The organism is Streptomyces sp. NPDC058697, assembly GCF_042715345.1.
In the GTDB taxonomy this organism is placed as follows: Bacteria; Actinomycetota; Actinomycetes; order Streptomycetales; family Streptomycetaceae; genus Streptomyces; species Streptomyces liliifuscus.
In genome coordinates, this window is record NZ_JBHXSU010000008.1 from 227,461 (window position 1) to 284,995 (window position 57,535).

The 57,535-nt window shown below is 71.8% G+C and carries 47 protein-coding genes, 1 pseudogene and 1 riboswitch (2 of these 49 running past the window's edge); of the genes and pseudogenes, 17 read left to right on the forward strand and 31 right to left on the reverse strand.

Translation table 11 applies throughout. The annotated features are described in order from the left end of the window. The 3 genes from ACFWXQ_RS21485 to ACFWXQ_RS21495 all read left to right on the forward strand — a co-directional run. Positions 1-841, forward strand: partial view of an SWIM zinc finger family protein gene (locus ACFWXQ_RS21485; protein ID WP_383939013.1) — the 3' portion only. It extends 563 nt beyond the left edge of the window; the window shows 841 of its 1,404 coding nt (coding positions 564-1,404); its start codon lies beyond the left edge, outside the window; it ends in the stop codon at positions 839-841. Then, the gene (locus ACFWXQ_RS21490) at positions 838-3,498 is read left to right on the forward strand and encodes a DUF6493 family protein (protein ID WP_383939010.1); all 2,661 of its coding nucleotides are present in this window, start codon (positions 838-840) and stop codon (positions 3,496-3,498) included. Before ACFWXQ_RS21485 ends, ACFWXQ_RS21490 begins: the two co-directional genes overlap by 4 nt. A gap of 129 nt (positions 3,499-3,627) precedes the next feature. After that, positions 3,628-5,070, forward strand: a complete 1,443-nt coding sequence (locus ACFWXQ_RS21495) for a GNAT family N-acetyltransferase (RefSeq protein WP_383939007.1) — start codon at positions 3,628-3,630, stop codon at positions 5,068-5,070. A gap of 105 nt (positions 5,071-5,175) precedes the next feature. Here ACFWXQ_RS21495 and ACFWXQ_RS21500 read toward each other — a convergent pair whose 3' ends face one another. Continuing rightward, positions 5,176-6,501: a trans-sulfuration enzyme family protein gene (locus tag ACFWXQ_RS21500; RefSeq protein WP_383955348.1), complete on the reverse strand. Its 1,326-nt coding sequence runs from the start codon at positions 6,499-6,501 to the stop codon at positions 5,176-5,178. 60 nt (positions 6,502-6,561) lie between these two features. Between ACFWXQ_RS21500 and ACFWXQ_RS21505 the strand changes: the two genes are divergently transcribed. Together ACFWXQ_RS21505 and ACFWXQ_RS21510 are read left to right on the forward strand one after the other, a co-directional pair. Beyond that, the gene (locus ACFWXQ_RS21505; RefSeq protein ID WP_383955351.1) at positions 6,562-7,068 is read left to right on the forward strand and encodes an Lrp/AsnC family transcriptional regulator; all 507 of its coding nucleotides are present in this window, start codon (positions 6,562-6,564) and stop codon (positions 7,066-7,068) included. A 62-nt stretch (positions 7,069-7,130) separates the two neighbouring features. Beyond that, positions 7,131-8,822 (forward strand): DUF885 domain-containing protein, encoded by a 1,692-nt coding sequence (locus tag ACFWXQ_RS21510; protein WP_383955354.1) that lies wholly within the window; start codon positions 7,131-7,133, stop codon positions 8,820-8,822. Positions 8,823-8,970: 148 nt separating this feature from the next. On the opposite strand, the gene ACFWXQ_RS21515 is transcribed toward ACFWXQ_RS21510, so the two are convergent. The 3 genes from ACFWXQ_RS21515 to ACFWXQ_RS21525 form a co-directional block, all read right to left on the reverse strand. Continuing rightward, positions 8,971-9,819 carry an SDR family oxidoreductase gene (locus tag ACFWXQ_RS21515; protein WP_383955357.1) on the reverse strand — a complete coding sequence of 283 codons (849 nt, stop codon included), beginning with the start codon at positions 9,817-9,819 and terminating at the stop codon, positions 8,971-8,973. A 398-nt stretch (positions 9,820-10,217) separates the two neighbouring features. Further along, a complete protein-coding gene (locus tag ACFWXQ_RS21520; RefSeq protein ID WP_383955360.1) occupies positions 10,218-10,733 on the reverse strand; it encodes an immunity 21 family protein in 516 nt (171 codons plus the stop codon). A 110-nt stretch (positions 10,734-10,843) separates the two neighbouring features. After that, positions 10,844-11,374, reverse strand: a complete 531-nt coding sequence (locus tag ACFWXQ_RS21525; RefSeq protein WP_383955363.1) for a rhodanese-like domain-containing protein — start codon at positions 11,372-11,374, stop codon at positions 10,844-10,846. Positions 11,375-11,554: 180 nt separating this feature from the next. Between ACFWXQ_RS21525 and ACFWXQ_RS21530 the strand changes: the two genes are divergently transcribed. Next, complete coding sequence (locus tag ACFWXQ_RS21530; protein ID WP_361054702.1) at positions 11,555-12,001, forward strand: Lrp/AsnC family transcriptional regulator; 447 nt, start codon at positions 11,555-11,557, stop codon at positions 11,999-12,001. Positions 12,002-12,064: 63 nt separating this feature from the next. On the opposite strand, the gene ACFWXQ_RS21535 is transcribed toward ACFWXQ_RS21530, so the two are convergent. The 11 genes from ACFWXQ_RS21535 to ACFWXQ_RS21585 form a co-directional block, all read right to left on the reverse strand. After that, positions 12,065-15,058, reverse strand: coding sequence for an AAA family ATPase (locus tag ACFWXQ_RS21535; RefSeq protein ID WP_386268868.1), 2,994 nt, complete (start codon positions 15,056-15,058; stop codon positions 12,065-12,067). A 139-nt stretch (positions 15,059-15,197) separates the two neighbouring features. After that, positions 15,198-16,361, reverse strand: a complete 1,164-nt coding sequence (locus ACFWXQ_RS21540) for an exonuclease SbcCD subunit D (protein ID WP_383940313.1) — start codon at positions 16,359-16,361, stop codon at positions 15,198-15,200. A 139-nt stretch (positions 16,362-16,500) separates the two neighbouring features. Continuing rightward, positions 16,501-17,466: a GNAT family N-acetyltransferase gene (locus tag ACFWXQ_RS21545; protein WP_383940316.1), complete on the reverse strand. Its 966-nt coding sequence runs from the start codon at positions 17,464-17,466 to the stop codon at positions 16,501-16,503. A gap of 174 nt (positions 17,467-17,640) precedes the next feature. Further along, on the reverse strand, positions 17,641-19,578 hold the full coding sequence (locus ACFWXQ_RS21550; RefSeq protein ID WP_383940319.1) for an FHA domain-containing protein: 1,938 nt from the start codon (positions 19,576-19,578) through the stop codon (positions 17,641-17,643). A 248-nt stretch (positions 19,579-19,826) separates the two neighbouring features. Beyond that, on the reverse strand, positions 19,827-21,761 hold the full coding sequence (locus ACFWXQ_RS21555; protein ID WP_383940321.1) for a serine/threonine-protein kinase: 1,935 nt from the start codon (positions 21,759-21,761) through the stop codon (positions 19,827-19,829). 189 nt (positions 21,762-21,950) lie between these two features. After that, entirely contained in the window at positions 21,951-22,577 is a 627-nt protein-coding gene (locus tag ACFWXQ_RS21560; protein ID WP_383940324.1) for a YigZ family protein, read from the reverse strand. Between the two features lie 201 nt (positions 22,578-22,778). Further along, on the reverse strand, positions 22,779-23,330 hold the full coding sequence (locus ACFWXQ_RS21565) for a SixA phosphatase family protein (RefSeq protein WP_383940327.1): 552 nt from the start codon (positions 23,328-23,330) through the stop codon (positions 22,779-22,781). Further along, positions 23,327-24,088 carry a hypothetical protein gene (locus ACFWXQ_RS21570; RefSeq protein WP_383940329.1) on the reverse strand — a complete coding sequence of 254 codons (762 nt, stop codon included), beginning with the start codon at positions 24,086-24,088 and terminating at the stop codon, positions 23,327-23,329. The genes ACFWXQ_RS21565 and ACFWXQ_RS21570 overlap by 4 nt, the downstream gene beginning before the upstream one ends. Positions 24,089-24,196: 108 nt before the next feature. Beyond that, entirely contained in the window at positions 24,197-25,045 is an 849-nt protein-coding gene (locus ACFWXQ_RS21575) for an ABC transporter ATP-binding protein (RefSeq protein WP_383940332.1), read from the reverse strand. Then, positions 25,045-26,058, reverse strand: coding sequence for a FecCD family ABC transporter permease (locus ACFWXQ_RS21580; RefSeq protein ID WP_383391171.1), 1,014 nt, complete (start codon positions 26,056-26,058; stop codon positions 25,045-25,047). The genes ACFWXQ_RS21575 and ACFWXQ_RS21580 overlap by 1 nt, the downstream gene beginning before the upstream one ends. Next, positions 26,055-27,089 carry an ABC transporter substrate-binding protein gene (locus ACFWXQ_RS21585; protein ID WP_383940334.1) on the reverse strand — a complete coding sequence of 345 codons (1,035 nt, stop codon included), beginning with the start codon at positions 27,087-27,089 and terminating at the stop codon, positions 26,055-26,057. Before ACFWXQ_RS21585 ends, ACFWXQ_RS21580 begins: the two co-directional genes overlap by 4 nt. Positions 27,090-27,155: 66 nt before the next feature. Further along, positions 27,156-27,343: riboswitch (cobalamin riboswitch) on the reverse strand. A 171-nt stretch (positions 27,344-27,514) separates the two neighbouring features. Here ACFWXQ_RS21585 and ACFWXQ_RS21590 point away from each other — a divergent pair. From ACFWXQ_RS21590 to ACFWXQ_RS21600, 3 genes are all read left to right on the forward strand, one after another. Further along, positions 27,515-29,425, forward strand: coding sequence for a TIGR03767 family metallophosphoesterase (locus ACFWXQ_RS21590; RefSeq protein ID WP_383940336.1), 1,911 nt, complete (start codon positions 27,515-27,517; stop codon positions 29,423-29,425). Positions 29,426-29,529: 104 nt separating this feature from the next. Next, entirely contained in the window at positions 29,530-29,937 is a 408-nt protein-coding gene (locus ACFWXQ_RS21595; RefSeq protein WP_383940339.1) for a CoA-binding protein, read from the forward strand. Positions 29,938-30,179: 242 nt separating this feature from the next. Next, positions 30,180-31,316 carry a PQQ-dependent sugar dehydrogenase gene (locus ACFWXQ_RS21600; RefSeq protein ID WP_383940342.1) on the forward strand — a complete coding sequence of 379 codons (1,137 nt, stop codon included), beginning with the start codon at positions 30,180-30,182 and terminating at the stop codon, positions 31,314-31,316. Between the two features lie 98 nt (positions 31,317-31,414). Here ACFWXQ_RS21600 and ACFWXQ_RS21605 read toward each other — a convergent pair whose 3' ends face one another. From ACFWXQ_RS21605 to ACFWXQ_RS21615, 3 genes are all read right to left on the reverse strand, one after another. Continuing rightward, positions 31,415-32,323, reverse strand: coding sequence for an MHYT domain-containing protein (locus tag ACFWXQ_RS21605; RefSeq protein WP_383940345.1), 909 nt, complete (start codon positions 32,321-32,323; stop codon positions 31,415-31,417). Positions 32,324-32,539: 216 nt separating this feature from the next. After that, positions 32,540-33,337 carry a VOC family protein gene (locus ACFWXQ_RS21610; RefSeq protein WP_383940348.1) on the reverse strand — a complete coding sequence of 266 codons (798 nt, stop codon included), beginning with the start codon at positions 33,335-33,337 and terminating at the stop codon, positions 32,540-32,542. Positions 33,338-33,514: 177 nt separating this feature from the next. Further along, the gene (locus ACFWXQ_RS21615) at positions 33,515-33,874 is read right to left on the reverse strand and encodes a metalloregulator ArsR/SmtB family transcription factor (RefSeq protein ID WP_326731151.1); all 360 of its coding nucleotides are present in this window, start codon (positions 33,872-33,874) and stop codon (positions 33,515-33,517) included. Between the two features lie 79 nt (positions 33,875-33,953). Here ACFWXQ_RS21615 and ACFWXQ_RS21620 point away from each other — a divergent pair, with 79 nt between their 5' ends. Continuing rightward, on the forward strand, positions 33,954-35,021 hold the full coding sequence (locus tag ACFWXQ_RS21620) for a cation diffusion facilitator family transporter (RefSeq protein WP_383940351.1): 1,068 nt from the start codon (positions 33,954-33,956) through the stop codon (positions 35,019-35,021). Between the two features lie 8 nt (positions 35,022-35,029). On the opposite strand, the gene ACFWXQ_RS21625 is transcribed toward ACFWXQ_RS21620, so the two are convergent. Both ACFWXQ_RS21625 and ACFWXQ_RS21630 read right to left on the reverse strand, forming a co-directional pair. Further along, entirely contained in the window at positions 35,030-35,587 is a 558-nt protein-coding gene (locus ACFWXQ_RS21625) for a YbaK/EbsC family protein (RefSeq protein WP_306941112.1), read from the reverse strand. A 43-nt stretch (positions 35,588-35,630) separates the two neighbouring features. After that, positions 35,631-36,203, reverse strand: coding sequence for a helix-turn-helix domain-containing protein (locus ACFWXQ_RS21630; RefSeq protein ID WP_383940355.1), 573 nt, complete (start codon positions 36,201-36,203; stop codon positions 35,631-35,633). Between the two features lie 105 nt (positions 36,204-36,308). Here ACFWXQ_RS21630 and ACFWXQ_RS21635 point away from each other — a divergent pair, with 105 nt between their 5' ends. Next, positions 36,309-37,160, forward strand: a complete 852-nt coding sequence (locus tag ACFWXQ_RS21635; protein ID WP_383940358.1) for an EamA family transporter — start codon at positions 36,309-36,311, stop codon at positions 37,158-37,160. A 77-nt stretch (positions 37,161-37,237) separates the two neighbouring features. Here ACFWXQ_RS21635 and ACFWXQ_RS21640 read toward each other — a convergent pair whose 3' ends face one another. Then, entirely contained in the window at positions 37,238-38,023 is a 786-nt protein-coding gene (locus tag ACFWXQ_RS21640; RefSeq protein WP_383940361.1) for an acyltransferase, read from the reverse strand. A 119-nt stretch (positions 38,024-38,142) separates the two neighbouring features. Between ACFWXQ_RS21640 and ACFWXQ_RS21645 the strand changes: the two genes are divergently transcribed. Then, positions 38,143-38,673 (forward strand): gamma carbonic anhydrase family protein, encoded by a 531-nt coding sequence (locus ACFWXQ_RS21645; protein WP_383940364.1) that lies wholly within the window; start codon positions 38,143-38,145, stop codon positions 38,671-38,673. 100 nt (positions 38,674-38,773) lie between these two features. On the opposite strand, the gene ACFWXQ_RS21650 is transcribed toward ACFWXQ_RS21645, so the two are convergent. The 9 genes from ACFWXQ_RS21650 to iolC form a co-directional block, all read right to left on the reverse strand. Further along, the gene (locus ACFWXQ_RS21650) at positions 38,774-39,421 is read right to left on the reverse strand and encodes a DedA family protein (RefSeq protein ID WP_383940367.1); all 648 of its coding nucleotides are present in this window, start codon (positions 39,419-39,421) and stop codon (positions 38,774-38,776) included. A 113-nt stretch (positions 39,422-39,534) separates the two neighbouring features. Beyond that, positions 39,535-42,003, reverse strand: coding sequence for a beta-glucosidase (locus tag ACFWXQ_RS21655; protein ID WP_383940370.1), 2,469 nt, complete (start codon positions 42,001-42,003; stop codon positions 39,535-39,537). Positions 42,004-42,209: 206 nt separating this feature from the next. After that, entirely contained in the window at positions 42,210-44,678 is a 2,469-nt protein-coding gene (locus ACFWXQ_RS21660) for a SpoIIE family protein phosphatase (RefSeq protein ID WP_383940373.1), read from the reverse strand. 118 nt (positions 44,679-44,796) lie between these two features. Further along, entirely contained in the window at positions 44,797-45,579 is a 783-nt protein-coding gene (locus ACFWXQ_RS21665; protein ID WP_383940375.1) for a GntR family transcriptional regulator, read from the reverse strand. 123 nt (positions 45,580-45,702) lie between these two features. Continuing rightward, the gene (locus ACFWXQ_RS21670; RefSeq protein ID WP_383940378.1) at positions 45,703-47,199 is read right to left on the reverse strand and encodes a CoA-acylating methylmalonate-semialdehyde dehydrogenase; all 1,497 of its coding nucleotides are present in this window, start codon (positions 47,197-47,199) and stop codon (positions 45,703-45,705) included. 31 nt (positions 47,200-47,230) lie between these two features. Then, entirely contained in the window at positions 47,231-49,105 is a 1,875-nt protein-coding gene (gene iolD, locus ACFWXQ_RS21675; protein ID WP_383940381.1) for a 3D-(3,5/4)-trihydroxycyclohexane-1,2-dione acylhydrolase (decyclizing), read from the reverse strand. 7 nt (positions 49,106-49,112) lie between these two features. After that, positions 49,113-49,997 (reverse strand): 5-deoxy-glucuronate isomerase, encoded by an 885-nt coding sequence (gene iolB / locus ACFWXQ_RS21680; RefSeq protein WP_383940383.1) that lies wholly within the window; start codon positions 49,995-49,997, stop codon positions 49,113-49,115. Between the two features lie 19 nt (positions 49,998-50,016). Next, entirely contained in the window at positions 50,017-50,895 is an 879-nt protein-coding gene (locus tag ACFWXQ_RS21685; protein ID WP_359840484.1) for a deoxyribose-phosphate aldolase, read from the reverse strand. Positions 50,896-50,924: 29 nt separating this feature from the next. Beyond that, complete coding sequence (iolC, locus tag ACFWXQ_RS21690) at positions 50,925-51,875, reverse strand: 5-dehydro-2-deoxygluconokinase (RefSeq protein WP_359840483.1); 951 nt, start codon at positions 51,873-51,875, stop codon at positions 50,925-50,927. A 314-nt stretch (positions 51,876-52,189) separates the two neighbouring features. Between iolC and ACFWXQ_RS21695 the strand changes: the two genes are divergently transcribed. From ACFWXQ_RS21695 to ACFWXQ_RS21715, 5 genes and pseudogenes are all read left to right on the forward strand, one after another. Next, positions 52,190-53,206 (forward strand): sugar ABC transporter substrate-binding protein, encoded by a 1,017-nt coding sequence (locus ACFWXQ_RS21695; RefSeq protein WP_383940388.1) that lies wholly within the window; start codon positions 52,190-52,192, stop codon positions 53,204-53,206. Positions 53,207-53,211: 5 nt separating this feature from the next. Next, complete coding sequence (locus ACFWXQ_RS21700) at positions 53,212-54,285, forward strand: ABC transporter permease (RefSeq protein ID WP_386268883.1); 1,074 nt, start codon at positions 53,212-53,214, stop codon at positions 54,283-54,285. Positions 54,286-54,289: 4 nt separating this feature from the next. Continuing rightward, complete coding sequence (locus ACFWXQ_RS21705) at positions 54,290-55,210, forward strand: ATP-binding cassette domain-containing protein (RefSeq protein ID WP_383941269.1); 921 nt, start codon at positions 54,290-54,292, stop codon at positions 55,208-55,210. Further along, positions 55,210-56,110 (forward strand): annotated as a pseudogene (locus ACFWXQ_RS21710) (sugar phosphate isomerase/epimerase family protein). Before ACFWXQ_RS21705 ends, ACFWXQ_RS21710 begins: the two are co-directional and overlap by 1 nt. Before the next feature lie 17 nt (positions 56,111-56,127). Continuing rightward, the gene (locus tag ACFWXQ_RS21715; RefSeq protein WP_383941266.1) at positions 56,128-57,147 is read left to right on the forward strand and encodes a Gfo/Idh/MocA family protein; all 1,020 of its coding nucleotides are present in this window, start codon (positions 56,128-56,130) and stop codon (positions 57,145-57,147) included. 102 nt (positions 57,148-57,249) lie between these two features. Here the strand turns inward: ACFWXQ_RS21715 and ACFWXQ_RS21720 are convergent, their stop codons facing one another. After that, positions 57,250-57,535 carry the 3' portion of a DUF4442 domain-containing protein gene (locus tag ACFWXQ_RS21720; protein ID WP_383941278.1) on the reverse strand. It continues 152 nt past the right edge of the window, so 286 of the gene's 438 nt are visible here — the last part of the coding sequence; its start codon lies off the right edge, out of view — the gene reads right to left on this strand; it ends in the stop codon at positions 57,250-57,252.

The window sequence follows — 57,535 nt, forward strand, 5'->3', positions numbered from 1 at the left end:
GCGGGCCGAACTGCCCGCGGCGGAGGCGGTGCGGTTCCTGCGGTCCCTGCCCCGTTCCACCGCTCGTGGGGCCTCCCGGAGTGCTGGGTGGGTCGTGCCGGCCGGGCGGGGTCTGCGGCCCACGACCAGGCCGGTGCCCGGAGCCGTGTGCCTGCCTGGTCCGGAGCGGCTGACCGCCCTCCAAAGGGTGCTCCGCCATGCGACGGCGCTGCGGGTGTACGGTCCTTCGCTCGCCGGGGACACCGCGGCGGCCAGTGCCTGGGAGGTCGTGCTGCCCGGGATGCGGCTCACGCTGACGCTGTCCCCGGAGGCTTCGCGGGGATTCTCCGGTGAGGGCGGCGTCCTGGACGCGCTGGCCACCGACGAGGCCGCCGAGGACGCGGAGCTGATCTCGGTGCTCCTCGCCTGGGAGCCCCGGATCGACATCGGGGACCTGTCCAGCGCATCGGGCCTGCCGGCCGAGCGTGTGCGGGCCGCCCTGGTCCGTCTGGGCACCTCGGGGCGCGTGGGGTACGACACGGCGGAAGCGGCCTACTTCCACCGCGAACTGCCCTACGACGCCGAGCGCGTGGAGCGGCACAACCCGCGCCTGCGGGCCGCCCGGGCCCTCGTCGCGGAGGGCGCGGTGGTCCTGGACGGCGCACTCGGCACGGTGACCGCGCAGGACGGGCACGCGCACCGGGTGCGCGACGACGCGGGAGTGCTGAGCTGCAGTTGCCTGTGGTGGGCGAAGTACCGGGGAGGGCGCGGACCGTGCAAGCACGCACTGGCCGTGCGGATGGCCCGCCGGGGAGCGGTGGCCGGACAGACAGAGGTTCTGATCGACGGGGGTGCGCGATGAGCGGTGCGGTATCGGCGAACGAAGCGTTGCTTGGGGCTGTGCGGGCGGGGCGGATGGGCGAGGCCGCGGGCCTGCTGGACGGAATGACGGATGCCGAACGACGGGCCTGTCTGCCCGCGTTGAAGGACCTCCGCAAGGAGTTGCGGGCCGCGCCCTGGGACGCCGCGTCGCGGAAGGCGTATCCCGCGCTGCACGCGGCCGGGGCCGCCTGCCACACCGGAGCGGCCGGGACGGCGACCTGGCTCACCGCCGCCGACCTGCGCTGGTCCCAGGCCTCGCCCGGAGTGCTGCTCCATGTGCTGGGCGACCGGGAGCGCGACTGGCTGGGCGACGTCGTGCACCGGCTCGCGGAGCGCCCGCCGCTCGCCCAGGTTCCGTACGAGCTGATGTCGGGCCTTGTGCGGCTGGCCGGCTGCCCGGTGCCGACGACCGAGACCTATGTGGTGGGCTGGATCGAGCAGGTCGGCAGCCTGTGGCAGCGCGGTGACACGATCCTTCAGCGGCTTCGCCAGGACCCGTACACGGCGGAGCTGGTCGCCGCCGTCTTCGGGATCGCGGACATCGGGAGCCGCCTGGACTGGCTGTTCGGTGACGGCCCGGACAGCTGGTTCAGCGCGATCGCACAGCTCACCCGGGAAAGTGCCCTCGACCGGAAGGACACGGTCGACGCCTGTGTGGCCCGCCTGCTGCGGGGCGGTGTGCCGTCCGACTGCCGGGTGTTCCTGCGGCTGCTGACGGCCCTTGAGCTGACCCGGGACGAGGAGCGGGAGCGGACCGCCGACTGGCTGGCGCTCGCCTCCGACGCGGTGTCCACGGTGGCGTCCCACGCCCAGTCGGTGCTCGGCTCCCTGGCGCTGGACGGCGAGTTGACGCCCCGGCAGCTCGCGGAGATGTCCGGCGGGGTGCTCTTCCGCCCGGAGAAGAAGCTGGTCCGGGCCCAGCTCGTCCTCCTCGGGAAGGCGCTCCGACGCGACCCGTCGAGCGCGGCCGAGCTGCTCCCCGCAGTGGCCCAGGCCTTCGGGCACGAGGACACGGACGTGCAGGAGCGCGCGCTGAAGCTGGTCGAACGTCACCTCGACGCGGCGGCACCGAAGGTGCGGTGTGAAGTGGCGGACGCGGCTGAGGAGTTGAGCCCAGGGCTGCGCTTGCGCGCCACGGAAACACTGGGCCTGAAGGGGGCCGACCGGGTGCAGGAGCCCTACGTGGAGTTGCTCCCGCCCGCGCCGGAGCCGGTTCGCGTCCCGCCCGCGCCGGACTCGGCGGTCGAGCTGGCGGAGGAGGTCGGCGCCCTGTTGGCGTCCGATGATGACATGGCGGCGTTCGAGCGCACCCTGGACGGCCTGGTGCGGCACGGGTACCGGGACCGGGAGGGGCTGGCCGAAGCGCTGAAGCCCGTGGTCGCCCGGAGCTGGTGGGCCGACGCCGACCCGCAGTACACCTCGGTGGACAAGTACTTCCGCGCGGACCCGCACGGCCTGGACGTCGTGCTCGCGGCGCTGCTGGGCCAGGTGAGTACGGCCACGCTGCACGAGGCTGTCCAGCACGGGCCCACTAGGGCCCCCTGCATGCACAACGCACTGGCCGCCGCCTGCAACGCCCGTCTGTGGGAGGCGGCCCACCGGCTGCGCACCGACCCACTGCCGTTCCTGCTGGCCACGCCCACCTGGGGGTCGGGGCTTCTGGAGCCGGACGAGTTGGTGGCCCGCCTCGACGAGTACCGCCGGCTGGGTGCCCGGCCCGGGGAGGCCGACTTCGCGCAGGCGCTGCTCCGGGTGCGCCGCGACGACCGCGTGGTGACCGCTGCCGCCGCCGAACAGGCAGCAACGCTCGGCACGGCGGAGGGTGCCCGACTGGCCCGGTGGCTCACGGCCGACGGCCCGTCCCTGCCCGGGAGCAGCCGACGGACCTCGGGGGTCCGCATCCTGGTCGAACTCGGTGAACTGGGCGGATTGCAGGGAGAGTTCCCACAGGCGTTCCGATGGCTCGGCCGGCCCATGGGTGTCCGCGAGACACGTACGTACTGCGCCCACTACTGGGACCCCAGCGAGCGGCACCACTGGCTGGCCGTGGTCCCCGGGCAGCGGGAGCTGGTGGCCGCGCGACTGCTGCACGAGCTCTCCACGGTCGCGGTGGAAGGATCCCGTGGCGATGCCTCCGTCCTGCCGCTGCTCGCCGAGGCGCCGGGCGAGGCGGGCGAGGCCGTGCATCTCGGTGTGGCGTACGGGCTCGGCGCGCGTCACCCGGAGGACCGGCTCAGCGCGGTGGACGCCCTGCTGGTGCTGGCCGCCCAAGGGCAGTTGGACGCCGGGAGACTCGGCGCGGATCTGGGGCAGCTGATGCACCGCGGGGCGGTGAAGCCGCTGCGGCTCGCCGAGTCCGTACGGACCGCGGCGACGACCGGCGCGTACGCCACCGTCTGGGAGATACTCCGCGCCGCGCTGCCCGTGCTGCTCGCGGATCTCGCGACGGACGGCGCCGCCGCGTCCGCCCGCGGGTTCGGGGAGCTGCTGGCCGTCGCCGCCGAGTGCGCCGAACGGACGGGAGCGCGCGGCGACATGGCCCATCTCGCGCAGGCGGCGGACCGCCGCGGTTCGTCCCGGCTCGTCAGCCAGGCCCGCCGGCTGCGTGCCACGCTGGATCACGGGGTGGCCGCCTGAGCTGTCGGCTCACGTCAGGGGGTCGTAAAAAATGCAACAAAGAGGGCAGAATCACACTTAACCGATGAGTCACAAAGCGTTCGTGATCACGCAACACCCATCCTTCACAGTGACTGTATGACTCAAGACATGTCTCAAGTGACGCGTGCGAAAAATGGCCGGCCGGTCCACCACTGGCGCCGGGATCTCGTCGAACTGGCCGCGCTGTTCACGGCGGTGGCGGTGGCGGACGCCGTGGCGAACCTCATCGGGCACGGCCCCGACGGTCCCACCCTCCTCCTGATCTCGGCGGTCGTGCTGGTCGCCACGGCGGGATTCCACACATGGTGGTCACGACGCCACGGCCATGCCCCTCCGACAGGCGATACCGGCTCCCGGCCGACCGCCGCCGTGCGGGAGGCCGGGGCGTCCGAGGCGGACGCGACCGGACCCGAGGCCCAGGCCGTAGCCGGGGAGACCGTGCTGTGGCGGATGCGGACAACCGTTCGCGACGAGCCGGGATCGCTGGCGTCGCTGTGCGCGGCGCTGGCGGGACAGCGGGTCGACATCCTCAGCCTCCAGACGCATCCGCTGACCGAGGGCACGGTGGACGAGTTCCTGCTGCGTGTTCCCGCGCGGGTCTCGGCCGCCGACGTCACCCGGGCGGTGTCGCACGCGGGCGGCTCCGGCACCTGGATCGAGCGGGCCGACGCCCACGACCTGGTGGACGCGCCCACCCGGGTACTGGGCCTGGCCACCCGCACGGCCCTGGACGCGGCCGAACTACCATTGGCGCTGCGGCAGTTGCTGGGACGGTGCACGATCCGGTCGCTGCCCGCCGGGTCGGTGCGCGGTGATCGCGTGGACGAAGCGGCGCCCGTCGAGGGGGCACTTGAGGACACCGTGATGCGGCTGCGTGCCCCGGAAGGCGGAGTGATCACTGTGGAGCGGCCGTATCTGCCGTTCACGCCCACCGAGTTCGCGCGGGCCCGGGCGCTGGTCGAGCTGGACGCCCGGCTCGGTCCGCGCGTCCCGCGCAGCCAGGACGTCCTGACTCTGCCGCAGGGCAACGACATCACCGTGCGCCGCGCCGACGCCGGTGACGTCGACGCCGCGAAGGCCATGCACGAGCGGTGCTCGCCGCGCACGCTGGGCATGCGCTATCACGGTCCGGTCGGGGACGCCGACAAGTACCTCAACCACCTGCTCAGCCCTCGTTTCGGGCGCACCCTCGCCGTGCAGACCGCGTCGGGGCGCATCGTCGGGCTCGGGCATCTCCTCTGGGACGGCGACGAGACGGAGATCGCGCTGCTCGTGGAGGACGACTGGCAGCGGCGCGGTATCGGCAGCGAACTGCTCGGCCGGCTGGTGGCGATGGCCGTCGAGGCCGGCTGCGAGAGCGTGTACGCCGTCACGCAGTCGTCCAACACCGGCATGGTCGCCGCGATGCGCGGCCTGGACCTGCCCCTCGACTACCAGATCGAGGAAGGCACGCTCGTCATCACGGCCCGCCTCGACGCGGCGCCGGTGACTTCGCGGCTGTCGTACGACGAGGTCCAGCAGCACCAGCCGGAACACTCCGTGCGGGACTGACTCCGTGCGGGACCGACGAAGAGGCGAGCGATCTCCTGGTCGGTCCCGCGACGGTGGCAGGCCCGGCGAACCTCGCCGGGCCTGCCACCGTTCCCGCCTGGACCCTCACCCGCGGCCCAACGCGCCATCCAGATCGCGCCAAAGATCCTCCACGTCCTCCAGCCCCACCGACAGCCGCAGCAGTCGGTCGCTCACCCCGCTGTGGCGCCGGTCCTCCGCGTCCACGATGCGGTGGCTGATCGAGGCCGGGTGCTGGATCAGCGTGTCGACACTGCCGAGGCTCACCGCCGGGGTGATGAGGCGGACGGCGGCTATCACCTCGTGCGGATCGCCGTGGATCTCGAAGGCGATCATGGCGCCGCCGAGCCGCGGATAGTGGACCCGGGCGACACGAGGGTCGGCGGCAAGGCGCCCGGCCAGTTCGGCGGCGTTCGAGGAGGCGGCACGTACACGTACGGGCAGGGTCGACAGTCCGCGCAGCAGCAGATAGCCGGCGAGCGGATGCAGCACACCCCCCGTGGCGAACCGGACCTGCCGCAGCCGCCCGGCGAACTCCTCGTCGCAGGCCACCACCCCCGCCATCACGTCACCGTGTCCGCCCAGGTACTTGGTGGCGCTGTGCAGCACGAGCCGGGCGCCCTGTTCGGCGGGGCGTTGCAGCACCGGAGTGGCGAAGGTGTTGTCGGCGAGCAGCGGAACGCTTCCGCAGGCGTGGGCGATCGCCCGCAGATCGAGTTCGGCGAGTGTCGGGTTGGCGGGCGACTCGACCAGGACGAGACCGGTGTCCGGCCGCAGGGCATCCGCGATGCCCGCCGGGTCGACCCACGTCACCTCGGACCCGAGCAGCCCGGCCGTCAGCAGGTGGTCGCTGCATCCGTACAGGGGGCGTACGGCCACGACATGGCGCAGGCCCATGGCGTTCCGTACGAGCAGCACGGCACTCAGCGCGGCCATGCCGCTCGCGAACGCGACGGCGCTCTCGGTGCCCTCCAGCCGGGCGAGGGCGGTCTCGAAGCGGGCGACGGTCGGGTTGCCGAGGCGCCCGTAGACCGGCGGGCCATCCGGCTCGGCCCCGTCCGTGGCGAACGCGTCGATCCGGGCCGCCTCGCCCCGGCTGTCGTACGACGGATAGGTCGTGGACAGGTCGATCGGTACGGCGTGCAGCCCCTGCCGGGCGAGATCGTCCCGCCCGGCGTGCACGGCCTCGGTGGCCAGCGCGCGCAAGCCCCCGGTAGCCGGGTTCCGCAAGCCTGCGGAGGCCGAGCCCCGCACGCCGTCGGTGGCCGGGCCCCGCACGCCGCTCTCCTTCACCCCGAGCGCCCCCTCCCGGGCCGCCGTCCCCTTCCTGGCCGTCGCCTCCCCGGCCGTCGCCCGGCCCGCTCCCTCTACGTCGTCACACGTGTCGCGTACATCAACGCTGCCGAAGTCCATGGACAGCAGTCTGAACACCGAACGGGTGATGGACGCGGAGTCCCGTGTTACGTTCGGGCCATGGCCGAATCCGTCGTACTGGACCCGGTGGATCTCCATCTTCTGCGGTTGCTGCAGAACGACGCCCGGGCCACCTACCGCGACCTCGCCGCGCAGGTGGGTGTCGCGGCCTCGACCTGCCTGGACCGCGTGACCCGTCTGCGCCGGGCCGGCATCATCCTGGGCCATCAGCTGCGGCTCGATCCGGCCAAGCTGGGGCGCGGCCTGGAGGCGTTGCTGTCCGTGCAGGTCAGGCCGCACCGGCGGGAGTTGGTGGGCCCGTTCGTGGAGCGGATCAGGGCGCTGCCCGAGTCCCGGACCGTGTTCCACCTCACCGGGCCGGACGACTATCTCGTCCATGTGGCCGTCGCGGACATGACGGATCTGCAGCGGCTGGTCCTCGACGGCTTCACGGCACACCGTGAGGTGGCCCGCGTCGAGACCCGGCTGATCTTCCAGCAGTGGGACTGCGGGCCCCTGCTGCCGCCCGAGCCTGCGGGAATCACGCCCACGGCGAAATCGGGCTGACGCGGCACCGGGCCCGGAAAACCGGGCTGACGCACCGGCCGTCCTCGTATGAGGATGGCGGCATGTCACAGACGAAGAACCCGCTGCCCCGCGAGGTCGCCGACTCCTACGTCGACGAGCTCATCGCCCTCGACCCGGTCACCGGTACGTATCTCGGCGTGAAGAAGAGTTCGGGCTCGTTGCCCGACACCTCGCCCGCCGGCCAGGAGGCGCTCGCGGCGCTCGCGCGGGCCACACTGGCGCGGCTCGACGAGGCGGAGCGGCAGCCCGGCGCGGACAGTGACATCGAGCGCCGGTGCGCACGCCTGCTCCGCGAGCGGCTCACCGCCGAACTCGGCGTGCACGAGGCCGAGGAGGGCCTGCGGGCCGTCGGCAATATGAGCACGGCCGCGCACGCGGTGCGCGAGGTGTTCACGGTGACGCCCACGGACACGGACGAGGACTGGGCGGCGATCGCCGAGCGGCTGCGCGCCGTACCGACGGCCCTCGACGGCTACCGCGAGTCCCTCTCCCTGGGCCTGGAGCGCAAGCTGTACGCGGGCCCGCGCCCCACGGCGACGTTCATCGAGCAGCTCACCGAATGGTCGGACACCGACGGTTCGGGCCGCGGCTGGTTCGAGGACTTCGCCTCGGCCGGCCCCGAGACCCTGCGCGCGGAACTCGACGAGGCCGCCGGAGCGGCGACCGCCGCCATCGTCGCGTTGCGCGACTGGATGCGCGACGTCTACGCGCCCGCGATCGAGGGCGCGCCGAACACCGTGGGCCGCGAGCGGTACGCGCGCTGGTCGCGCTACTTCAACGGCACGGATCTCGACCTGGACGAGGCGTACGCGTACGGCTGGGCCGAGTACCACCGGCTCCTCGCCGAGATGAAGAAGGAGGCCGAGAAGGTCCTGCCCGGCGCCGCCACCCCGTGGGTCGCGCTCGCGCACCTGGACGAGCACGGCAGGCACATCGAGGGTGTCGACGAGGTCCGCGAGTGGCTGCAGAGTCTGATGGACCAGGCGATCGAGGAGCTGGACGGCACGCACTTCGAACTCGCCGAGCGGGTACGGAAGGTGGAGTCCCGCATCGCCCCGCCGGGCAGCGCCGCGGCCCCCTACTACACGGCACCGTCGGAGGACTTCTCACGCCCCGGCCGTACGTGGCTGCCGACGATGGGGCAGACCCGGTTCCCGGTGTACGACCTGGTCTCGACCTGGTACCACGAGGGTGTCCCCGGCCATCACCTCCAGCTGGCGCAGTGGGCGCACGTCGCCGAGAACCTCTCCCGCTACCAGGCGACCATCGGCGGCGTCAGCGCCAACTGCGAGGGCTGGGCGCTGTACGCGGAGCGGCTGATGGACGAACTCGGCTACCTCAAGGACGCGGAGGAGCGGCTCGGCTACCTGGACGCCCAGATGATGCGCGCGGCCCGCGTCATCGTCGACATCGGCATGCACCTGGAGCTGGAGATCCCGGCGGAATCGCCCTTCCACCCGGGCGAGCGCTGGACTCCCGAGCTGGCGCAGGAGTTCTTCGGCGCGCACAGCAGCCGCCCGGCGGACTTCGTGGAGAGCGAGCTGACCCGCTACCTCTCCATCCCCGGCCAGGCCATCGGCTACAAGCTCGGCGAGCGCGCCTGGCTGCTGGGCCGTGAGAACGCGCGGAAGCGCCACGGCGAGGCGTTCGACGCGAAGGCCTGGCACATGGCGGCCCTGTCCCAGGGTTCGCTGGGCCTGGACGACCTGGTGGACGAGCTGTCCCGGCTCTGACGGGTACGGCGACCGCGACGGGGAGCGCCTTGCAGCGCAGTTGAGTGCGCTGCAAGGCGCCCGGTCGCCAAACCGGACGTCACGCACCGGACGCCACGCACCGGGCGTCACGGACCGCATGTCGACTGACCGCGGCTCCACGCACGTCTCAGCGCCGGAACCCGCCCTCCGAGTCGATCACCTGCCCGGTGACCCACTCGGCCTCGTCCGTCGCGAGCCAGGCGATGAGCCGCGCGGGATCGTCCGGCATCCCCCAGCGCCCGGCAGGAAACATCGCGGCGACGGCGGCGTACTCACCGCCCGTCATGTAATCCGTGTCTACGGGTCCGGGGTTCACGGTGTTCACGGTCACCGCGTGCTCGGCGAGCGTGGCCGCCAGCGAGCGGGTTACCGAGGCGAGGGCGCCCTTCTGAAGGGCGTAGGCGATCTCGTCCGGCATGCCGCCCGCGATGTCCTGGCCCGACGTCATCATCACCACGCGCCCACCCGCCGTACGCGGTGGCAGAGCGGCGCGCAGCCGGGCGTAGGCCTGGACGAGGAGGATCACGGAACGCGTGTCGACGGCCCAGTGCGCGTCGAGCATCGCGGCGTCGATCGTGTCGAGCGGGCCGTCCGAGCCGCTCAGCGCGTGGTTGGCGACGAGGATGTCGATCCGTCCGCCGAGCGCGTCGGCGGCCGTGGCGATCAGTCCGGCCGGGGCCGCCGGGTCGGAGAGGTCGCCCGGCCCGCCGACGACCCGCGCCCCGGGGTCGGCGAGCGCCTCGCGGATCCCGGCGACCACGTCCTCGGGGCGGTCCGCACCCCAGGGCATGTCGGCGTCGTGCGGCACGTGGTGATGCGCGTACACACTCGCTCCGTACGCGGCCAGCCGTCGGGCCACGGCATAGCCGATCCCTCCGCGTCGGCTGGCGCCGGTGACCAGGGCGGTACGGCCACGCAGCGGGAGGGGGTCGCGGCGCAGCTCTTCGGGTGTGGGGGAAGGGAGTTGGGGTGGCATGGCCGACCATGATGGGCGCCGCCGATGCGCGCCGCATGTCATTTTCCGTGGCGGGTGAGGCGGTCCGGTACGCGCGGACGTCGTGATTCGGCTGACGCGGGCTGGACGGCTGGGCCGGCGCGGGCCGGACGGTTCAGCTCGCGCGGGCCGGGCGGTTCACCTCGCGTGAGCGGCTTCGGGCGGGCCGCTGGGCACGGGGGCCGGGACATCATGCCTGCCCCTGGCCCGCCCCCCTCGGCCGGGGACATCACGCCCGCCCCTCGCCTGCCCCTCCCCCGCCCCTCGACCGGGGCAGGTCGCAGGCCCGCCCGTCCTCAATCACTGGGCGAAGCCATCCATCACTGGCAAGGCCCGGCGTCATGTGCTTGAGGCCAGGCGGCGCGGCCCGAGGCCGTCCGTCACTTCCCGAGCGGCCTCACTTGAATGAGCCCGATCCACGTCTCGGGTCCCGGCTCGGCCTGCGCCGCCCGTACCACGTACCGCCCCGGCGCAAGCTCGATCCGCAGATGCCCCGTCTTCGTCGACTCCTCGCCCGGCCATGCCGCGTCGAAAAGCACGACGGGCCCGGGGACCTCCCACCGCACCTCCCGCTGCCACGCCGCGCCCGCGAGGGCGGCCGGAACCCCGGCCAGCAGCTCGCGCTCGGACTCCCCCGCGCACCACCGTACGAAGGTGCCGTGCTCCGGCAGATACGCCGTCGCGGCGGGGTCGTCGCCGAGGACGAGGGCGGTGGCGTTGCCGACGGGCAGCAGGCCGACGAGGCCCTCCACCTCGCACGCCCTGTCGTAGTCGGAGGCGAGCTCGTCGCCGTCGGCCCCCGTCCAGAACGGCAGCACCACTTCCGGTATCGCTATGAGCGGTCCACCGCCCGACTCCACCCACTCGACCGAACTGGGACCCGCGTAACTCGCCATGCCCAGAAGTTACATGGCCCGACGACCCAGAATTGACGATTCCTTTGCACTCCGGGCGAGGTGATACACGACTGAGTCCGTACGTCGTCTCGACGGCGACGGTACGGCGGTCAGCAGCCGCAGTCCTCCGCGCCGACCGGGGCGGTCAACGGGTCGGCGGTGCGCCGCTCTTGGCCCTCCCAGGTCTCGAACTCGAAGCCCTCACGCGCCCAGTACTCGAAGCCGCCGAGCATCTCCTTGACCTGGAAGCCGAGTTCGGCGAGGGCGAGGGCGGCCCGGGTCGCGCCGTTGCAGCCCGGACCCCAGCAGTACGTGACCACCGGCACGGCCCTGTCCAGGAGTTGCTCCGCCTGCTCGGGGATGAGCGCGGTGGGCAGATGGATCGCGCCGGGCACGTGCCCCTGGTCCCAGGACTCCGTGGAACGGGAGTCGAGGACGACGAAACCGGGGTCGCCGTTCGCCGCCAGCGCGGCGGCGACGTCGGACACGTCGGCGTGGAAGGCGAGGCTCGCACCGAAGTAGGCGGCGGCCGCGGCGGGCGACGCCGGGGCGACTCGCAGAACCGGGTTCACAGCGCTGATGCCGCGGGTGCGGGTGCCGCCGGTGGTGGTGCTGGTCGCGGTGGTGTTGGTCGCGGTCATGGTCCGGCCTTCCCTCCCGGTCCCGCCGGCACCGTCGTACGACGGCCGGGTGCCGGCTTCTCGGCACCGTCTGCGCGGGACTCCATGACCAGAAATCTACGGCCGGTGATCCGCTTCCTGAAGGAGTGATCCATGGCCCTGCCCTTGATCCGCCGGGGATTCCCCTGCTATTCATCGACCATGACCGCGTATTCCCCGGACGCCACCGACTGGCGCATTCTCGAAGTCCTCCAGCGCGAGGGCCGGGCCAGTTTCGCCGAGCTGGCCCGTGCCGTCTCGATGTCCGCGAGCGCGGTCACCGAACGCGTGCGCCGCCTGGAGGAGGCAGGCGTCATCCAGGGCTACGCGGCGGTCGTGGACCCGGAGAGCCTGGGCCTGCCGATCCTGGCCTTCGTGCGGCTTCGCTATCCGAACGGCAACTACAAGCCGTTCCACGACCTCGTCGCCGCGACCCCCGAGATTCTGGAGGCGCACCACGTCACGGGCGACGACTGCTTCGTCATCAAGGTCGCGACGCGCTCGATGAGCCACCTGGAGGAGGTCTCGGGCAGGATCGGCACACTCGGCTCGGTGACGACGAGCGTCGTGTACTCGTCACCCCTGCCACGACGCCCCGTCGGCCGCTGAAAGCGACGACCACACGACCGGCGACCACACGACCGGCGGCCCCACAGCCGCGCGAACGAGCGGTCAGCCGCCCCCGCCCCCTTGCCGGACAACCGACCCCGACCGCCCCTTCACCACTTCGAGTTGCGCATGGATCCGCCGTCGCAGATCGGCGACATGGCTGACGATGCCGACGCTGCGGTCCCGCTCCCGCAGTGAGTCGAGGACGTCGAGGACCTCGTCGAGCGTCTGGTCGTCGAGGCTGCCGAAGCCCTCGTCGATGAAGAGCGTGTCGAGGCGTACGCCCCCGGCCTCGTCGGTGACCACGTCGGCGAGGCCCAGTGCGAGGGCGAGGGAGGCGAAGAACGTCTCACCGCCGGAGAGGGTCGCCGTGTCGCGCTCGCGGCCGGTCCAGGCGTCGACGACATGCAGGCCGAGGCCACTGCGGCCCCGCCCGGCCCGGTCGTCGGAGTGGACGAGGGTGTAGCGCCCCGAGGACATGCGCTGAAGGCGGGTGGTCGCGGCGGCCGCGACCTGCTCCAGACGGGCGGCGAGGACGTAGGACTCCAGGCGCATCTTGCGCTCGTTGTCCGCGGACGTGCCGGCCGCGAGCGTGGCGAGGCGGGCCACCCGGTCGTACTCCTCGCGCAGCGGCCCCAGTCGGCGCACGGAACCGCCGGCCCGGTGGGTCAGCCGGTCGAGTTCCGTGCAGCGGCGGCGGGCCGCGTCACGGGCGGAGCCCGCCTCGCGCACCCGTCGGCCGGCGGCAGACGCGGCCTGCTCGGCGGCCTGGAGGTCGGCGGGCGGCTGCCCGGCGGCGGCCGTCGTCTCGGCTTCGGCGAGCACCGCGCGGACCGCCGCCTCCTCCTGCTGCCAGGCGTCGAGCCGGTGCTGGAGGTCGCGATGGGCGGCGTCGTCGAGGAGGGCGTCCGCGGCGGCCGCCGGTGTGTCGAACCCGGCACGGAAGGCCGCGTCGGCGAGTCGTGCGTCGGCGTCCTTGAGCCGCTGGGCGGTGTCCGCCGCGACACGTGCGGCGTCTGCGGCCTCGGTGAGCAGCGCGGCCTGCCGCTCCAGCTGCGCGGCCCGCGCGGCGACGCTGCCCGCCGAACCCCGGGCCTGCGTCAACTCCCCCTCAAGGGAGGCTCGTTCGCGATCGAGGGCATCCCGCAGCGAGGCACGGGACGCGACCCGGCGAGCGGCCTCCTGCTGGGCGGCGAGCCGCCGTTCGCGCTCGCGCTCGGCCTTGTCCAGGGCTTCACGGGCCGCGTGCAGCCCGGAAGCCGCGCCGTGCGCCTCGGCGTGCCGCCGCTCCAACTCCTCGGCCAGTTCCGCGAGTTGCCCGGTGGGAAGGTCCCCCGCCTCGGCCGTCGCGGCGGCCAGCGCCTCGCGGACCACCCCGAGCCGCCGCTCCTCCTCGGTGCTCTGCTCATCGGCGCGCTGATACGCGGCGAGCGCCGCCTCCTCGGCCTGCTGGCCGACGTGTCCGTCGACCTTCCGGGCGGGTGCCGGGTGTTCGGTGGCACCGCAGACGGCGCACGCTTCACCGTCCACCAGCCCCGCCGCGAGTTCCGCGGCGATGCCCTTCAGACGCTGTTCCTTGAGGTCCAGCCAGTGGGATCGCGCTTCCGTGGCATGCCCACGGGCAGCGAGCACACGCCTCTGGGCCTCGTCCGTGTCCCCGGCGAGCTGGTCGCGCAGCCGGGCGGCCCCGAGCCGTGCCTGCGCGGGCTCGCGCCGACCGGCGAGCTGCTCGACGCGGGTGGCGGCCTCCTGGGCCGCCTCGATACGCGTCTGCAGGTCCGCCCGCGTCACGTCCCACTCGGCGAGCCAGGTCCCGGCGTCGTGCAGCACGTCCTCGTCGGCGCGCTCCTGCCGGTCCAACCCGTCGCGCTCGTCGGCGAGTTCGGCGATCCGGTGCTCGGCGCGGCGGGCCGACTCCAGCCCGCCCAGTTCCTCGGCGGCCTTCCGCGCGGCGGCCGCGAGGCCCGTCGCCCCCGCGTCGGCGAAGGTCTCCGACAGGAGGGCCCGCGCGCGTGCCTCGGTTCCGGCCGCCCGCCGGTGTTCGGCCTCCGTCGCGTCCCGCAGGCCGAGCGCGGGCGCCACCGCCTCGGCCTTGCGGGCACGCTCCATACGCGCCTGGGCCTCCCGGTGGGCCCCGGACCGCTCCTCCAGCCGGGCGGCCCGCTCCCGCGCCTCGGCGAACCGGCGCTGGAGCCGCGCCACTTCCCGTACGTCCTCCAGTACGTGATGCGCGGCGGCCTGGGCCGACTCGGCGGCCGCCTGCGCACAGTGGGCGATCGTGAACCTCTCGCGGGCCGTGCTCCTGGCGATCGCCGCCCATTCCAGTACGGACTCGGCGAGGCCGGGATCGCCCGGCGACAGGTCGGGCAGCGGCAGCTCCACGATGTCACCGGCCGCCTGCTGCATACGGTGGCCGTCGGCCAGCAACTCCGCGTCCCCCGCGCGCACTTGGGTCTCGGCGGCGCGTCGGAGCTCGGCCAGTCGCTGTTCGACGGCGGCGAAGCGGCGGGTGTCGAAGAGCCGGCCGAGGAGCTTGCCGCGGGCCTCGGCGTCGGCCCGCAGGAAGCGTGCGAAGTCGCCCTGGGGCAGCAGCACGACCTGGCAGAACTGCTCGCGGCTCATGCCGAGCAGCTGGGTGATCTCCTCGCCGATCTCCTGGTGGGAGCGGCTGAGGTCCTTCCAGGAGCCCGCCGGCGCGTCGTACTCACGCAGCCAGCTCTGTGCCTTCTCGGTCGTCGTGCCCGCGCCGCGCTTCTTGGGGCGCTCCCAGGGCGGCTGCCGGGTGAGCTCCAACCGGCGTCCGGCCACGGTGAGTTCGAGGGTCACCTCGGTGCGGGTGGCGGCCAGGGCGTGGTCGCTGCGCAGGGAACCGCCCTGGCGCGCGCCCGGTACGGATCCGTACAGCGCGAAGCAGACGGCGTCCAGGACGGACGTCTTGCCCGCGCCTGTCGGACCGTGCAGCAGGAAGAGCCCGGCGGCCGAGAGGTCGTCGAAGTCGACCTCCTGGGCGCCGCCGAACGGCCCGAAGGCGGTGATGTGCAGCCGGTGCAGCCTCATCGGGCCCCCGCCCCCTCGCTGTGCGGGTCGTACGTCGTCACGGCGCGCCCGTTGGATCCCGCCCCGTCGGCCGGTTCGCACCGCGCCTTCACCGGGCGGGCCATGGGGCCCGCTCCGTCGGCCGGCTCGTACAGTGGCTTCACCTGGCGACCTCACGGACCGTGTCGTCGGCGCGGACGGCGTCGAACACGTCCTGGAGCACGGCCTGTTCGCGCGCGTCGGGTCCGGCACCGCGCACATGGGCCACGAAGTCCTCCGCGATCTCCTGGTCGCTGCGGCCGGCCAGCCGCCGGGCGTACGAGACGTCGGGGTCGTCCGGCGTCCGCTCGGGCTCGAAGACGAGGCTGAGCGTGTGCGGGAAGCGCTCGCTGAGCCGCGCCATGGGGTCGGCCGGCCGTACCGGGTCGGTGAGAGTCGCCTCGACCCACGCCTCCTCGTGCCGGGCGAGGTCCGGGTCGGCGAGCAGGTCCTCCAGATACCCCCGGATACGGGCGAGGGCGCGCGGCACCGGGCAGTCCAGGCGCTCGGCGCCGACCGAGCCGTCGGCTCCCAGGTCGACCAGCCACATGGTCTTGCGGTGGTCGGTCTCCGAGAAGGAGTACGGCAGCGGCGATCCCGAGTAGCGCACGCGCTCGGTGATCGTCTGGCTGCCGTGCAGATGCCCGAGCGCGGCGTAGTCGACGCCGTCGAAGACCCCGGCCGGTACGGCGGCGACCCCGCCGACCGTGATGTCCCGTTCGCTGTCGCTGGCCTCGCCGCCGGTGACGAAGGCATGGGCGAGGACGACGGAACGGGTGCCGGGCGCGCGTGTGGCGAGGTCGGCGCGGACCCGGTCCATGGCGGCGGCGAGCACGGCCTCGTGACCCGCCTTCTCCACGCCCAACTCGTCCTTCACCAGCGCCGGTTCCAGATACGGCAGTCCGTAGAAGGCCACCTCGCCGAAGCCGTCCTCCAGCATCACCGGTGTGCCGCACGCCGAGGCGTCGGTCCGCAGATGGATGCCCGCGCGGCCGATGAGTCCGGCGCCTACACCGAGCCGGCGTGCCGAGTCGTGGTTCCCGGAGATCATCACCGTGGGCACGCCGAGGTCCGCCAGCCTGTGCAGGGCCTCGTCGAAGAGCTCGACCGCGGCCAGCGGGGGCACCGCCCGGTCGTACACGTCCCCCGACACGACCACCGTGTCCACGTCACGCTCACGCACGGTCGTGACGAGGTGGCCGATGAACTCGGCCTGGGCACCGAGCATGTTCACCCGGTGGAACGCCCTCCCCAGATGCCAGTCGGAAGTGTGCAGAATTCTCAAGAAACGGCTCCGACCTGCATGTTTCCCCCTATTTCGCCCCTGGATCCAGCACCGGACCAGCACGGTCCCCGCTATCGGCACCGACCACGCTAACGCCTGTCAGCACCTGATCCATCACAGACCTCGAACCGACCCACCGCTACAGCGGCCGTACGTACCCGATCCAGGTGTGCCGGGTGCGGAAACCGCACCGCTCGTACAGGCCCAGGGCGCCGGTGGCGTTGGCGCTGTCCACGTTGAGGCCGGCCCGGCGACAGCCCTGCTCCTGAGCGGCCCGCAGACAGGTGGTGAGCAGCGCGCTGGCCACGCCGGTGCCGCGCCAGGCCGGCCGGGTGCCGAGCCTGTCGATCCAGCATTCGCGGATGCCGGTCATCGCGGTCTCGGCGTCGTACTCGTGACTGAGGAGGTAGCCGGCGACCTCGTTCCCGTCCAGTGCCAGGAACGACGCGTCGGTCCGGAACGACCGGGCGCCGGTGCTCTGGTGACGCCACCGGTCCGGGGTGCTCGGGGTGTGTCCCCAGTGGTCGAGGAACGCCTCGTTGTGCGCCAGCCGGGTCGCGTCGTCGTACGCCTCGGTGAAGGGCACCACGCGCAGTCCGCCCGCCGGGGTCGTCGCCGGGATCGGGTCGTCGTCCAGCGGCCGACTCATGTCGAAGAACCAGCGCCGCGCCTCGAACCCGGCTTGCTTGTACAGGTCGCCCTTGGTGGTGTTCGGTGCGTGGAGTTGGATGTGCGCCTCGCCCGGCAGGTCCGGGAACCGCTCGCGATGCTGCTGTGTCGCCCGGGTCACCAGCCAGCTCACCAGGTCGGTGCCGACGCCTCGGCCGCGCGCGTCGGGTCGCACCGCCCCCTCGACGTACACCCGGTGCACGTCGGTCGCGTCGGGCAGCCCCATCGCCTTGGCGTAGCCGATGAGCTCACCGTCGGACCACACGCCCACGGAATCGCGGGCCAGTTCCACGTGCGGGTTGCCCAGTTCCTCGGCGAGGTCCTCGGCGTCGTAGTGCTCGTCGGTGCCGTCGGCCGCCTCCACCGCGGCGAACAGCTCGGCCAGGGCCGGGGCGTCGTCCAGCACGAGTGGCCGCCAGGCCGGCGTCGCAGTCATGGACGGCACGATAGGCGTCACCGGAACCACACACACCTCGGTTTCCGCTCAGCTTCCGCGCGGCGGATTTCAAGAGCACACGGCAGACCGCGGAAGGGGGCCCGGATGTGCCGGGCCCCCTTCTTCTGCCGACCCTGCTGGTGAACCTTCGGCCTCAGGGGCGAAGGGCCCGCGTCACGCCGGGTCGAGCGCCCCCGACTGGCGCGGTCCCGCCGGCTGGCCGACCGTGCGCGGATCGATGGGGCGGCCGACGAAGACCGGGGCGTCCGACTGGTAGAAGATGTCGATGTCGGCCTCCTCGCCGCCGACGATCAGCGTGTCCCAGGCGCCGCTCTCCTGGAGCGACCGCAGGGTCGACGGAGCGAGGGTGGAGAGATGGCTGCGCAGCTCCTCGTCGCTGGGCATTCCGGGGAGACGGGGGGCGAGGCGCTCGCGGATCGTGCGCATCCGGTCCAGCAGGAGGTCCAGATCGGACCCTTCGGCGTCGGGCTTGGCGACGGCCCGATCCCCTTCCATGCTGTCGGCGATGATGTCCTTGATCGCTCGGGTCACACCCCGCTCGTCGGTGGTGACCATGGCGTTCCAGGCCCGGCTCTTGTGCCGGTACTGGAGCATCGACATCGCCGCCTCGTGCCGGATGAAGTCGGCGTCGCGCAGCGGGCGCCCCTGCCAGACCCGGCTGAGGGAGCGGGCGAGCGAAACCGCCGAGGCGAGGCCGCTGTTGAGGCCGCGCCCTGGCCAGAAGTGGATGGCGTTGGCCGCGTCGCCCAGCAGGAAGCCGTACGTTCCCGGGCTCTTGGCGGTGGGGCGGCTGAGCTGGGCCGTGAACCGGGGGCGCTGCACCATGTCAAGCCGGAACGAGGTGATCGCGGTGAGATCGTCCTCGGGGACGCCGAACATCTTCAGGCCCTCCTGGATCCGCTTCCACAGCGGCGAGCCGCGCAGCAGGGCGGGCAGGAACAGGGTCCCGTGCGTCGGGCAGACGAACTCGTTGTCCCCCTGGCGGCTCATCAGGCAGGGCCGGGCCGCCACGCACTCCTCGAAGACCTGCCGGACCGGGTCGATGCCGATCACGTTGCCGGCCTCCTCGCGGGTCAGCCTCATGTTGAGGAACCCCTCGCCACGCAGCGAGTTGAGCAGGAACCGGTTCTGCGCCACGGTCAGGAGGACGCTCATGGGGTCCGAGAGCTGCGACTTGACCCGCAGTCCCAGCACCAGGTCCTGAAGGTGCTCCCCGTCGAGGGAGTAGATCGAGGAGTCGGCCGCACCGAATCGGTCCGCGAAGTGCTCCCGGGTGCGCGAGCCGCCGCCCTCGGCGATCACCAGGACGTGTTCCTGGGAGAGCCGCTGCTGCTGCTCCGACGGATCGAAGCGCTTCGGCACCAGACGGATCGCGGACTTGGCGTTGGCCAGTTCCAGCAGCTGGTCCTCGATGTAGGCGATCCGGATGTTGCGGGGCGGGCGGCCCTCCACGGAGTCCGGTCCCAGCGGCCACATCTCGGAGAATCCGCCCGTGTCGAACAGCGCCGACTGCATCTCCGCGGTGAGCGCGAGGTACTGACGGCTCTGGGCGGTGACGACCTGCATGCGCCGGTTGTTGCCGTGCGTCTCGTCCTTCCAGACCACGGTGGAGCCGTTCCTGATCCACCGGCCCTCGTAGACGGTGATGGAAACCTTCCCCGGCAGGGCGTCCTCCAGCAGCAGGGCGAAGGCGAGGCCGACCGGGCCTCCTCCGGACACCGTGACCCGCAGCTCGCCCGGGTTCGCCGAGGCGTTGGCGCGGGGCAGGTCGAGCTGGGAGAGGTCCATGACCGTCTCCACGGCCTCCTGCGTCTCGAACAGGAAGGTCTCGTCACCGATGCGTATGGAGTCGCCGGGCACGAGCACATGACGGGTGACGGGCCGGTCGTTCACGAACGTGCCGTTCTTGCTGCGGTCGTAGAGGACGAACTCGCCGTCCTCCGCCACGATCTCGGTGTGCAGACGGGAGGCGCTGACACTGACGATGACCACGTCGTTGTCGCTCTTGCGTCCGAATCGCAGCGGAGCGCTGCCCAGAACCACGCTCTGACCGGCGAAGGGACCCGTGCGTCCCACGATGACCGACGACACAGAAACTCCTTGCGAACGTCTGGGGTGCGGACAGAGGAACCGCACCCTGCGATTGATCCGCTACGCGGCAGTGGGAGTCGTGCGCCACTCCCACCGAACTCCGGTCCAGCGAGGCCCACTTGACCGGTGATGTCCGAGTCGTCCCGGCATCGGTCCGACTCGTGCTTGTTGAAGTATGGCCGATGCGCGGGGATGACTCCGCTGCTCGGCGTCGGCCTTGACGCCCGGTTGACCGGCCCGCCGTTCGTCTAGGAGCAAGTCACCGAGAACGGCACCGAGTTGGACACCGCCTCGAACGGTGAGCGGATCTCCACGGCCATCTCGCTGCGGAGGGTTCCGGACTTCGCGTACGTCGACAGCCGCACCGTCTCCTTGTGGGTGCGGGGGCCTCCGTTCGGGAACGACAGCGTCCGCCACTGCCGGTCGATCACGGACCCGTTCGTCGAGACCCATCGGTACGAGAACTGGAAGGGCAGGTCCGACACCGTGAAGGTCGCGGTGAACCAGGGCGCCTGCGAATCCGACGGAGGGCAGTCCCCTGCGTACGTGGTCGCGCCCCCGGTCGCGGTGACCGTGACGGGCTGCTCGGCGGTGTCGTCCGACCCGCTGCTCGCCGCCTCGGAGGAACCGGCGGAAGGGGTCTGCGCCTGCCCGGTGGGCGAGTTGCTGCCCTCGTTGCTCTCACCGTCGCCGCCGAGCCCGTAGATCAGGCCGCCGACCAGCAGCGCGAGCACGACCGCTCCCGCCGCCGTCGCGTATCCGATGCGGCGTCTACGCCTCGTGGCAGACGCTGGGTCGACGGGGACGGTGGGGGCGGTGAGGTCGCCGGGGGCGGTGGGGCTGTCCGCGGTGGACGGGGAGGCTGCGTCGACGGATGGGCGGGGAGCGGGGGTGGCCGTCTCGGCGGTGGCAGCAGGTACGGCACCGGGAGGCGAGGGCTGTGCCTGGGCGTAGGGGGCACGGGGGTCCGCCGCGGCCGGGGGTATGCCGACCGTGGCCGTCGGCCCCGCTTCTGCTTCCGATGCGGCAGGGGCGGGGGCGGTGTTCGCCGACGCCCCGGAAGCCGCGGGTTCCTTCGCTGTGGGTTCCTTTGCCGTGGGAACGTCGACCGTCGCCGCCATGAGCCTGGGGTCCGTGGCGCCCGTGGCGCCCGTGGCGCCCGTGGCGTTTTCCGGGACGGACGGCACCCCAGTGGTGGCCGTGACGCTGGTCGTAGCCGCGTCCGTAGGTGCGGTCTCCCCGAGCGAGGACTCGGCGGTGGGCAGCTCTTCGGCGGCCGCTGTGGGCAGCGGGGCGGACGCCGTGGCCGTGTCGGTGCCCGAGGTGCCGTCGGAGGTGCCGTCGGCACCGGCCAGGCGCAGCTCCCGCTCGGCCTCCACGGCCGACATCCGCTCCTCGGGGTCCTTGCACATCAGGCCCTCGATGACGGACACGAGGGGTCCGGCCCGGTGCGGCGGGGGCAACTCGTCGTCGACGATGGCGCGCAGGGTGCTCAGCGGGCTGGTCCGGCGGAAGGGCGAGCGGCCCTGGACGGCCGTGTAGAGCAACGCTCCGAGAGACCAGAGGTCCGACGCGGGGCCGGGGTTGCGGCCCAGCGCCCGCTCCGGCGCCAGGTACTCGGGAGAGCCGACGAGCTCACCGGTCATCGTCAGCGCGGAATCCCCCTCCACGGTGGCGATGCCGAAGTCGGTGAGCACCACCCGGCCGTCGTCCGCGAGCAGGACATTGGCGGGTTTCACGTCGCGGTGCAGCACTCCGGCGCCATGCGCCGCGCGGAGCGCGGCAAGCACCTCGGTACCTATTCGGGCAGCCTCCCGCGGCGGAAGAGCACCCTGGGAGCCGATCACGTCGGCCAGCGACCGGCCGCGGACGAGTTCCATGACGATCCAGGGCCGGTCGTCGTCGGTGGCGACGTCGTGGACGGTCACCACACCGCGAGCACTGATGCGCGCCGCCGCCCAGGCCTCCCGCTCCAGGCGGGTGTACATCCGCTCGACCTGCGCCGCGGTCTGTCCGACGGGAGCACGTACTTCCTTGACTGCGACCTCGCGGTGCAGCACCTCGTCGCGGGCACGCCACACGGTGCCCATACCGCCCTCGCCGAGAACGGACAGCAAGCGGTAGCGACCGGCGACCAGCCGTTCGGCACCCGTGTCCGGCGACGCCGGGTTCTGTTGTGGCATGAGGGCCGCTACTCCTTATTGTGATCAAACGCCTGATGTTCGTGAAGTGCGGACTTGGCCAGACGCCCGAACTACCGCTCGTTGCAGGTAAGTTGCGAGGTCGCGGTGGTCATGCCGTCGACTCATTTTAGAGGCCCCCGTCAGGTTCGAAAGCCCCGGTCCGGCCGGGCAGGTGTGCGCGCTGGGCCCCTATGCATCCCCGTACGCCTCTCCGCCCAGTTCGAAGCCGGCGGTTCCGGCCGTGACATCGGCCAGCCAGCCACGGAAGGCCTCGACATCGGCGTCCGGCAGCCCGATCTCGATGGTGACGGCCTCTCCGTAGCGCACGTCGCGCACCTCGCGGCCGGTCGACCGCAGGTCGTTCTCCACCTTGCCCGCCCGCTGGTGGTCGACCGTCACGGTCGCCAGACGGAAGCGTCTACGTGTGATCGTGCCGAGGGTGTCCAGGGCCTCGCCCACCGCGCCGCCGTAGGCCCGGATGAGCCCGCCCGCGCCGAGTTTGACGCCTCCGTAGTAGCGGGTGACGACCGCGACGACGTACCGCATGTCGCGCCGGAGCAGCATCTGGAGCATCGGGACGCCCGCCGTGCCGCCCGGTTCCCCGTCGTCGCTCGCCTTCTGGACGGAGGCGTCGGCGCCGATGACGTAGGCGAAGCAGTTGTGCGTCGCGTCTGCGTGCTCCTTGCGGACGGCGGCAAGGAAGGCCTGGGCCTCCTGCTCGGTGGCCGCCGGCGCCAGTGCGCAGAGGAAGCGTGAGCGGTTGACCTCGGTCTCGTGCACGCCTGCGCGTGCCACCGTGCGGTACTCGTCCTGCATCGGGCCAGCGTATGCGCTGCACCCGGCCGGGGATCGCCTCCCCTACCGCCCCGGCCTCGGCCCTGCTTCGGCGCCGTACTGCCTGAGCGGTTGGATGTACGTGCGGGCCGTTTGTGGCTGATCGCGCAGTTCCCCGCGCCCCTGAAGGGGCGAAGCCCGACGCCGGGGAGCCGCCCCCCGCCAGTGCCCTGGCCCCTGCCCCTAGCCCTGCCCCGGCTTCCGTCCGCGCGGCACGATCATGTCGGTGAGCAGTGCCGTGCCGGGGCCGAGGGAGCCCCAGTCGTCGCCGTGCCAGGCGAGGACCGCGATCGCCGACGTGGGGAACTTCGTCCGTACGTCGTCCAGCGCGTCGTCGAGGCTGTCGCCGGCCAGGGTCAGCACCAGCTCCTCCAGACCGGGGTTGTGCCCGACCAGCACCAACGTCTTGGTGTGCGTGGACACTTCGCGCACCGCTTCGAGCAGCTCGGGAACGTCGGCCGCGTACAGCCGCGGATCGTGGCGTACGGGAGGCGGTGTGCCCCACTGTCCGGCGGTCAGCTCCCAGGTCTGGCGGGCGCGTACGGCGGTGGAGCAGAGCGCCAGGTCGGGCAGGCAGTCGATGTCGGCGAGCACGCGTCCGGCGGCCGGGGCGTCGCGGCGCCCGCGCGGGGCGAGCGGCCGCTCGTGGTCGGGGACGCCGTCCGGCCAGGCCGACTTGGCGTGCCGCAGGACGACAAGGCGGCGCAGCGGGCCCGTTCCGGCGCGCGCGATCACGAGGGGGTCCCGCGGCCGATGTCACGGGTGAGTTCGAGCCCGAGGAGCCGGTCCGCGTAGGCGTACGTCTCGAAGCGGGCGCCGTCCGGGACGGTCCCCGACGTCTCCACCTTGCGCAGCACGGCGAGTACGGCGGGCACGTCCAGGTCGTCCTCCCAGGCGGCGCGCAGCTGTTGGCGTACGGGATCGGGGATGGGGCCGGACGGCCGGGTCGCCCAGGTGGCGACGGCGCCCCGCCAGCGCCTCAGGGTGTCCTCGGCGTCCGTGAGGGCTGCCTCGTCGAGCCGGAGGGGTTCGCGGCGGGGGCACGCGAGCAGGGCGAGGCGGAGGGCGGAGGCGCGCTCCTCGTCGTCCGCCACTCCGCCGGCGGCGTCGACCGGGGCGACCTCGACCCGCAGACCGTTCGCCGTCTCACTGTCCTCACCCGCACCGCCCGCCGACCCGGCCTCCGGAGCGCACACGTGCAGTACCTGCGCCTCGCCGAGGCCCGATCCGCTGTCCCGTTCGTCCTCGAACGGCCGGATGCCGAGCACCGCGGCCCGGGCCCGGAGTTCCGCGCGCCCCTCCGTGCCGGTCAGTACGGTCCAGACGGGCGTCCCGCTGATCTCCAGGGCGCGTACGAGGACGTCGGCGACCAGGAGCACGCGCAGGCCCGTGGTGTCGGGGCGCGGCACATGGGCCTCGACGCGGGTCAGGCCCCGGCGGGCAGGGGTGGCGTCGGTGGGCTCGCCGGTTCGGGCGTCGGTGATACGCAGCACGGGGTGAGCGTAGGCGCGTGCGGGGTCCGGCGCAGGGAGGCGGACGTCATTTCCGGACACGTGTTCGCGAATCACCGGTGTGGCCAGCACGATTCACCGGTGCGCCGGTCAACTCACGGTGCCCAGGAAGCGCACGTGCGGCCGGTCGTCGGGGCCCTCCCGTGTGACGGCGGCCCGGACCCCGTACACCTCGGCGATGAGCTCTTCCGTGAGGATGTCGCCCGGACCGCCGCAGGCCACGACGTGTCCCTCGCGCAGGACGACGAGCTGATCGCAGTACATCGCCGCGAGGTTGAGGTCGTGCAGGGCGACGACGCTGGTGACCGGGAGCGAGGTGACGAGGGTCAGCAGGTCGAGCTGGTGCTGGATGTCCAGGTGGTTGGTCGGTTCGTCGAGGAGCAGTTCGCGGGGTTCCTGGGCGAGCGCGCGGGCGATCTGCACGCGCTGCCGCTCGCCGCCGGAGAGGGTGTGCCAGGACTGGCGGGCGAGGTTCGTGAGGCCGGTGCGGTCCAGCGCGTCGCGTACGGCCCGCTCGTCCGCCTCGGACGCGGGGGTCCAGGCGCGGCGATGGGGTGTGCGGCCGAGCCGTACGACGTCCAGCACGCTCAACTCGACCTGGGTGTCGGCCTGTTGCTCGACCACGGCGACACGGCGGGCGATGTCGCGGCGGCCCAGTTCGGCGAGGGGGCTGCCGTCGAGGGTGACGACACCGGAGGCGGGAGCGAGGACCCCGGCGAGCAGGCGCAGCAGGGTGGACTTGCCGGAGCCGTTCGGGCCGAGCAGTCCGACGGTGGTGCCGGGGGCCGGGGTGATGCTGACGCCGTCGAGGATGACACGGCCGTCGGCGGTCCGTGTGACGCGGTGGGCGCGGAGTCCCTCTCCGGATACCGCCTGCGCGCGCCCGGCCTCCTCTGCGGCCTGCGCATGCCCGGTGCTCTTGATGTTCTCCGCCGTCATCACGCCCTCCGGGTCCGGTACAGCACCAGCACGAACACCGGTACGCCGATCAGCGAGGTCACCACGCCCACCGGCACCTCCTGGGGATCGAGGACGGTACGGGCCAGCGTGTCCACCCACACCAGGAACACCGCGCCCGCGAGGGCCGTGACCGGCAGCAGCCGGGCGTGCCCGGACCCCACCAACGCCCTTGCCGCATGCGGCAGTACGAGACCGACGAAACCGATCGCACCCGCCGAACTGACGAGTGCCGCGGTCAGCAACGCCGTGGCACACAGCAGCACCAGTCGCGTACGGGCCACGGAGACCCCGAGCGTCGCGGCGGCGTCCTGGCCGAAGGCGAACGCGTCGAGCGTGCGCGCGTACCCGAGGCACACCAGCAGCGTCACCGCGAGCACCGCGAAGCACACCCAGACGTCGGTCCAGCCGACCCCGCTCAGCGAACCGAGCAGCCAGAACAGCACCCCGCGGGTGGTCTCGGCGTCGGCGGCGGTCATCACGACGAAGGAGGTGAGCGCGGAGAAGAGCTGCATCGCGGCGACTCCGCTCAGCACCACACGGTCCGTCGCGCCGCCGAGCGTGTGGCTGAGCAGCAGCACGAGCCCGAACGACAGCACCGCGCCGAGGAACGCGCCCGCGGAGACCGAGACCAGGCCCCCGCCGACACCGAGGACGACCACGATCACGGCGCCCGTCGAGGCACCCGAGGACACGCCCAGGACGAAGGGGTCGGCGAGCGGGTTGCGCAACAGGGACTGCATCACCGCGCCGCACACGGCGAGTCCGGCCCCGCAAACGGCAGCCAGGAGCGTGCGCGGCAACCGCAGCTCCCAGACGATCCCCTCCCTGATCGGCGTCAACTCCGAGCTGCCCCAGCCGAGATGGGACGCGACCACGGACCAGACGTCACCGACCCGGATGTCCGCCGGACCGATGGTGATCGCGACGGCGACGGACACGAGGAGCAGGGCGACGCCCGCGGCGATGAGCAGTCCCAGGCGCGGCCGTGTCACCCGGTGAGCCCGAACTCCCGCAGGGCGGAGGCGACTTGCTCGACGCCCTCGACCGTGCGGATGGTCGGGTTCATCGCCTGCCCGCTGAGCAGGACGTACCGCTTCTTCTTGACTGCGGTCATGTTCCTGGTGACCGGGTCGGACTCCAGGAACTCGATCTTCTTCTTCGCGGACTCGGCGGTCTGCGACTTGCGCGTCAGGTCGCCGATGACGAGCACGTCGGGGTCGCGGTCGGCGACGGTCTCCCAGTTGATCTGGGGCCACTCCTCGTGCGTGTCGTCGAAGACGTTCTTCGCGCCGAGGGTCCGGGTTATGACGCCGGGCGCGCCGCAACAGCCCGCCATGTAGGGCGAGTCGGAGTTGGCGAACCAGTACAGGAGGGTGACGTCGGAGGCGTCGATCCCCGAAGTGGCCTTCTTCGTCCGCTGCTTGAGGTCGGCGACGAGCTGTTCGCCCCGCTTCTCGACGCCGAACACCGCGGCCAGGTCGCGCACTTCGCCGTAGATGGCGTCGATGCCGAGGGCCTTCGTCCGCGCGCCGTCGCCGCCCGAGTCGTTGTCCTTGCCGACGCAGTCGGAGGGCGAGACGTAGGCGGGCACGCCGAGCTTCTCGAACTGGTCCCGGGTGGCCACGCCTCCCTTGCCGAGCGTCGACACGAACGAGGCGGCGACGAAGTCGGGGTCTGCGTCCAGGACCCGTTCGAAGGAGGGGTTGTTGTCGGCGATCCGCTCCACCTTCGCGTTCGCCTTCTCCAGGCCCTTCATCACCGGGTCGGTCCAGGTCGCGGTACCGGCCATCCGGTCGGCGAGGCCGAGGGAGAGCATGATCTCGGTGGTGCCCTGGTTGAGGGAGACGGCCCGCTCGGGCGGCGCCTCGACGCGTACGGTCTGTCCACAGTTGTCGAGGGTGACGGCGACCCCGGAGTCCGTGCCGGACGACGAGTCTCCCGAATCTCCCGAACCGCAGCCGGTCAGCAGGAGAGCCCCGGTCAGGACGAGGGCAGCGGGACGGGCAAGACGTGCGACGGGCACGGGAGTTCCTCAGGCGTCGAGGGCTCGAACGCGGAGCCCGGTCGTACGGTGCTCCCCCGTCGGCGCGTGACCGCGGAGGCCGCCAGCAGGTCTTCGGACTCGGGGTCACCCGGACGAGGCGCCTTCCCGGACCGTCATACCGGTCCAGTGGCCGATGCCACGCCCGTCACCCTCACCGCTGCGCGTCAGCTCCGGATTCCCACCGGATTCCCTGACCCACGTACATGGGTTCGACTGGCCTCGGCAAGCTATCACGGCGGGTGTCACGGACCGGCGGACGGGCAGGCAGTACGGGCCCAGCAGCCGCTCCACCTGTTCCGGCGGTGTTCACGGCCACGCCACGCCCCTGCCCAGGGCCCTGCCCCCGCGGCCTGAATGAGTGGTTCCGCTAGTTGAGTCACTCGGAGGCACCGGAGGGCCGCCCCATGACCGGAACCGAAACGGCGGGGACCGCACCCACTCCCCCGCCCTCGTCCACACCCCCTTCCCCGTCCCCATCCCCGTCCCCGCCCGCGTCCTCGATCAACCGTCGGCGCTTTCTGCTCGCGTCCGGCGCCGTCGCGGCGGGAGCGACCGGAGGAGCGGCGGCCGTCTTCCCACGGCAGCGCCCGGCCCCCTCCGTGCAGCCCGCGGCGGAGAGTGCGGCCCCGCAGCCGGCCGCCGCCACCCGACGGCCGGCGCCGCGACGCGCGGCCCCGTACGCGACGACCACCCTGGAGACGACGGCCCGCCTCGGAGGCCGCGCGCACACCGACACCTACCGCCGGCTCGTCTCCGGCCCCGGCTGGCCCGTGGTCGTACGCGGAGAGCTCGCGCCTGCCGCCACCGGCCGCCAGGACCGGCGCACACCGCTCGCGTGCTTCGTGCAGTTCACCGACCTCCACCTCACCGATGTGCAGAACCCGCTGCGCACCGAGTTCCTGCGGTCGCGCAGGCCTGCCGCGTGGCGGGCCCAGGAGGCGCTGACGGTGGCGGGGGCGGTGGCGCTCGTGGAGCAGGTGAACGCGCTCGGCGGGGGCCCGTACACCGGCCTCGTGCCCTCGTTCGTGATGACGACGGGCGACAACATCGACAACAACTCCGCGATCGAACTGGAGTGGTTCCTCACGCTGATGAGCGGCGGCAGGATCACTCCCAACACCGGGGATCCGGCGGCGTACGAAGGCGTCCAGAACTCCGGCCTGCCCCTCTACTGGCACCCGGACGACGCGGCCCTGCGCGACCTGGACAAGCGGCGCGGGCTGCCCCGCATCCCCGGCTTCCTCGACGCCGCGATACGGCCGGTGACCAGCCCGGGGCTCGACATCCCCTGGTACTCCACGGTCGGCAACCACGACGACATTCCCGGCGGCTGTCTGTCCCCTGCGCTGGGCGACTTCGCCGTCGGCTCCCGCAAGCTGCTGTCGGTCCCGGCCACGGACGCGGCCGCCTACGCGAAGGCGCTGAACTCCGGCGACGACCCCAAGAGCGAGGTGCTCTCGGCGATCCTGAAGAGGCACACGGCCTCGGCGCGGACGGTCACGGCCGACGAACGGCGCCGACTGTTCACCCCGCACGACTACCTGGCCGCGCATCTCGACCCGGCCCACGCCGGTGCGGGCCCGGTCGGCCACGGCTACACGGAGAACAACCTCGACGGCGACCGGATGTACTACTCGTTCCGGGTGGCCGAGAACGTCATCGGCATCAGCATCGACACGACGTACCGCAGCGGCCACTACGAGGGCTCGCTGGGCACCGATCAACTCCGCTGGCTGGAGCGGACGCTGGCCGCGCACAGCTCCCGGTCCTACGACGCCGACGGCCGCCTCGTACGCAACCCCGGGGCCGACGACGCCCATGTGCTGGTCTTCAGCCACCACCACAGTCCGAGCATGACCCGCCGCCCCGACGCCGCCCGCACCGAGGAGCCGCGGCACGACGGTGCGGAGGTCCTCGCCCTGCTCCACCGCTTCCCGAACGTGGTGGCCTGGATCAACGGCCACAGCCATGTCAACCGGATCACTCCCCACGCGCACGCCACGCCCGCCCGGTCCTTCTGGGAGGTCAACACCGCCTCCCACCTGGACTATCCGCACCATGCCCGGGTGATCGAGCTGGCCGACAACGGGGACGGCACGGTGTCCCTGTTCGCCACCCTCGTCGAGTCCGCCGCCCCGCACCGAACCGACCCGGACTTCACCGACCTGTCGGCGGTGGGCCTCGCCTCCCTGTACCGGGAGCTGTCGTACAACGCCCCCGACCTGGCCACGGGCATGACGAAGGGCGTCCACGAGGGCTGGGCCGGCGGTCCCGGCGACCGCAACGTGGAACTGCTGGTGACCGCCTCGGCGTGAACCCGAGGAAGCCGATGGCGGGGGAATCACCGGGCCGCGCTCGCTGTTGTCGCGCGCAGTAGCCCTTGTACGTATCCCGCGTACACATCCCAAGGAGGCCGACCGTGTACGGCGACCCGGCAACGATCCGCAAGATCCTCAGCGAGTCCGGCGACACCTGGGCGATCGTCGGCCTGTCGTCGAACGAGCGGCGCGCCGCGTACGGCGTGGCGGACGTCCTCCAGCGCTACGGCAAGCGCATCGTCCCGGTCCACCCGAAGGCCGAGACGGTCCATGGCGAGAAGGGGTATGCCTCGCTCAAGGACATCCCCTTCGAGGTCGATGTCGTCGACGTGTTCGTCAACAGCGATCTCGCCGGCCCGGTGGCCGACGAGGCGGTCGCCATCGGCGCCAAGGCCGTCTGGTTCCAGCTGGGAGTCATCGACGAGGCCGCCTACGAGCGCACCCGCGCGGCCGGCCTCGACATGGTCATGGACCGCTGCCCGGCGATCGAGATCCCACGCCTGGGCTGACGCGCCTGACCCGCGCACACCCCATCGCACGGTGGGTGCGGGATGTGAACCGACTGCGGAACAGGGGCAGTTGGGCGGGTTATTGGTCTAGGCCAAACCGTCCTGCCCCAGTATCCTCATGCGTGGCCAGCGGCACACGATCCCCCCCACCCAGGTTGCGTGCTGGCTCGGGCGACACCCCACACAACCCTGCCCAAGGCAGCCGGGTGACTTCCCCATTCCCCGCCTCATGGAGGGTCACGGTGAAAGTTCGCACCCGAAGCACGGCGCTCATCGGCACCATCTGCCTCGTCGCATCCCTCGCCCTGACCACGGCGTCCGCCGACGAGCCCGCCGCCCCGCGCAAGGCGGCGAAGGTAGCGCTCAAGGAAGTCGCCAGAGCCCAGAACCCGATCGCCGGCGCCGCCGGGCCCGGCGGCACGGTCTGGATCGCCGAACGCGCGGGCACGGTACGGATTCTGAACGACAAGGGGCTGGGCGAGCCCGTCCTCGACATCACCGGCGAGACCACCACCGACGGCGAACGCGGCCTGCTGGGCATCGCGTTCGACAAACGGTTCGCGCACTTCTACATCTCGTTCACGAACCTCGAAGGCACCAGCACCGTGGACGAGTTCGCCGTGCGGCACGGCAAGATCCTCCCCAGCACCCGGCGCACCGTCATCACCCAGACACAGCCCTACCCGAACCACAACGGCGGTGACATCAGGTTCGGGCCCGACGGCTACCTCTACATCGCGCTCGGCGACGGCGGCTCGGGCGGCGACCCGCACGGAAACGGACAGAACCTCGACACGCTGCTCGGCAAGATGCTGCGGATCGACCCGCGGGGCGGCAAGCCGTACGCGATCCCGCGGGACAACCCCTTCGTGAACGATCCGAACGCGAGGGACGAGATCTGGGCGTACGGGCTGCGCAACCCGTGGCGGTTCTCCTTCGACGCGCGCACCGGCGACCTGCTGATCGGCGACGTCGGCCAGAGCGACTGGGAGGAGATCGACTGGGCCCCGGCGAAGAGCAGGGGCGGCGAGAACTACGGCTGGTCCCAGATGGAGGGCACCCATCCCTTCCGTGGCGGAACCGAACCCGCGAATCACGTGCCGCCGGTCCACGAGTACGACCGCACCGGTCTCGGCTGCTCGGTGACCGGCGGATACGTCTACCGAGGCAAGGCGATCCCGGCCCTCAAGGGGCAGTACGTGTTCAGCGACTACTGCGACGGCACCCTGCGCACGCTGCGGATGGCGAACGGGAAGGTGACCGGCGAGAGCGACCTCGGAGTCAACGGCGGGGAGGTCATCTCGTTCGTGCAGGGCGGCGACGGCGAACTGTATGTGCTCGCCATCGGTGGCAGCGTCTCCCGCATCGACCCGGCGTGACCACTACTCGCTGAAGCGGATCGGCGAGGAAGAGGCGAGGAAGAACAGACCGCTGCCCGGCGATCGATCCCGCGCCGGGCAGCGGAGCCGGGGCACGGTCACCAGTTGCGCGGTGCCGGCGCCCCTTGTCCGTACGAGTGGTGACCCGCGTCCTGTCCGTAGGCGCGCCGAGCCGCGTCGGAGGGCGCCTCGAACAGGGAGCCGGACTCCTCGGCCCAGCTCGCCTGTGGTGTGAGCTCACGTCGGCCGGCGACGGGCCGCCGCCAGTCGCCGTCCCCGAGGACCAGCATCGGATCGAACATCACCACCACTCCCGCGAGCAGCAGGAAGAGGGCCGGGCCGAGGAGCATGGGGAGCAGGAGCGATTGGGCGGAGCCGCCGACACCGGGCGAGCCGGTCGCGCCGTGGAGATGCACGCTGACGGCCGCCATGCCCGTGTAGTGCATACCGGAGACGGCGACGCCCATCACGAGGCTGGCCCCCAGGCTCGTCATGAAGCCGCGGATCGCGACCGCGGCCCAGAGCGCGGCGGTCGCGGCGACGATGGCGATCCCGACGGAGAGGGCCACCGTGGGGACGTCGTACTCCAGGCTGCCGTTCACCTGGATGGCCGCCATGCCTATGTAGTGCATGGCCGCGACCCCGATGCCCGTGAAGGCGCCCGCCATGAGCAGGGTCGCCGTGTTCGCGCCGCGGTAGCCGACGGCGAAGACGCCCAGGCCGACGACGACAATCGCGACGGCGAGGCTGAGAATCGTCAGGCCGACGTCGTAGCGAATACGGCTTTCCTCGACCTGGAATCCGATCATGGCGATGAAATGCATCGTCCATATTCCGCATCCGATCGACGCCGCCCCCAGCGCCAGCCACCCCGGCTTCCACGACTGGTCGTTACGCAGTGATCGGGTGATGCAGCGCAGCCCCAGGGCCGCTCCCAGGCACGCCATGACATAGGCGGCCAGCGGCGTGATGAGTCCGTAGCTGAATCCGTCGACAGTTCCTTGCATATGCCAACATCCCCCCGGAAAAACAAGTGTCGCGGGGGACAGATGTACGCGCCGTGACAGGCGTGAGCAAGCGTTTTCGATTGATTCGCAGTGAACTGCATGCCGCGTCCATCAATTCCGGTCATCGATGGGCTTTTTTCAGCCGGAGGCATTCATTCTGGTGGCGCGATCCCATCGTTCGGGCGGTGCGGCCTCATCGCTGCGGCAGGCGCGGCCTCACTGCTCCTTCCGCGATGCCACCGTGAACTGCGCGCCGTCGGGGTCCCGCAGCACCGCCTCCTGCGAGGACGCGCCCTCCTGGACCGTGCCCCCGTGGGCCAGCGCCGCGCGCACGCACGCGTCGACGTCGTCGACCGCGAAGTGGACCTGCCAGTGCGGCCGGACCGTGGGATCGGGCGCCGCCTCCACCGCACCGGAGTGGATACGGGCCACCACGTCCCCGTCGCTGCGCAGCACGACCTCGTCGCCGTCGTAGTGGACCTCGATGCAGCCGGGCTCCGAGGTCGCCCACTCCAGGACCTCCCCGTAGAAGATGGCGGCGTCGAACGCGTTGCGCGTGTGCAGCCGCAGGAAGGCCGGGGCCGCCCGGCGCCAGGTCTCCCAGCCCGCGACGAGCTGGCCCTCCCAGATGCCGAAGACGGCGCCGTCGCGGTCGGCCAGCAGGGCGGCGCGGCCCGGCGGGAAGCGGATCGGCCCGACTGCCGTCGTACCGCCGCGCTCCTGGCCCCGGGCGACGGTCTCGTCCGCGCTGTCCACGGCGAAGTACGGGGTCCAGGCGACGGCCATCTGCCACGTGGAGGCAACGGCGGCGATGCCCGCGACGGGCACCCCTTCCGCGTACGCGATCCGGAACCGGTCCATCAGCCTGGCCTCCCGGAAGCGCCAGCCGAGCACCGCCCGGTAGAAGTCCTCCGCGGCGTGCTGGTCACGCGCCGTCAGGCTGACCCAGCACGGGGCACCGGCCACCGCGTGGCTGGAGATGACGTCGCTTCGGACTGTGGTGTCGCGGTTCATGGCAGTACCGTCCTGAATCGGGCTGACCGGCGTGTGCGGACGTCCGACAGCGTCGGAAGCACCCTCGGGGCCGTGGTTCCGTCACCTCCAGCATCACCCGCATCGGCGTCCCGCGCCCGGAGGCGGTTTCCGGCTCACGCCCCGAGTACCCGTGGGCCCCGCCCGAAACAGACTGCCTCAGTCGTGCGCCGGCCGGTCGCTCAGGCGGTGGTCGGCCAGGTTCAGCGCCTCGTCCACGACCCGGCGCAGATGGCCGTCGCGCAGGGAGTAGATCACCCGGCGGCCCTCCTTGCGCGTGTTGACGAGACCGGCGAGCCGCAGCCGCGCCAGATGCTGGCTGACGGCCGGACGGGCCGCGCCGCAGCGCTCCGTGAGCGTCGTCACGTCGGCCTCGTCCTCGGCCAGGGCGTGCAGCAGGACGAGCCGGGTGCGGTCGCCCAGGAGGGCGAGCACCTCCGCGGCGAGGGCGAACTGTTCCTCGCCCGGCGTGCGCGGATGCTCATCGTTCGCAGGTGATAGGTGCATGCGTGCGCTCATACGCACATAATGGCTCCGTGGACGTCGTCGAGTCCACCGAGCACGCCGGAAAGCCGAGCACACCGGAAAGGGGACTCATGTGAGCGCCGGACACCACGGGCACAGCCACCAGGACGACCACGGCGCCGGGCACCCGCCACGCGCCCGCCACAGCCTCCGTCACCGTCTCACCCACCGCGTCGCCCACCTCCTCAAGCCCCACTCCCACGCGAGCATCGACAAGGTCGACTCCGCCCTCGAATCCTCGGCCCGGGGCATCCGCACCCTCTGGATCTCGCTGGGCGTCCTCGGTGTGACCGCGGTGGCCCAGGCGGCGGTCGTCGCGGTCTCCGGTTCGGTCGCGCTGCTCGGCGACACCGTGCACAACGCGGCGGACGCGCTCACCGCCGTACCGCTCGGCATCGCCTTCGTGCTGGGCAGAAGGGCGGCGACGCGCCGGTTCACGTACGGCTACGGGCGGGCCGAGGACCTGGCGGGGCTCGTGATCGTGCTCACGATCGCCGCGTCCGCGGTCTTCGCGGGCTGGACGGCCATCGACCGGCTGTTCGCACCCCGCCCGGTCGAGCACATCCCGATCGTCGCCGCGGCGGCCGTCATCGGCTTCGTGGGCAACGAATGGGTGGCCCGCTACCGCATCCGCGTGGGCCGCGACATCGGCTCGGCTGCGCTCGTCGCGGACGGACTGCACGCGCGCACCGACGGCTTCACCTCGCTCGCCGTGCTCCTCGGCGCGGGCGGCGCGGCCCTGGGCTGGCAACTCGCCGACCCGGTGGTCGGGCTGGCGATCACGGCCGCCCTGCTGCTGGTGCTGCGCGACGCCGCACGTGAGGTCTTCCGCCGGGTCATGGACGCGATCGACCCGGAGCTGGTCGACACGGCCGAGCAAGCACTGCGCGAGGTGCCGGGCGTGCAGGCCGTCGGCGAGCTGCGGCTGCGCTGGATCGGCCACCGGCTGCGGGCCGAGGTGGCGGTGGTCGTCGACGGCGAGGCGAGCGTACGGCAGGCCCACGGCATCGCCGTCGAGGCCGAGCACGCCCTGCTGCACGCCGTCCCGGGGCTCACCGCGGCCCTGGTCCACGCGGACCCGTCACCCGCGCCGGGCGAGACGGACCCCCACCTGGCCCTGGCCCACCACACGGCCGCCTGAGGGAAGGGTCAGGCGACCCCGAGCCCCTCCAGCACCACGGCGTTCGGCAGCTCCGCGAACGCCTTGCCCGGAACGAGCAGCTTCCCCCGCCGGCGACCGCTGCCGACCAGCACGTACGGGAGGTCGACCACCGCCGAGTCCACCAGCACCGGCCAGTCGGCGGGGAGTCCGATCGGCGTGATGCCGCCGTACTCCATGCCGGTCTCGCCGGTCGCCGTGTCCATCGAGGCGAACGACGCCTTGCGCGCGCCCAGTTGACGGCGCACGGCGCCGTTCACGTCGACACGTGTGGTCGAGAGCACGACGCACGCGGCGAGCGTGCTCTCCCCGCCGCGCTTGCCCGCGACGACCACGCAGTTGGCCGACCGGTCGAGGAGGTCCTTGCCGTAGTGCTCGACGAAGGTGGCGGTGTCGGCCCACTCCGGCTCGGTGTCGACGTACACGATCTGGTCGGCGGGGACGCTGCCGCGCCACTGGCGTACGGCGTCGGCGACCGGGCGGGTCAGTGTGTCGAGGCAGTCGGGAGCGGGGGTGGCGTCGTCGAACTGTCCGATGGGTGCGCGCATGACGGCACGCTAACAGCCGTGCGCACGGCACCGGACGGGGGTCTCAGTGCACGCCCGGGACCGACACCGCCATGACCATCTCCAGCGGTTCGTCGCCCGAATTGGCGTACGTGTGAGGGGTGTTGGCCTCGAAGGAGACGCTGGCGCCCGCGGGAACCCGGTACTCCGCGCCGTCGACGGTGAGCGTCAGTTCGCCCTTCGTGACGTGGAGGAGCTCGACCGTGCCCGAGGGGTGCGGGTCGGAAGGGCTGCCCTCGCCCGGCATCAGCAGCCAGTCCCACATCTCCAGCGGGCCGGGTGCCTCGGTGCCCGCGAGGAGCCGGTTGTAGCTGCCCGCGTCGGTGTGCCAGAGCCGCACGGCCTGGTCGGCCGGGACGATCCTGACCTTCGGGCCCTGCTCGTAGTCGAGCAGTGTGGTGATGCTGATGCCGAGCGCGTCACCGATCTTGACGACGGTGCCCAGGCTGGGGTTGGTCCGGGCCTGCTCGATCTGGATGAGCATGCCGCGACTGACCCCCGCGCGGGCGGCGAGCGCGTCCAGGGTGAAGTTGCGCTCGGTACGCCAGCGCTTGACGTTGCGCGCCAGGGACTGGGTCAGCAGGTCGAGGTCCGACACTTTCCGTCCAATGTGTTGTTCAATATTCTGGATGACAGAGTTCAATGAACTGAACTACGGTGTGGTGCACCGAATCGTTCATCGAACTGTACTGCGAGGCATCCGATGACAGCGCTCTTCGCCCTGGCCACAAGCCTCCTGTGGGGGCTGGCCGACTTCGGCGGAGGGCTGCTGGCACGACGTACGCCCGCGCTGACGGTCGTGGTCGTCTCGCAGTCGATCGCCGCCGTCGTGCTCGGCGCGATCGTCCTCGTGACCGGCGCCTGGAGCGAGACGGGCCCGCGGCTGTGGTTCGCGGTGGCGGCGGGACTAGTCGGGCCCGTCGGGATGCTGGCCTTCTACAAGGCGCTCGCCCTCGGCCCGATGGGCGTCGTCTCGCCGCTCGCCTCGCTCAGCATCGCCGTCCCCGTGGCGGTCGGACTCGTTCTCGGCGAGCGCCCGGGCCTGGTGCAGTTCGCGGGGATCGCGGTCGCCGTCGTGGGGGTCGTCCTCGCGGGCGGACCGCATTTCAGGGGCGCACCCGTGCAGCGGCAGGCCGTGCTGCTCACCCTGGTCGCGGCGTTCGGCTTCGGCGCGGTGATGGCACTGATCGCCGAGGCGTCGTCCACCCTCACCGGCCTCTTCCTCGCCCTGTTCGTACAACGCGTCACGAACGTGGTCACGGGAGGCGCGGCCCTGTACGTCGCCGTCCGGCGGGGCAGCGTGCCTGCCCCGAGGATCGCGTGGGAGTCCGTTCCGGCCCTGGCGTTCGTCGGGCTCGCGGACGTGGCCGCCAACGGCACGTACTCACTGGCCGCCCAGCGCGGCCCGGTCACCGTGGCCGCGGTTCTCGCCTCGCTCTGCCCGGTGGTGACCGCCCTCGCCGCGCGCGGCTTCCTCAGCGAGCGGCTGCGCTTTGTCCAGGCGGCCGGCGCGGGCCTGGCGTTGGTGGGCACGGTACTGCTCGCGACGGGCTGAGCCACCACCGGACCTCGCCCCCGAAAGGGCCGCCGCCGGTCCGGACCCCGGCGGCCCGAAAGGTCCCCGGCGGCCCGTCAGGACTCGGCTCGTACGTCCTCGTGGGCGGCCTCGACGGCCCGCAGACCGGCGATGCTCTCCGCGTCCAGCTCCGCCAGCGCGAGCAGCTGCTCCGGTGTGACCCCGTCGGGGATCGGCACCGGCGCGGGCGTGCGCAGCGGCGGCTGCCAGCCCTCACTGGGCGTCCAGCGGCGTACGACCCTGGCCGGCGCCCCGGCCACCACCGCGTGGTCGGGCACGACTCCGCGTACGACCGCGCCGGCCGCCACCACGACGTTCCGCCCGATGCGCGCGCCGGGCAGGATCACCGCGCCCGTGCCGATCCAGCAGCCCGGTCCGATCTCCACCGGCTCCATCCGCGGCCACTGCTTGCCGATGGGCTCGTGGGGGTCGTCGTACGAGTGGTTGGTGGACGTCACGTACACGTACGGCCCGAAGTAGCAGTCGCTGCCGATCGTGACCGTCGTGTCGGCGATGACGTGGCTGCCGCGGCCGAGGACGACACCGTCGCCGATGCGGAGGATGGGGTCCGGGCCGAGGTCGAGGTCGGGCATCAGCCCGGCGGTCAGAGTGACCTGTTCGGCGATGATGCAGTGGTCGCCGAGATGGATCCACGGCTCGCCGAAGACGGTGCCCTGCGGGAAGGCGAGCCTGGTACCTGTTCCCATCGCCCCGAAGTGGAGTCGTCCGGGCCGCTCGGCGGTCACCGCGCCCGTCCGTTGCACCCAGGACCAGCCCGCGTGGACGGCGCGCTGGACGAGTCGGCGCCGCCGGGATGAGAACGTGTTCTTGCGCTTGGGCACCCGCTCACCGTACTCAGCGTGACGTCCTGCCAAGAGCTCGGGCGCCTGTGATCTTCGCCCCACCGTGGGGTGGCCGCATCCCTTACGGTGCCGGTACCAACGAGAACGAGGAGACGGCGATGACGCACGAGGCGCTGATCGCGGGCGTGGGCGGCAAGGATCCGAAGGTGGATCAGGAGGCGTTCGTCGCCCCGATGTCCGTGGTGCTCGGCGAGGTGACGCTGCATCCGGGCGCGAGCGTCTGGTACGGGGCGGTGCTGCGGGCCGAGTGCGGGCCCATTGTCATCGGCGCGGACAGCAACGTGCAGGACAACTGCACGCTGCATGTCGATCCCGGGTTCCCCGTCACCGTCGGGGAGCGGGTGTCGATCGGGCACAACGCCGTGGTGCACGGTGCCACTGTCGAGGACGACTGCCTGGTCGGGATGGGGGCGACAATCCTGAACGGGGCGGTGATCGGGGCCGGGTCGCTGGTTGCCGCGCAGGCGCTTGTCCCGCAGGGGATGCGGGTGCCGCCGGGGTCGCTTGTCGCCGGTGTGCCCGCCAAGGTGAAGCGGGAGCTTACGTCTGAGGAGCGCGAGGGGATTTCCCTCAACGGGACGTTGTACGTGGGGTTGGCTCGGGAGCACCGGGCCGCACACGGAGGCTGATGTTCGTCGCGGGCTGCGGGCCGGGTGTGGCTGGTCGCGCAGTTCCCCGCGCCCCTGGAACGGGGCTGCGCCCCGTCACAGGGCGCGGGCCCTCGGTCGCCTAGTCGGTCGCCGGGATCGGCTCCCGGTCGGACTCTCGTTCCGCCGAGACCTTCTTCGCCTTGCGCTTGAGGACCAGCATCGAGGTGAGGCCGATGAGGAGGGCCAGGACCAGGCCGAGCCAGGAGAAGCGCTTGAGCCAGGACTCGGCGACGATTCCGACGTAGTAGATGACGGCGGTGGTGCCGCCGGCCCAGAGGATGCCGCCGAGGACGTTGGCGGTCAGGAACTTCCAGTACGGCATGCGCAGCACGCCCGCGAGCGGGCCCGCGAAGATCCGCAGCAGGGCGACGAAGCGGCCGAAGAACACGGCCCACATGCCCCACTTCTCGAAGGACTTCTCGGCGGTGGCGATATGGCCCTCGCTGAAGTGCCTGGGGAATTTCGCGCCGAGCCACGCCAGCAGTGGGCGTCCGCCCTTGCGGCCGATGGCGTAGCCGATGGAGTCACCGATGATCGCGCCGGCGACGGCGCAGGCGCCGAGGACGACGGGGTTGATGTCACCGTGCTGGGAGGCGAGCAGCGCCGCGGAGACGAGGATGATCTCACCCGGCAGCGGAATGCCCAGGCTCTCCAGGCCGATGACCAGGCCCACCAGCGCGTAGATGCTGACCGCAGGCACGGTCTCTAGCCACTCCTGGACGTGCAACGCCTGTTCCTCCCGGTTCACCGCGGGCCGGGCCCGGCCCGGCGTGCGCTCGGCCGCGAGCGCACGCCGGGCAGCCTACCCGGTCACTTGGACGGCACTGTGTCCCGTCGGCCTCACACCTGTGCCCGCCCGCTGAGCCGCAGTTCACCCGCAGAGGCCCCCACCCAGACGGTCCGCGTCCCGGTGCCGAGCACCCAGCCGTGCCGCTCGGCGTGCCACGAGGAGAGCGTGCGCTCGTCGACGCGCACGGTGACCCTGCGCGACTCCCCCGCCTTCAGCGCGAGCCGCTGATAGCCGCCCAACACCCTTTCGGCCCGGTCGATTCGGAGGTCCGGCGAGGGGCCCACATAGACCTGCGGGATGTCGACCCCGTCCCGCCGTCCCGTGTTCCGCACGGTGAACACCACCTCCAGCCCGTCCCCGGTCCGCTCCACGCCCAGGTCCTCGTACACGAAGGAGGTGTACGAGAGTCCGTGCCCGAACGGGAACAGCGGCCGCACGTTCTCGGCGTCGTACCAGCGGTGGCCGACGTGGACGCCCTCCGAGTACTCCTCGACGCCGTTCACGCCCGGGTAGCGGCGCGTGTCGCCCGCGACCGGGTGGTGGTCGTCGTCCACCGGGAAGGTCTGGGTGAGCCGTCCGCCGGGGTCGCAGTCGCCGAACAGGACGGCGGCGGTGGCGGCCGCGCCCTCCTGGCCCGGGTAGTACATCTGCAGCACGGCGGCGGTGCGCTCCAGCCACGGCATCGACGTCGAGGACGAGGTGTTGAGGACGACGGTCGTACGGGGGTTCACCGCCGTCACCGCCTCGATCAGCCCGACCTGGTGGCCGGGGAGCGCGAGGGTCGTGCGGTCCTGGTTCTCGGTGGCGTCCTCGTAGGCGAAGAGCACGACGCTCTCCGCGGCCCGGGCCGCCTTCACCGCCTCGGCGACGTCCTGGGCGCGGGTCGCACCGGTGACGTGCCGCAGCCGGAACGTCTGCCCCTGGGCGCCGCCCTTCGCGGTGATCTCGACCCGGTGCTCCCCGGCGGTGAGACCGAGCGTCCTGCGGCGCACCGCGAGCCCGTCGGGCGCGGCCGACACCAGTCCGCCCGCGAAGTACTCCGCGAGCCCGGTCGCCACCGGGAAGAGGTCGACTCCGTCGAGGAGCACCTTGGGCCGTGTGCCGGAGTAGTGGACGGCGAAGGTCCACTCGTCGTCGTCCTCGACGGTCAGCGTCCCCTTGTACGTCCAGGTCTTCCCGGCGCCGACCTGCTGGCCCTCCGGGTCGATGCCCTCGGCGAGCGCGTCCTCGGGCAGGGGCTTGCCGAAGAGGTCCTCGCCGAGCGCGTAGGACACCTGGGCGCCTTGTCCCGCGCGGGACTTGATGGCGTCCAGGGGGCTGTCGGCGTGGTCGGGGACGACGTGGGCGCTGCCGCCGCCGCTGACGAAGGGCAGCGAGCCGGTGGGGCCGACGACGGCGATGCTGCGGGCGGTCTCGCCGGTCAGGGGCAGCGTGCCGTTTCTGTTGCGCAGGAGGGTGGCGCCCGCCTTGGCGACCTCCAGGGCGACCGCCGCGCCCGCCGACGGGTTGCGGGCCGGGCGGGGCGGGGCGCTGCCGTCGAGCATCCCGAAGTCGTCCATGGTGGTGAGGATGCGGCGTACCGCCCGGTCGACGTACTCCTGGGAGACGCTCCCGTTCTGGACGGCCGTCTTCAGCGCCGCTCCGAAGTACTTGCCGTTCGGCATCTCCATGTCGAGGCCCGCGGTGAGCGAGGCGACCGTGCTGTGGGCCGCGTGCCAGTCGGTCATCACCCAGCCCTCGAAGCCCCAGCGGTCGCGCAGGATGCCGGTGAGGAGTTCCTTGCTCTCGCAGGCGTAGGTGCCGTTGACCTTGTTGTAGGCGCCCATGACCGCGCGGGCGCCGGCGCCGACGGCGGCCTCGAAGGCGCGCAGCTCGACCTCGTTGAGGGTCTGCTCGTCGACCCGTACGTCGATGGAGTCGCGGTCCTTCTCCTGGTTGTTCATCGCGTAGTGCTTCACGGTCGCGATGAGGCCCTCGCTCTGGATGCCCTTGATCTCCTCGGCCACGAGGTCGGCGGAGAGCAGCGGGTCCTCGCTGAACGTCTCGAAGTTGCGGCCCGCGTACGGGGTGCGGATGAGGTTGACCATCGGGGAGAGCAGCACGTCCTGGCCGAGGGCGCGGCCCTCGCGGCCGATGACCTGGCCGTAGCGGCGGGCGAGGCCGGGGTCGAAGGCCGCGGCGAGCAGGACGGGGGCGGGCAGGGCGGTGGCGTGCTGCTTGACGCGGACTCCGGCGGGGCCGTCGGCGAGGCGCAGCGGCGGGATGCCGAGCCGTTCCACGCCGGGCACGTAGCCGGCCTGGCCGAGGGCCTTGGGGTCGGTGGCGCCGTGCAGCAGGGAGAGTTTCTCGTCCAGGGTGAGCTTGGTGAGCAGTCCTTCGACGCGGGGGCCCGCGGCCGGTTGTCGCCGGGCGGCGGCCGCGTGGGCGAGGGACGGCGGCCCCGCGGTCGCGGCCAGGGCGACGGCGGTCGCGCCGCTCAGCAGGCGCAGGACGGACCGCCGGGACACGGTGTCGGACATGAGGCGTCACTCCTCGTTGGGTACGGGCACGAGGAGGTGAACCGCGGGGGCGCGCGGGCGGCCGGTCCGGGGTAGACCTCCGGACGCACTATGCGACAAAAGTTACTTAATACACCGTTAGGCACAACGGCACGCCGGAAACGTGTCGCACCGAGATGCCTCGCCGCCGTGTCGCACCACCCCGATGCGAGGGAGTGACGGCGCGCTCAGATCTCAGGGCCCGTCAGCGACTGCTCGGTCCAGATGATCTTGCCGTCCTGGGTGTAGCGGGTGCCCCAGCGCTGGGTGAACTGGGAGACCAGGAACAGTCCGCGGCCGCCCTCGTCGGTCGTCTTCGGGTGGCGCAGGTGCGGGGCGGTGGGACTGGCGTCCCAGACCTCGCAGACCAGGGTCCGCGACATGATCAGCCGCAGTCTTATCGGCGCGGAGGCGTGCCGGATGGCGTTGGTGACGAGTTCGCTGACGACGAGTTCGGTGGTGAAGGTCAGCTCGTCCAGGCCCCATTCGCACAGCTGCCGTGAGGTCCGCTTGCGCACGTCGGCGACGGCCGCCGGGTCGCTGGGCAGCTCCCAGGACACCGTCCGTTCCGCGTCCAGTCGGCGGGCGCGGGCCATCAGCAGCACCACGTCGTCCGGCGGGCGGGCCGGGACCAGCGCCTCCACGACGGCCTGGCAGCGGTCGTCGAGGCTGGGCGCCCGTCGTTCGAGCACCCGGCGCAGCCGCTCCCGGTCGGCGGCGGCGTCCCGCTGCGGTGCGGGCCCCTCTGCGGCGAGCAGGCCGTCGGTGCACAGGGCGAGCACACTGCCTTCCGCGAGCGGCAGTTCGACCGACTCGAAGGGCGGGCCGCTCACCCCGAGCGCGGGTCCGGGCGGCAGCTCGGGGAAGTCGACCGTGCCGTCCGGGGCGACGATCGCGGGCAGACCATGGCCCGCGGCGGCCATGGAGCACCGGCCGCCGACCGGGTCGTACACCGCGTACAGACAGCTGGCGCCCTTGGCCCGTACGCCGTCGCCGCGCGGGGCCGCCCCGGCGTCGTCCTCGTATCCGGCCCGGTCGACCAGGTCGTCGAGGTGGGCGAGCACCTCCTCGGGCGGCAGGTCCAGGTCGGCGAGGGTCTGTACGGCGGCTCTCAGCCGGCCCATGGCCGCGGCGGCCTCGATGCCGTGGCCGACGACGTCACCGACCACCAGGGCGACCCGCGCGCCCGACAGCGGGATGACGTCGAACCAGTCGCCGCCGAGTCCCGTCAGCTCGTCGGCCGGGCGGTAGCAGGCGGCGACCTCCATCGCGTCCTGCTCGGGGAGCCGGTGCGGCAGCAGATGGCGCTGCAGTACGAGGGCCGCGTCGCGCTCCCGGGTGTAGCGGCGGGCGTTGTCGAGGGACAGGGCCGCGCGGCCGACCACCTCCTCGGCCAGGCCCAGGTCGTCCTGGTCGAAGGGGTCCTGCCGGTGGCGCCGGAAGAACGTGGTGATCCCGAGCATGGTGCCGCGGGCCCGCACCGGCACGATCATCGCGGTGTGCAGTCCGAGCTCCAGGAAGGTGGCGGCCCGGTCGCCCGCGATGTCCGTGGCCCATTCCGGAGCCAGCGGGTCGAGCCGCTCCTCGATCCAGGACGTGCCGCCGGTCAGCGCGCGGACCGGGGGTGCTCCGGCCACGTAGGCGGCCACCTCGCCGATCCCGACCACGGCCTCGGGGACGCCCTCGTTCACCGACTGGTGTCCGGCCCGGCGCAGCGGCATCGCGTCCGTCCCGCTCAGGGGCCCGGAGACGGGCTCGCCGCCTTCGAGGACGGTCTCCAGCAGATCCACGGTGACGAAGTCGGCGAGTCCCGGCACCGCCACGTCGGCCAGCTCCTGGGCGGTCTGCATGACGTCCAGGGTGCGGCCGAGGCGCTTGCCGGCCTGGTCCAGGAGGGTGAGGCGCTGGCGGGCCCGGTAGCGCTCGGTGACGTCCACGACGGTGTAGTACACGCCGATCGGGTTGCCGTGGTCGTCGTCGAGCCGGGTGAACGACATCGCGTGGGCCGTGTCCCGGTGCGGCGCCGAGCGGACCGTACCGACGTGTTCGTAGCCGACGACGGCCTCGCCGGTCTCCAGGACCTGGCGCATCACCGCCTCCAGGGCCCGGGCGTTCAGGCCCGGCTGGATGTCCGCGAGCCGTTTGCCGATCCGCTGGTGCGCGGGTCCGCCGCCGAACTGCTCCAGGGCCGCGTTCGACCACACGTACCGCAGATCCGCGTCGACGATCGCTATGCCGATGGGTGAGTGCGAGGCCAGCCGCTCCAGCACCGAGCGGCTCATGTCCCACCCGGCGGCGCCGGTCGAGTCGGCGGCAAGGACCACCCAGCGCGGCGGGCCGTCCTCGGCCTCCAGGGCCGGGACGACCCGCACCGTCGTGACGACGGGGTGTCCGTCGCGGTGGCGCACCGCCAGAAGCCCGGTCCAGCCGCCGTTGCGGCCGCAGCGGCGGGTCAGGTCGGGCAGGCGCTCGGCGTCCTCGGGCATCAGCAGCTCGGCCGCGGCCCGGCCGACGACCTCGGCCCGGCGATAGCCGAACAGCCGCTCGGCGTCGCCGGTCCAGCCGGCCACCGCCATGCGCGCGTCCAGCAGCACCACCGCGGCGTCCGCCATGTCGAACCGCCGCCGCGCCACGCCGCTCTCCTCGCTCGTCGCCACTCTGACCCCCTCCGTCCCGGGGAGTGGTCCGTTCCGCTACGCCACGCTCCGTGCACCCGTGCGATACGGGCCCAACGTACCGCCGCGGCCGCCTTCCGACCCCGGCAGCCGCACCCGATCAGGGCCGTACGAGCAGCTGGAAGTCGAACGTGTAGCGCGCGGCGCGGTAGACGTGGGTCCCGTACTCTACGGCCCGCCCGGTGTCGTCGTAGGCCGTGCGGCACATGGTGAGCAGCGCGGCTCCCTCCGGCTCGTCGAGCAGGGTCCCCTCGTCGGCGGTGGCGCAGCGGGCGCCCACGGTCTGGTGGGCGCTGTGCAGGGTGATTCCGGCGGCCCGCATCATCCGGTAGAGGCCGGTCTCCTCAAGCCGTTCGGTGTCCAGGCCGAGGAGCGAGGCGGGCAGGTAGTTGGACAGGTGGGCCACGGGTTCGCCGTATGTGGAGCGCAGCCGTTCGAGCGCGATGACGTCCCGGCCCTCGGGGATGCCGAGGGCTGCGGCGACCTCCGCCGAGGCCGACTCGATCTCGTTGCGCAGCACCCGGGTCGCGGGGCTCTGTCCGGCGGCCGCCAGGTCGTCGTAGAGGCTGCTCAGTTCCAGCGAACGCCTGACCTGGCTGTGCACCACCTGGGTGCCGATGCCGCGGCGGCGCACCAGCAGGCCCTTGTCCACCAGGGACTGGATGGCCTGGCGGACGGTCGGCCGGGACAGCCCGAGCCGGGCGGCGATGTCGACCTCGTTGCCCAGCAGGTTGCCCGGGGCGAGCGCCCCGTGCTCGATCGCGGACTCCAGTTGCTGGGCGAGCTGGTAGTAGAGCGGGATCGGGCTGCCCCGGTCCAGGGCGACCTCCAGGCTGTCGAACGCTGCGGCGTTCGCCTGACGTGCGGTCTCGGTCTCTGCCACGGAGCCCTCTCCCTTCACATGTCCGTCGGTGCGTGGCGTCCGGTCGGGTCGTGCCGTTGCCACGTACCGCTTCGGTGAGGCCGTACCCGGGTCGGGCACGGCCTCCTTCGGGTGCGGCTTCCGTCAGGAGTGGCTGGGGAAGCCGAGGTTGATGCCGCCGCTGTCGGCCGGGTCGGGCCAGCGGGTGGTGATGACCTTGCCCTGGGTGTAGAAGGCGATGCCGTCGTTGCCGTAGATGTGGTGGTCCCCGAAGAGGGAGTCCTTCCAGCCGCCGAACGAGTGGTAGCCCACGGGCACGGGGATCGGCACGTTCACGCCGACCATGCCGGCCTGGGCCTCCAGCTGGAAGCGGCGGGCGGCGCCGCCGTCCCGGGTGAAGATCGCGGTGCCGTTGCCCCAGCGGGAGCTGTTGATCAGCGCGATGGCCTCGTCGTAGGTCTCGGCGCGGACCACGCAGAGCACCGGGCCGAAGATCTCGTCCTTGTACGCGTCCGCGGTGACCGGCACCTTGTCGAGGAGCGAGACGCCGATGAAGAAGCCGTCCTCGTGGCCCGGGACGGTGAAGCCGGTGCCGTCCACGACGACCTCGGCGCCCTGGGCGGCCGCGCCCGTGACGTACGAGGCGACCTTGTCGCGGTGCTCGCGGGTGATGAGCGGGCCCATCTCGCTGGCCGCGTCGCTGCCGGGGCCGATCTTCAGGCCCTTGGCCCGCTCGGCGATCTTGTCGACCAGTTCGTCGCCGGTGTCGCCGACGGCGACGACGACGGACACGGCCATGCAGCGCTCGCCGGCCGAGCCGTAGGCGGCGTTGATGGCCTGGTCGGCTGCGAAGTCCAGGTCGGCGTCGGGCAGTACGAGCATGTGGTTCTTGGCGCCGCCGAGGGCCTGCACGCGCTTGCCGTGCTCGATGCCCTTGAGCTGGATGTACTTGGCGATGGGCGTGGAGCCGACGAAGGAGACGGCCGTGATGTCCGGGTGCTCCAGGAGGCGGTCCACGGCGACCTTGTCGCCCTGCACGACGTTGAGCACGCCGTCGGGGAGGCCCGCCTCGGAGGCGAGTTCGGCCAGCCGGTAGGAGGCGGAGGGGTCCTTCTCGCTCGGCTTGAGCACGAAGGTGTTGCCGCAGGCGATGGCCAGCGGGAACATCCACATCGGCACCATGGCCGGGAAGTTGAACGGGGTGATGCCCGCGACGACACCGAGCGGCTGGCGGATCGCGGCCACGTCGACGCGCGTGGAGACCTGCGTGGACAGCTCGCCCTTCACCAACTGCGGTACGGAACAGGCGAGTTCGACGATCTCCATGCCCCGGGCGACCTCGCCGAGCGCGTCCGAGTGCACCTTGCCGTGCTCGGCGGTGATCAGCTCGGCGATCTCGTCGCGGTGCGCGTCGAGCAGCTCGCGGTACTTGAAGAGGACGGTCGTGCGCTTGGCCAGCGAGGCGGTCCCCCAGCTCTCGAAGGCGGCCTTCGCGGAGGCGACGGCGGCGTCCACCTCGTCCACGGAGGCGAAGGGCACCTGCTTCTCCTGGGCGCCCGTGGCGGGGTTGTAGACGGGGCCGAAGCGGCCGGAGGCGCCCTCGACGGGCTTCCCCCCGATCCAGTGGTTCATGTTCTTCATGGTGCGGATCCTTTTCGTGAGCGGGGGGAGGTCAGAGGTGGCGGCGGCGGTCGACGACGCGCCGGTCGTACCTCTCGCGGGCACGGGAGGCGGCGTCGCGGGTGGCGACCTCGGCGACCGGTACGTCCCACCAGGCCTCGGCGGCGGGGGCGGTGGGCGTCGGGTCGGTCTCGACGTACACGCACGTCGGCCGGTCCGAGGCGCGGGCCGTGGCCAGGGCGTCGCGCAGTTCGCGGACGGTCTTGGCGCGCAGGACGTCCATGCCGAGGCTGGCCGCGTTGGCGGCCAGGTCCACGGGCAGCGGGGCGCCGGTGAAGGTGCCGTCGGCCGCCCGGTAGCGGTAGGCGGTGCCGAAGCGCTCGCCGCCCGTCTCCTCGGAGAGGCCGCCGATGGACGCGTACCCGTGGTTCTGGATCAGCACCAGGTTGACGGGCAGGCCCTCCTGGACGGCGGTGACGATCTCGGTGGGCATCATCAGGTACGTGCCGTCGCCGACCAGTGACCAGACGGGGGTGCCGGGGGCGGCCTGCTGGACGCCGATGCCCGCCGGGATCTCGTAGCCCATGCAGGAGTAGCCGTACTCCAGGTGGTACTGGTGCGGGCTGCGCGCACGCCAGAGCTTGTGCAGGTCGCCGGGGAGCGAGCCGGCCGCGTTGATGACGACGTCGTCGTCGCCGACCACGGCGTCCAGGGCGCCGAGGACCTGGGTCTGGGTGGGGACGGCGTGCTCGTCGTCCGCCCGGTACACGGCGTCCACGACCTCCTCCCAGCGCTCCTTGCCGGCGCGGTACTCGGCCTCGTACGCCGCGTCCACGCGGTGGCCGGACAGCGCCTCGGTAAGGGCCTCCAGACCGGCGCGGGCGTCGGCGACCAGGGTCCGCGCGCTCAGCTTGTGCGCGTCGAAGGCGGCCACGTTGAGGTTCACGAACCGCACGCCCGGCTCCTGGAAGAGCGTGGCGGAGGCGGTGGTGAAGTCCGTGTAGCGGGTGCCGACGCCGATGACCAGGTCGGCGGTGCGGGCCAGTTCGTCGGCGACGGCGGTACCGGTGTGGCCGACCCCGCCGACGTCCGCCGGGTGGTCGTAGCGCAGGGAGCCCTTGCCTGCCTGGGTGGACGCGACCGGGATGCCGGTGGCCTCCACGAACGCCTTGAGGGCCGGCTCGGCCTCGCTGTGGTGGATGCCGCCGCCCGCGACGATCAGGGGTCGCCTCGCGGCCCGTACGGCTTCCACGGCGGCCGCGAGCTCGGCCGGTTCGGGGGCCGGACGGCGTACGTGCCAGATCCGGTCGGCGAAGAACTCCTCGGGCCAGTCGTACGCCTCGGCCTGGACGTCCTGCGGCAGGGCGAGGGTGACGGCGCCGGTCTCGACCGGGTCGGCGAGCACGCGCATCGCGTTCAGGGCGGAGGGGATCAGCGCCTCGGGGCGGGTGATCCGGTCGAAGTAGCGGGAGACCGGACGCAGGGTGTCGTTGACCGACAGGTCCGCCTCGACGGGGTGCTCCAGCTGCTGGAGGAGCGGCTCGGCGGCACGCGTCGCGAAGTAGTCGCCGGGCAGGAGCAGCACCGGCAGGCGGTTGACCGTGGCCAGGGCGGCGCCGGTGACCAGGTTGGTCGCGCCGGGGCCGATGGAGGTGGTGACCGCCTGCGCGGAGAGCCGGTTCAGCTGGCGGGCGTGGCCGACGGCGGCGTGCACCATGGCCTGTTCGTTGCGGCCCTGGTGGAACGGCATGGTGTCCTCGCCGGCCTCCAGGAGCGCCTGGCCGATCCCGGCGACGTTGCCATGGCCGAAGATCCCCCAGGTCCCGGCGATCAGCCGGTGCCGTACGCCGTCGCGTTCGGTGTACTGCGCGGCCAGGAAACGCACCAGTGCCTGGGCGACGGTCAGGCGGAGGGTGGAGCGGCTCATCGGTTCCTCACTGGGTGGTTCGGGTCAGCCGGGGGTCGACGGGCTGGCTCGGCCAGGTGTCGCGGATCCAGGCGTGGTCGGGGTGGTCGCAGATCAGCCAGGCCCGGTCGGCGCCGGGGCCCGCCATGACGTTGAGGTAGTACATGTCGTGGCCCGGTGCCGCGATGGAGGGGCCGTGCCAGCCGTCCGGGACCAGGACGATGTCGCCGTCGCGCACCTCCGCCAGCACGTCCGTGCCGTTGCCGTGGCCGGACGGGGAGACCCGCTGGTAGCCGAGGCCGGGCGTGCCCTCGTGGGCGGCGATCTCGAAGTAGTAGATCTCCTCCAGCTCCGACTCCTCGCCGGGCCGGTTCTCGTCGTGCTTGTGCGGCGGGTACGAGGACCAGTTGCCGCCCGGGGTGATCACCTCGACCGCGATGAGCTTGTCGCACTCGAAGGCCCCTGCCGCGCCGAAGTTGCGGACCATGCGGGAGCAGTTGCCGGCGCCGCGCAGCTCGACCGGCACGGACTCGGCGGACCCGTAGCGGGCCGGCAGGCGGCGGGAGCAGCGGGCCCCGGTGAGCGCGAAGCGCCCCCCGTCGGCCGAGGTGAGCGTCGCGGTCGCGTCACGCGGCACGTATACGAAGTCGCTGGCACCGCTGAACACGCTCGCGCGGCCGTGCAGCTCGAACTCGTCGCGGCCGAAGTCGTCGCCGACCGTGACGGCGCAGCCGCCGCTGAGCGAGGTCACGATCCACTCGCTGTCCCCTGCGGTGAACAAGTGCGTGCCGCCGGGCGCCAGTTCGAGGACGCGCAGGCTGGAGTGGTCCCAGCCGGCACTCTCCGGGGTGATGTCCACGGCGTACGGACCGCTCGCGGCCTTGCCCGCGGGCAGGTGGTGTGCGCTGGTCATGAAAAGTGAGTCCTTCCGGTCAGAGCAGGCCGACCGCGGTGTCCACCGCAGTCTCCACACTGCCCTCGGCGGGATAGAGCAGGGACCGGCCGACGACCAGACCCTGGACGGTGGGCAGTCGCAGCGCCTTGCGCCATCTCTCGTACGCGCCCTCCTGGTCCCTGCCGACCTCGCCGCCGAGCAGAACGGCGGGCAGGGTCGAGGTCTCCAGCACGGCGGCCATGTCGTCCGGGTCGCTGGTGACGGGCAGTTTCAGCCAGGTGTAGGCGGAGGTGCCGCCGAGCCCGGAGGCGATGGCGATGGAGCGGGTGACGGCCTCGGCGGTGAGGTCGTTGCGGACCGTTCCCTCGACGCGGCGGGAGATGAACGGCTCGACGAACACGGGAAGCCGGTGCGCGGCCATGTCGTCGATCGCGCGGGCGGTCGACTCCAGGGTGGTCAGCGAGCCGGGGTCGTCGTAGTCGATACGCAGCAGCAGCTTGCCCGCGTCGAAGTTCAGCCGGGCTATGTCCTCGGCGCGGTGTCCGGTGAACCGGTCGTCCATCTCGAAGACGGCACCGGCCAGGCCTCCGCGGTTCATGGAGCCCATGACGACCTTGTTCTCCAGCGCGCCGAGCAGGAGCAGGTCGTCCAGGATGTCGGCGGTGGCGAGCACGCCGTCCACGCCCGGCCGCGACAGGGCGACGCACAGACGCTCCAGCAGGTCGGCGCGGTTGGCCATCGCCAGCCTGCGGTCGCCCACTCCGAGCGCGCCGCGCGCCGGGTGGTCGGCCGCCACGATCATGAGGCGGCCGCTGTCGCCGACCAAAGGGCGCCGGGTACGGCGGGCGGCCGCTTCGGCCACCGCCTCCGGGTGCCGGGCGCGCACCCTGACGAGGTCGGGGATGGTGATGCTCAAGGGTTGGCTCCGTTCAAGGGGTGGCGGCGTCAGGCGCGGGAGGCGACGAGGTCCTCGACCTCGGCGGCGGTCGGCATCGCGGAGGAGCAGGCGAGGCGGGAGGCGACCAGGGCGCCGGCCGCGTTGGCGTACCGCATGGTCTTCTCCAGCTCCCAGCCGGCCAGCAGTCCGTGGCAGAGCGAGCCGCCGAACGCGTCGCCCGCGCCGAGGCCGTTGACCACCTCGACGGGTACGGGCGGCACTTCGGCGGTGGTGCCGTCGCGGTGGACGGCGAGGACGCCCTTGGGGCCCTGCTTGACGACGGCCAGTTCCACGCCCGCTTCGAGGAGTGCCTCGGCGCAGGCGCGCGGCTCGCGGACGCCCGTGGCGACCTCGCACTCGTCGAGGTTGCCGACGGCGACGGTGACGTGCCGCAGGGCTTCGGCGTAGTACGGGCGGGCCTCGGCCGGGTTCTTCCAGAACATGGGGCGCCAGTCGAGGTCGAAGACGGTGGTGCCGGCCTTGGCGCGCGCCTTGAGGGCCGCGAGCGTGGCGGAGCGGCTGGGCTCCTCGCTCAGGCCTGTGCCGGTGATCCAGAAGATCTTCGCGGCCCGGACGGCGAAGAAGTCCAGCTCGTCGGTGCGGATCTCCAGGTCGGGCGCCTTGGGCTGCCGGTAGAAGTACAGCGGGAAGTCGTCGGGCGGGAAGATCTCACAGAACGTGACCGGCGTCGGGTACGCCTCGACGGGGGTGACCCAGCGATCGTCGACCCCGAACTCCTTGAGAGCCTGGTGCAGATAGGCTCCGAAGGGATCATCGCCGGTTCGGGTGACGATCGCCGTGGAACGGCCGAGACGGGCCGCGGCGACCGCCACGTTGGCCGCCGAGCCACCGAGGAATTTACCGAAGGTTTCGACACGCGCGAGCGGCACTCCGGTCTGCAGAGGGTAGAGATCGACCCCGATGCGACCCATGGTGATCAGGTCGAAGGACTCGGTCATACGCGTCGCTCCTCGTGCTGGCTGCGGGCTTCCGGGGGTGCGGGATGCAGGGGACCGGTGTGTCCTAGGTGTAAGACCGAGGCCGAGCCATGTCAAGACTTTGTACTTACATTCTCACGTGATCCTGAAATGATGTCTTAACAAAGTATTGACAGCGGGGTCCGTCAGGGACTTACATCCCCTCCCAACAGCACAGCCGAGTTTGTCGGTACGTGGCCCTGCGGTCTCCTTCCGTACGGGCCGAAGGACCGGGCACCCGCCCGGACCGCTGCCCCTGCTCCCTTTCCCCTGTCGCACAGTGAGGTGCCGGAAAGATGGACCGCACGTTTCGCACCCGTTCCCGCAGATTCGCCTTCGTTGCCGCGGCCGCCGCGGCGGCCCTGATAGTCACCGGTTGCTCCAGCGACTCCGGTGGCAAGAAGGCCGAGGAGGACACGGGCAACGCGTCTGCCGGCAAGGCCGACACCCCCCGCATGAAGGTCGCGATGATCACTCACGCGGCCCCCGGCGACACCTTCTGGGACCTCATCCGCAAGGGAGCGGAGACCGCCGCCGCCAAGGACAACGTCGAGTTGGTGTACTCCAGCAACCCGGACTCGGCCAAGCAGGCCAACCTGGTCCAGAACGCGATCGACCAGAAGGTCGACGGCATCGCGGTCACGCTGGCCAAGCCGGACGCCATGAAGTCCGCGGTCGCCAAGGCCAAGGCGGCGGGCATCCCGGTCGTCGGCCTCAACGGAGGCATCGACGACTGGAAGGAGCAGGGCCTGCTGGAGTACTTCGGCCAGGACGAGTCCGTCGCCGGTGAGGCCTTCGGCGAGAAGCTCAACGAACTCGGCGCGAAGAACAACATCTGCGTCATCCAGGAGCAGGGTCACGTCGCTCTTGAGGCGCGCTGCGCGGGTGTGAAGAAGACCTTCAAGGGCAAGACCACGAACCTGTACGTGAACGGCACGAACATGCCGGCCGTGAAGTCGACGATCACCGCGAAGCTCAAGCAGGACTCGTCGATCGACTACGTGGTCACCCTGGGTGCCCCGTTCGCACTGACCGCCGTGCAGTCCGTGGACGACGCGGGCAGCAAGGCGAAGGTCGCGACCTTCGACCTGAACAAGGAGATGGTCAGCGCCATCGAGGACGGCGACGTCGAGTTCGCGGTCGACCAGCAGCCGTATCTGCAGGGCTACTTGTCCGTGGACTCGCTGTGGCTCTACAAGACCAACGGCAACTTCAGCGGTGGCGGCCAGGAAGCGGTCCTCACCGGCCCGGCGTTCGTCGACAAGTCCAACGTCGAAGCCATCGCGAAGTTCGCCGCGAAGGGCACTCGGTGATTTCCATGTCCCAGGCAACGGCACCGGCGACGGGTTCCTCGTCGCCGGCTCCGCCGGCCGCCCCCAAGGACGGCCGGACCTCGGAACGGTCCCTGACCCGCAGGCTGGCGGCCCGCCCCGAGATCGGCGCGCTCATCGCGGCGATCGCCGTCTACATCTTCTTCTTCGCGGTGGCCTCGCCGTTCCGCGAGGCCGGTTCGCTGGCCAACGTGCTCTACGAGTCGTCGGTGATGGGCATCATGGCCCTGCCGGTGGCCCTGTTGATGATCGGCGGCGAGTTCGACCTCTCCGCCGGTGTCGCGGTCACCACCTCCGCCCTCACCGCGAGCATGTGGAGCTTCCAGCTCTCCATGAACGTGTGGACCGGTGTCATCGTCGCGTTGCTGGTGTCCCTGGCGATCGGCGCGTTCAACGGCTACATGCTCGTACGCACCGGCCTTCCCAGCTTCCTGATCACGCTGGGGTCGTTCCTGATCCTCCAGGGCGCCAACCTCGCCATCACGAAGATCTTCACCGGGAACGTGGCGACCGACTCGATCAGTGACATGGACGGCTTCGACCAGGCCAAGAAGGTCTTCGCGTCCGAGATCAGCATCGGCGGCGTCGATGTGAAGATCACGGTGTTCTATTGGTTCGTGTTCGCGGCGGCCGCGACCTGGCTGCTGCTACGCACCAAGTTCGGCAACTGGATCTTCGCCACCGGCGGCAACAAGGAATCCGCCCGCGCGGTCGGTGTGCCGGTCACCTTCACCAAGATCGCCCTGTTCATGGGCGTCGGCGCGGGTGCCTGGTTCGTCGGGATGCACATCCTGTTCTCGTTCAACACCGTCCAGTCCGGCGAGGGTGTCGGCAACGAGTTCCTGTACATCATCGCCGCGGTCATCGGCGGCTGCCTGCTCACCGGCGGCTACGGCTCCGCCATCGGCCCGGTCATCGGCGCCTTCATCTTCGGCATGGTCTCCCAGGGCATCGTCTACGCCAACTGGAACCCCGACTGGTTCAAGGCCTTCCTCGGCGTCATGCTCCTGCTCGCCGCCCTCGTCAATCTGTGGGTCCGCCGCCAGGCCACCCGGAGGTAAAGCCATGACCACCAACAACACCTCCCCCAACGGCGCAGCAGCGGTCAAGGACAAGCCCGCGGACGCGACGGAGCCGATCGTCGAACTGCGCGGCGCGGGCAAGGCGTACGGCAACGTCCGTGCCCTGCACAGCGTCGACCTGGCCGTCCACCCCAGCCAGGTCACCTGCGTCCTGGGCGACAACGGCGCCGGCAAGTCCACCCTGATCAAAATCATCTCCGGCCTGCACCAGCACACCGAGGGCCAGTTCCTCATCGACGGCCACCCGGTACAGCTGAACAACCCGCGCGAGGCGTTGGACAAGGGCATCGCCACCGTCTACCAGGACCTCGCCACCGTCCCCCTCATGCCGGTATGGCGGAACTTCTTCCTCGGCTCCGAGATGACCAAAGGCCCCTGGCCCATCCGGCGCCTCGACATCGCAAAGATGAAGGCAACCGCCGACCAGGAACTGCGCAACATGGGCATCATCCTGGACGACCTCGACCAGCCCATCGGTACCCTCTCCGGCGGCCAGCGCCAGTCGGTGGCCATCGCCCGCGCCGTCTACTTCGGCGCCCGCGTCCTCATCCTGGACGAACCCACCGCAGCCCTCGGCGTCAAACAGTCCGGCGTGGTCCTCAAATACATTGCCGCCGCCCGGGACCGCGGCCTGGGCGTCATCTTCATCACCCACAACCCCCACCACGCCTACATGGTCGGCGACCACTTCAGCGTCCTGCGCCTGGGCACCATGGAACTCTCCGCCGCCCGCGCCGACGTCAGCCTCGAAGAACTCACCAACCACATGGCAGGCGGCGCCGAACTCGCCGCACTCAAACACGAACTGGCCCAGGTCCGCGGCGTCGACGTCGAGGAACTCCCCGAAGCGGCAGACCTCAAGGCACCCACCGCCACTGCCTCCTCGGAAGGAAAGGCCTCCTGATGGCCAACGCGCTCGACCGCATCCGCGTCGGCTCCGCGCCGGACTCGTGGGGCGTCTGGTTCCCCGACGACCCCGAACAGGTGCCCTGGGAACGCTTCCTGGACGAGGTCTCCGAGGCCGGTTACTCCTGGATCGAGCTCGGCCCGTACGGCTATCTGCCGACCGACCCGGCCAAGCTCACCGACGAGGTGGACAAGCGGGATCTCAAGGTCGGCCGGCACGGTCTTCACCGCGCTGCACCGCGGCCCCGACGTCTGGGACGCCACCTGGGAGCACGTGAGCCAGGTCGCCGAGCTGACCCGGGCGATGGGCGCCGAGCACCTGGTGGTCATTCCGTCCTTCTGGCGGGACGACAAGACCGCCGAGCTGATCGAGCCGTCGGAGCTGACGGTCCGTCAATGGTCGTACCTGGCCAAGGGCATGGAGCGCCTCGGCCACGAGGTGAAGGAGCGCTTCGGCCTCGACATCGTGGTGCACCCGCACGCCGACACGCACATCGACACCGAGGAGCACGTCGAGCGCTTCCTCGACTCGACGGACTCCGGCCTGGTCAGTCTCTGCCTGGACACCGGGCACTACGCCTACTGCGGCGGCGACAACGTCAAGCTGATCGAGACGTACGGCGAGCGCATCGGCTATCTGCACCTCAAGCAGGTCGACCCGGAGATCCTCGCGGACGTGGTCAAGAACGAGGTCCCGTTCGGCCCCGCAGTCCAGCGCGGTGTGATGTGCGAGCCGCCCACCGGCGTGCCCGCCCTGGAGCCGGTGCTGGACGCGGCGCAGCGCCTCGGTGTCGACCTGTTCGCCATCGTCGAGCAGGACATGTACCCCTGTCCGCCGGACAAGCCCCTGCCCATCGCGGTGCGCACCCGCCAGTTCCTGCGCTCCTGCGGCGCCTGAGAAGGGATCAACCGACCATGGCTCAGCGTGGAACGCTCGGCGTGGCCGTCATCGGCACCGGAAAGATGGGCGCCGATCATGTGCGGCGTCTCGACCAAGTCACCAACGGGGCACGCGTCGCCGCGGTCGTGGACGTCGACGCGGAACGGGTCAAGCGGATCGCCGACGGTATCGAGGGCTGCACGGCCCACACCGACGCGGCCGCCGCGATGGCCTCGGACGGCGTCGACGCCGTACTGATCGCCTCCCCCGGCCCCGCCCACGAGGCGGCGCTGCTCACGGCCTTCGAGCACGACCTGCCCGTCCTGTGCGAGAAGCCGCTCACCCCGGGCTCGGCCTCGGCTCTGCGGGTCCTGGAGGCCGAGCAGAAGGTCGGGCACCGCCTGGTGCAGGTGGGCTTCATGCGCCGGTACGACACCGAGTACGCGAAGCTCAAGGCGCTGCTGAACACCGGGCAGTTGGGCCGGCCTCTGATGCTGCACAACCGGCACCGCAACGTGGCGACCCCGCCCGGCTTCACCAGCGAGATGCTCATCAACGACTCCGTCGTGCACGAGATGGACATCACGCGCTGGCTGCTCGGCCAGGAGATCACCGCGGTCACCGTGCTGAAGCCGACGCCGTCCGGCAACGCCCCGGAGGGCCTGCAGGATCCGCAGTTCGTCGTGTTCGAGACCGCCGGCGGCGCGATCGTGGACGTCGAGATCAACGTCAACTGCGGCTTCGGGTACCAGGTGCAGGCCGAGGTGGTCTGCGAACGCGGCACGGCCCGCATCGGTGACGGCCACGCCCTGGTCACCAACCAGGCGGGCCGCTGGGGCGGCACCATCGCCCAGGACTTCGTGGAGCGCTTCGAGGACGCGTACGACCGCCAGGTGCAGGCCTGGGTCGACGCCACCCGCCGCGGCGAGGTCACCGGGCCCAGCGCCTGGGACGGCTACGCCACGGCCGCGGTCTGCGAGGCGGGCGTCCGCGCCCAGAACGAGGGCGGCCGCATCGAGGTCGAACTCGTCGAGCGGCCGGCCTTCTACAGCTGACCTGACGAGGAAACACTCTGGAGGGTGGCCCCGCACGACGGGTCCACCCTCCCGGCGGTTACGGACCCGGCGGTTAGGGACGAGGACGCCCGGGCAGTTACCTCAGCCGTTGGGCCGCAGGGTCCAGATGACCGTCATCTCGCCCGTCACGGCACCGTCCTCGCGCTGGATGGCGACGGCCACGGGGAACTCCGGCCGCTCCCCGGCGTCGAGTTCCGCGACGACGTCCTCGATGGAGCGCCCCAGTGTGGCGGTGGCCGTGACAGGCCCCCTGGCCAGCTTCTTGAACGCGATCTCGGCGGTCACGGGCAGCGGCACGGCCCGCGCGAGCTGGTCCCCGAACGCGGCCAGCACGACCGCGCCGCTCGCCGACTCCCCCAGCGTGAAC

Coding starts and splice junctions, on each gene's coding strand:
- ACFWXQ_RS21715 (WP_383941266.1), top strand. CDS start 56,128: ATGGCTCAGCGTGGAACGCTCGGCGTGGCCGTCATCGGCACCGGAAAG.
- ACFWXQ_RS21510 (WP_383955354.1), top strand. CDS start 7,131: ATGTCACAGACGAAGAACCCGCTGCCCCGCGAGGTCGCCGACTCCTAC.
- ACFWXQ_RS21505 (WP_383955351.1), top strand. CDS start 6,562: ATGGCCGAATCCGTCGTACTGGACCCGGTGGATCTCCATCTTCTGCGG.
- ACFWXQ_RS21625 (WP_306941112.1), bottom strand. CDS start 35,587: ATGCGCGCACCCATCGGACAGTTCGACGACGCCACCCCCGCTCCCGAC.
- ACFWXQ_RS21535 (WP_386268868.1), bottom strand. CDS start 15,058: ATGAGGCTGCACCGGCTGCACATCACCGCCTTCGGGCCGTTCGGCGGC.
- ACFWXQ_RS21605 (WP_383940345.1), bottom strand. CDS start 32,323: ATGCAAGGAACTGTCGACGGATTCAGCTACGGACTCATCACGCCGCTG.
- ACFWXQ_RS21610 (WP_383940348.1), bottom strand. CDS start 33,337: ATGAACCGCGACACCACAGTCCGAAGCGACGTCATCTCCAGCCACGCG.
- ACFWXQ_RS21655 (WP_383940370.1), bottom strand. CDS start 42,003: ATGTCCGACACCGTGTCCCGGCGGTCCGTCCTGCGCCTGCTGAGCGGC.
- ACFWXQ_RS21500 (WP_383955348.1), bottom strand. CDS start 6,501: ATGGACTTCGGCAGCGTTGATGTACGCGACACGTGTGACGACGTAGAG.
- iolC (WP_359840483.1), bottom strand. CDS start 51,875: ATGACCGAGTCCTTCGACCTGATCACCATGGGTCGCATCGGGGTCGAT.
- ACFWXQ_RS21515 (WP_383955357.1), bottom strand. CDS start 9,819: ATGCCACCCCAACTCCCTTCCCCCACACCCGAAGAGCTGCGCCGCGAC.
- ACFWXQ_RS21530 (WP_361054702.1), top strand. CDS start 11,555: ATGACCGCGTATTCCCCGGACGCCACCGACTGGCGCATTCTCGAAGTC.
- iolD (WP_383940381.1), bottom strand. CDS start 49,105: ATGAGCCGCTCCACCCTCCGCCTGACCGTCGCCCAGGCACTGGTGCGT.
- ACFWXQ_RS21525 (WP_383955363.1), bottom strand. CDS start 11,374: ATGACCGCGACCAACACCACCGCGACCAGCACCACCACCGGCGGCACC.
- ACFWXQ_RS21615 (WP_326731151.1), bottom strand. CDS start 33,874: ATGAGCGCACGCATGCACCTATCACCTGCGAACGATGAGCATCCGCGC.
- iolB (WP_383940383.1), bottom strand. CDS start 49,997: ATGACCAGCGCACACCACCTGCCCGCGGGCAAGGCCGCGAGCGGTCCG.
- ACFWXQ_RS21700 (WP_386268883.1), top strand. CDS start 53,212: ATGTCCCAGGCAACGGCACCGGCGACGGGTTCCTCGTCGCCGGCTCCG.
- ACFWXQ_RS21490 (WP_383939010.1), top strand. CDS start 838: ATGAGCGGTGCGGTATCGGCGAACGAAGCGTTGCTTGGGGCTGTGCGG.
- ACFWXQ_RS21495 (WP_383939007.1), top strand. CDS start 3,628: ATGTCTCAAGTGACGCGTGCGAAAAATGGCCGGCCGGTCCACCACTGG.
- ACFWXQ_RS21555 (WP_383940321.1), bottom strand. CDS start 21,761: ATGCCACAACAGAACCCGGCGTCGCCGGACACGGGTGCCGAACGGCTG.
- ACFWXQ_RS21705 (WP_383941269.1), top strand. CDS start 54,290: ATGACCACCAACAACACCTCCCCCAACGGCGCAGCAGCGGTCAAGGAC.
- ACFWXQ_RS21670 (WP_383940378.1), bottom strand. CDS start 47,199: ATGAAGAACATGAACCACTGGATCGGGGGGAAGCCCGTCGAGGGCGCC.
- ACFWXQ_RS21560 (WP_383940324.1), bottom strand. CDS start 22,577: ATGCAGGACGAGTACCGCACGGTGGCACGCGCAGGCGTGCACGAGACC.
- ACFWXQ_RS21645 (WP_383940364.1), top strand. CDS start 38,143: ATGACGCACGAGGCGCTGATCGCGGGCGTGGGCGGCAAGGATCCGAAG.
- ACFWXQ_RS21635 (WP_383940358.1), top strand. CDS start 36,309: ATGACAGCGCTCTTCGCCCTGGCCACAAGCCTCCTGTGGGGGCTGGCC.
- ACFWXQ_RS21575 (WP_383940332.1), bottom strand. CDS start 25,045: ATGACGGCGGAGAACATCAAGAGCACCGGGCATGCGCAGGCCGCAGAG.
- ACFWXQ_RS21520 (WP_383955360.1), bottom strand. CDS start 10,733: ATGGCGAGTTACGCGGGTCCCAGTTCGGTCGAGTGGGTGGAGTCGGGC.
- ACFWXQ_RS21590 (WP_383940336.1), top strand. CDS start 27,515: ATGACCGGAACCGAAACGGCGGGGACCGCACCCACTCCCCCGCCCTCG.
- ACFWXQ_RS21545 (WP_383940316.1), bottom strand. CDS start 17,466: ATGACTGCGACGCCGGCCTGGCGGCCACTCGTGCTGGACGACGCCCCG.
- ACFWXQ_RS21695 (WP_383940388.1), top strand. CDS start 52,190: ATGGACCGCACGTTTCGCACCCGTTCCCGCAGATTCGCCTTCGTTGCC.